The sequence below is a fragment of the Aminobacter sp. P9b genome (assembly GCF_045345995.1).
GTDB lineage: Bacteria > Pseudomonadota > Alphaproteobacteria > Rhizobiales > Rhizobiaceae > Aminobacter > Aminobacter niigataensis.
The window spans coordinates 3,229,121-3,285,705 of record NZ_CP150082.1; the positions used below are offsets into that span (position 1 = coordinate 3,229,121).

59 protein-coding genes and 2 pseudogenes (2 of these 61 running past the window's edge) are annotated in these 56,585 nt (G+C 62.9%); 58 read left to right on the top strand and 3 right to left on the bottom strand.

Annotated elements, in window-relative coordinates; translation table 11 throughout:
* Positions 1-3,052: the 3' portion of a DNA-directed RNA polymerase subunit beta' gene (rpoC, locus tag WHT83_RS15940; protein ID WP_406871727.1), read on the top strand. It extends 1,145 nt beyond the left edge of the window; only the last 3,052 of its 4,197 coding nucleotides appear in the window; its start codon lies off the left edge, out of view; the stop codon is at positions 3,050-3,052.
* Between the two features lie 208 nt (positions 3,053-3,260).
* Positions 3,261-4,682: an APC family permease gene (locus tag WHT83_RS15945; RefSeq protein ID WP_406871728.1), complete on the top strand. Its 1,422-nt coding sequence runs from the start codon at positions 3,261-3,263 to the stop codon at positions 4,680-4,682.
* A gap of 30 nt (positions 4,683-4,712) precedes the next feature.
* Here WHT83_RS15945 and WHT83_RS15950 read toward each other — a convergent pair whose 3' ends face one another.
* Entirely contained in the window at positions 4,713-4,994 is a 282-nt protein-coding gene (locus tag WHT83_RS15950) for a transcriptional regulator (RefSeq protein ID WP_108608193.1), read from the bottom strand.
* 474 nt (positions 4,995-5,468) lie between these two features.
* On the opposite strand from WHT83_RS15950, the gene rpsL reads away from it, so the two are divergent.
* From rpsL to WHT83_RS16135, 37 genes and pseudogenes are all read left to right on the top strand, one after another.
* A complete protein-coding gene (gene rpsL / locus WHT83_RS15955) occupies positions 5,469-5,840 on the top strand; it encodes a 30S ribosomal protein S12 (RefSeq protein ID WP_008837709.1) in 372 nt (123 codons plus the stop codon).
* Positions 5,841-5,902: 62 nt separating this feature from the next.
* Positions 5,903-6,373 (top strand): 30S ribosomal protein S7, encoded by a 471-nt coding sequence (rpsG, locus tag WHT83_RS15960; RefSeq protein ID WP_055973800.1) that lies wholly within the window; start codon positions 5,903-5,905, stop codon positions 6,371-6,373.
* 32 nt (positions 6,374-6,405) lie between these two features.
* Positions 6,406-8,496: an elongation factor G gene (gene fusA / locus WHT83_RS15965; RefSeq protein ID WP_183261253.1), complete on the top strand. Its 2,091-nt coding sequence runs from the start codon at positions 6,406-6,408 to the stop codon at positions 8,494-8,496.
* A 67-nt stretch (positions 8,497-8,563) separates the two neighbouring features.
* Complete coding sequence (tuf, locus tag WHT83_RS15970) at positions 8,564-9,739, top strand: elongation factor Tu (RefSeq protein ID WP_108608191.1); 1,176 nt, start codon at positions 8,564-8,566, stop codon at positions 9,737-9,739.
* 63 nt (positions 9,740-9,802) lie between these two features.
* Positions 9,803-10,111: a 30S ribosomal protein S10 gene (gene rpsJ / locus WHT83_RS15975; RefSeq protein ID WP_006205468.1), complete on the top strand. Its 309-nt coding sequence runs from the start codon at positions 9,803-9,805 to the stop codon at positions 10,109-10,111.
* A gap of 58 nt (positions 10,112-10,169) precedes the next feature.
* Positions 10,170-10,880, top strand: coding sequence for a 50S ribosomal protein L3 (rplC, locus tag WHT83_RS15980; protein ID WP_108608190.1), 711 nt, complete (start codon positions 10,170-10,172; stop codon positions 10,878-10,880).
* On the top strand, positions 10,880-11,500 hold the full coding sequence (rplD, locus tag WHT83_RS15985) for a 50S ribosomal protein L4 (protein ID WP_108608189.1): 621 nt from the start codon (positions 10,880-10,882) through the stop codon (positions 11,498-11,500). Before rplC ends, rplD begins: the two co-directional genes overlap by 1 nt.
* Entirely contained in the window at positions 11,497-11,790 is a 294-nt protein-coding gene (locus WHT83_RS15990; protein ID WP_108608188.1) for a 50S ribosomal protein L23, read from the top strand. Before rplD ends, WHT83_RS15990 begins: the two co-directional genes overlap by 4 nt.
* A 22-nt stretch (positions 11,791-11,812) precedes the next feature.
* Entirely contained in the window at positions 11,813-12,646 is an 834-nt protein-coding gene (gene rplB / locus WHT83_RS15995) for a 50S ribosomal protein L2 (protein WP_108608187.1), read from the top strand.
* A gap of 15 nt (positions 12,647-12,661) precedes the next feature.
* Positions 12,662-12,940: a 30S ribosomal protein S19 gene (gene rpsS, locus WHT83_RS16000; RefSeq protein ID WP_055976414.1), complete on the top strand. Its 279-nt coding sequence runs from the start codon at positions 12,662-12,664 to the stop codon at positions 12,938-12,940.
* Between the two features lies 1 nt (position 12,941).
* The gene (gene rplV / locus WHT83_RS16005; RefSeq protein WP_055976417.1) at positions 12,942-13,331 is read left to right on the top strand and encodes a 50S ribosomal protein L22; all 390 of its coding nucleotides are present in this window, start codon (positions 12,942-12,944) and stop codon (positions 13,329-13,331) included.
* Positions 13,331-14,050, top strand: coding sequence for a 30S ribosomal protein S3 (rpsC, locus tag WHT83_RS16010; RefSeq protein WP_108608186.1), 720 nt, complete (start codon positions 13,331-13,333; stop codon positions 14,048-14,050). Before rplV ends, rpsC begins: the two co-directional genes overlap by 1 nt.
* Before the next feature lie 27 nt (positions 14,051-14,077).
* Complete coding sequence (rplP, locus tag WHT83_RS16015; RefSeq protein WP_055976423.1) at positions 14,078-14,491, top strand: 50S ribosomal protein L16; 414 nt, start codon at positions 14,078-14,080, stop codon at positions 14,489-14,491.
* Between the two features lie 14 nt (positions 14,492-14,505).
* A complete protein-coding gene (gene rpmC / locus WHT83_RS16020; protein WP_108608185.1) occupies positions 14,506-14,706 on the top strand; it encodes a 50S ribosomal protein L29 in 201 nt (66 codons plus the stop codon).
* 11 nt (positions 14,707-14,717) lie between these two features.
* Positions 14,718-14,957 (top strand): 30S ribosomal protein S17, encoded by a 240-nt coding sequence (gene rpsQ / locus WHT83_RS16025; protein WP_108608184.1) that lies wholly within the window; start codon positions 14,718-14,720, stop codon positions 14,955-14,957.
* Between the two features lie 68 nt (positions 14,958-15,025).
* A complete protein-coding gene (rplN, locus tag WHT83_RS16030) occupies positions 15,026-15,394 on the top strand; it encodes a 50S ribosomal protein L14 (protein ID WP_006205457.1) in 369 nt (122 codons plus the stop codon).
* 12 nt (positions 15,395-15,406) lie between these two features.
* Positions 15,407-15,721, top strand: a complete 315-nt coding sequence (rplX, locus tag WHT83_RS16035; RefSeq protein ID WP_108608183.1) for a 50S ribosomal protein L24 — start codon at positions 15,407-15,409, stop codon at positions 15,719-15,721.
* Positions 15,714-16,271: a 50S ribosomal protein L5 gene (rplE, locus tag WHT83_RS16040; RefSeq protein WP_406871729.1), complete on the top strand. Its 558-nt coding sequence runs from the start codon at positions 15,714-15,716 to the stop codon at positions 16,269-16,271. The genes rplX and rplE overlap by 8 nt, the downstream gene beginning before the upstream one ends.
* Before the next feature lie 27 nt (positions 16,272-16,298).
* A complete protein-coding gene (rpsN, locus tag WHT83_RS16045) occupies positions 16,299-16,604 on the top strand; it encodes a 30S ribosomal protein S14 (RefSeq protein ID WP_055976436.1) in 306 nt (101 codons plus the stop codon).
* A gap of 12 nt (positions 16,605-16,616) precedes the next feature.
* Complete coding sequence (gene rpsH, locus WHT83_RS16050; protein WP_055976439.1) at positions 16,617-17,015, top strand: 30S ribosomal protein S8; 399 nt, start codon at positions 16,617-16,619, stop codon at positions 17,013-17,015.
* A gap of 38 nt (positions 17,016-17,053) precedes the next feature.
* On the top strand, positions 17,054-17,587 hold the full coding sequence (rplF, locus tag WHT83_RS16055) for a 50S ribosomal protein L6 (RefSeq protein WP_108608181.1): 534 nt from the start codon (positions 17,054-17,056) through the stop codon (positions 17,585-17,587).
* A gap of 87 nt (positions 17,588-17,674) precedes the next feature.
* Entirely contained in the window at positions 17,675-18,034 is a 360-nt protein-coding gene (gene rplR, locus WHT83_RS16060) for a 50S ribosomal protein L18 (protein WP_183261251.1), read from the top strand.
* Positions 18,035-18,162: 128 nt separating this feature from the next.
* On the top strand, positions 18,163-18,732 hold the full coding sequence (gene rpsE / locus WHT83_RS16065; protein ID WP_108608179.1) for a 30S ribosomal protein S5: 570 nt from the start codon (positions 18,163-18,165) through the stop codon (positions 18,730-18,732).
* A gap of 28 nt (positions 18,733-18,760) precedes the next feature.
* Complete coding sequence (rpmD, locus tag WHT83_RS16070) at positions 18,761-18,958, top strand: 50S ribosomal protein L30 (protein ID WP_067961904.1); 198 nt, start codon at positions 18,761-18,763, stop codon at positions 18,956-18,958.
* Between the two features lie 21 nt (positions 18,959-18,979).
* The gene (gene rplO / locus WHT83_RS16075; protein WP_108608178.1) at positions 18,980-19,453 is read left to right on the top strand and encodes a 50S ribosomal protein L15; all 474 of its coding nucleotides are present in this window, start codon (positions 18,980-18,982) and stop codon (positions 19,451-19,453) included.
* 134 nt (positions 19,454-19,587) lie between these two features.
* A complete protein-coding gene (gene secY, locus WHT83_RS16080; RefSeq protein ID WP_108608177.1) occupies positions 19,588-20,928 on the top strand; it encodes a preprotein translocase subunit SecY in 1,341 nt (446 codons plus the stop codon).
* Positions 20,925-21,515, top strand: coding sequence for an adenylate kinase (locus tag WHT83_RS16085; protein ID WP_108608176.1), 591 nt, complete (start codon positions 20,925-20,927; stop codon positions 21,513-21,515). The genes secY and WHT83_RS16085 overlap by 4 nt, the downstream gene beginning before the upstream one ends.
* Before the next feature lie 188 nt (positions 21,516-21,703).
* Positions 21,704-22,072: a 30S ribosomal protein S13 gene (gene rpsM / locus WHT83_RS16090; RefSeq protein WP_108608175.1), complete on the top strand. Its 369-nt coding sequence runs from the start codon at positions 21,704-21,706 to the stop codon at positions 22,070-22,072.
* 132 nt (positions 22,073-22,204) lie between these two features.
* Complete coding sequence (gene rpsK, locus WHT83_RS16095) at positions 22,205-22,594, top strand: 30S ribosomal protein S11 (RefSeq protein ID WP_108608174.1); 390 nt, start codon at positions 22,205-22,207, stop codon at positions 22,592-22,594.
* Positions 22,595-22,690: 96 nt separating this feature from the next.
* On the top strand, positions 22,691-23,701 hold the full coding sequence (locus WHT83_RS16100) for a DNA-directed RNA polymerase subunit alpha (protein ID WP_108608173.1): 1,011 nt from the start codon (positions 22,691-22,693) through the stop codon (positions 23,699-23,701).
* A gap of 109 nt (positions 23,702-23,810) precedes the next feature.
* The gene (rplQ, locus tag WHT83_RS16105) at positions 23,811-24,239 is read left to right on the top strand and encodes a 50S ribosomal protein L17 (RefSeq protein WP_108608172.1); all 429 of its coding nucleotides are present in this window, start codon (positions 23,811-23,813) and stop codon (positions 24,237-24,239) included.
* Positions 24,240-24,484: 245 nt separating this feature from the next.
* Positions 24,485-25,966 (top strand): DegQ family serine endoprotease, encoded by a 1,482-nt coding sequence (locus tag WHT83_RS16110; RefSeq protein ID WP_406871730.1) that lies wholly within the window; start codon positions 24,485-24,487, stop codon positions 25,964-25,966.
* Positions 25,967-25,999: 33 nt separating this feature from the next.
* Positions 26,000-27,301, top strand: a complete 1,302-nt coding sequence (locus WHT83_RS16115) for a replication-associated recombination protein A (RefSeq protein ID WP_406871731.1) — start codon at positions 26,000-26,002, stop codon at positions 27,299-27,301.
* A 125-nt stretch (positions 27,302-27,426) separates the two neighbouring features.
* Positions 27,427-28,765: pseudogene (blh, locus tag WHT83_RS16120) on the top strand (bifunctional sulfur transferase/dioxygenase Blh).
* Between the two features lie 3 nt (positions 28,766-28,768).
* Complete coding sequence (locus WHT83_RS16125; protein WP_183261243.1) at positions 28,769-29,140, top strand: helix-turn-helix transcriptional regulator; 372 nt, start codon at positions 28,769-28,771, stop codon at positions 29,138-29,140.
* The gene (locus WHT83_RS16130) at positions 29,133-29,561 is read left to right on the top strand and encodes a YeeE/YedE family protein (RefSeq protein ID WP_406871732.1); all 429 of its coding nucleotides are present in this window, start codon (positions 29,133-29,135) and stop codon (positions 29,559-29,561) included. The genes WHT83_RS16125 and WHT83_RS16130 overlap by 8 nt, the downstream gene beginning before the upstream one ends.
* Before the next feature lie 2 nt (positions 29,562-29,563).
* The gene (locus tag WHT83_RS16135; protein WP_406871733.1) at positions 29,564-29,992 is read left to right on the top strand and encodes a DUF6691 family protein; all 429 of its coding nucleotides are present in this window, start codon (positions 29,564-29,566) and stop codon (positions 29,990-29,992) included.
* Positions 29,993-30,029: 37 nt separating this feature from the next.
* On the opposite strand, the gene WHT83_RS16140 is transcribed toward WHT83_RS16135, so the two are convergent.
* On the bottom strand, positions 30,030-30,650 hold the full coding sequence (locus WHT83_RS16140; RefSeq protein WP_406871734.1) for a class I SAM-dependent methyltransferase: 621 nt from the start codon (positions 30,648-30,650) through the stop codon (positions 30,030-30,032).
* A gap of 272 nt (positions 30,651-30,922) precedes the next feature.
* On the opposite strand from WHT83_RS16140, the gene WHT83_RS16145 reads away from it, so the two are divergent.
* From WHT83_RS16145 to WHT83_RS16210, 14 genes and pseudogenes are all read left to right on the top strand, one after another.
* Complete coding sequence (locus WHT83_RS16145; protein ID WP_183261237.1) at positions 30,923-31,951, top strand: substrate-binding domain-containing protein; 1,029 nt, start codon at positions 30,923-30,925, stop codon at positions 31,949-31,951.
* An 88-nt stretch (positions 31,952-32,039) separates the two neighbouring features.
* Entirely contained in the window at positions 32,040-33,569 is a 1,530-nt protein-coding gene (locus tag WHT83_RS16150) for a sugar ABC transporter ATP-binding protein (protein ID WP_406871735.1), read from the top strand.
* Positions 33,570-33,600: 31 nt separating this feature from the next.
* Positions 33,601-34,575, top strand: a complete 975-nt coding sequence (locus WHT83_RS16155; protein ID WP_406871736.1) for an ABC transporter permease — start codon at positions 33,601-33,603, stop codon at positions 34,573-34,575.
* A gap of 14 nt (positions 34,576-34,589) precedes the next feature.
* Positions 34,590-35,555, top strand: a pseudogene (locus WHT83_RS16160) (sugar-binding transcriptional regulator); the annotation flags it as partial.
* A 10-nt stretch (positions 35,556-35,565) separates the two neighbouring features.
* Complete coding sequence (locus WHT83_RS16165) at positions 35,566-36,555, top strand: aldo/keto reductase (RefSeq protein ID WP_406871737.1); 990 nt, start codon at positions 35,566-35,568, stop codon at positions 36,553-36,555.
* A gap of 21 nt (positions 36,556-36,576) precedes the next feature.
* Positions 36,577-38,304 (top strand): glycerol-3-phosphate dehydrogenase/oxidase, encoded by a 1,728-nt coding sequence (locus tag WHT83_RS16170; RefSeq protein ID WP_406871738.1) that lies wholly within the window; start codon positions 36,577-36,579, stop codon positions 38,302-38,304.
* Entirely contained in the window at positions 38,277-39,122 is an 846-nt protein-coding gene (locus WHT83_RS16175) for a class I fructose-bisphosphate aldolase (RefSeq protein WP_406871739.1), read from the top strand. The genes WHT83_RS16170 and WHT83_RS16175 overlap by 28 nt, the downstream gene beginning before the upstream one ends.
* A gap of 108 nt (positions 39,123-39,230) precedes the next feature.
* The gene (locus WHT83_RS16180; protein ID WP_406871740.1) at positions 39,231-40,745 is read left to right on the top strand and encodes an FGGY-family carbohydrate kinase; all 1,515 of its coding nucleotides are present in this window, start codon (positions 39,231-39,233) and stop codon (positions 40,743-40,745) included.
* Entirely contained in the window at positions 40,742-42,349 is a 1,608-nt protein-coding gene (locus tag WHT83_RS16185; RefSeq protein WP_406871741.1) for a GMC family oxidoreductase, read from the top strand. The genes WHT83_RS16180 and WHT83_RS16185 overlap by 4 nt, the downstream gene beginning before the upstream one ends.
* Positions 42,350-42,522: 173 nt before the next feature.
* Positions 42,523-44,931: an FAD-dependent oxidoreductase gene (locus WHT83_RS16190; RefSeq protein ID WP_406871742.1), complete on the top strand. Its 2,409-nt coding sequence runs from the start codon at positions 42,523-42,525 to the stop codon at positions 44,929-44,931.
* A gap of 52 nt (positions 44,932-44,983) precedes the next feature.
* The gene (locus WHT83_RS16195; RefSeq protein WP_406871743.1) at positions 44,984-46,237 is read left to right on the top strand and encodes a sarcosine oxidase subunit beta family protein; all 1,254 of its coding nucleotides are present in this window, start codon (positions 44,984-44,986) and stop codon (positions 46,235-46,237) included.
* Positions 46,238-46,258: 21 nt separating this feature from the next.
* The gene (locus WHT83_RS16200) at positions 46,259-46,528 is read left to right on the top strand and encodes a sarcosine oxidase subunit delta (protein WP_183261216.1); all 270 of its coding nucleotides are present in this window, start codon (positions 46,259-46,261) and stop codon (positions 46,526-46,528) included.
* Positions 46,525-49,395, top strand: coding sequence for a sarcosine oxidase subunit alpha family protein (locus WHT83_RS16205; protein WP_406871744.1), 2,871 nt, complete (start codon positions 46,525-46,527; stop codon positions 49,393-49,395). Before WHT83_RS16200 ends, WHT83_RS16205 begins: the two co-directional genes overlap by 4 nt.
* The gene (locus WHT83_RS16210; protein ID WP_108608155.1) at positions 49,388-49,924 is read left to right on the top strand and encodes a sarcosine oxidase subunit gamma family protein; all 537 of its coding nucleotides are present in this window, start codon (positions 49,388-49,390) and stop codon (positions 49,922-49,924) included. The genes WHT83_RS16205 and WHT83_RS16210 overlap by 8 nt, the downstream gene beginning before the upstream one ends.
* A gap of 3 nt (positions 49,925-49,927) precedes the next feature.
* On the opposite strand, the gene WHT83_RS16215 is transcribed toward WHT83_RS16210, so the two are convergent.
* Positions 49,928-50,626, bottom strand: coding sequence for a TetR/AcrR family transcriptional regulator (locus WHT83_RS16215; RefSeq protein ID WP_245439391.1), 699 nt, complete (start codon positions 50,624-50,626; stop codon positions 49,928-49,930).
* Positions 50,627-50,904: 278 nt separating this feature from the next.
* On the opposite strand from WHT83_RS16215, the gene WHT83_RS16220 reads away from it, so the two are divergent.
* From WHT83_RS16220 to WHT83_RS16240, 5 genes are all read left to right on the top strand, one after another.
* Positions 50,905-52,872 (top strand): prolyl oligopeptidase family serine peptidase, encoded by a 1,968-nt coding sequence (locus WHT83_RS16220; protein WP_406871745.1) that lies wholly within the window; start codon positions 50,905-50,907, stop codon positions 52,870-52,872.
* Positions 52,873-52,901: 29 nt separating this feature from the next.
* Complete coding sequence (locus tag WHT83_RS16225) at positions 52,902-54,179, top strand: NAD(P)/FAD-dependent oxidoreductase (protein WP_406871746.1); 1,278 nt, start codon at positions 52,902-52,904, stop codon at positions 54,177-54,179.
* 226 nt (positions 54,180-54,405) lie between these two features.
* Positions 54,406-55,428, top strand: coding sequence for an ABC transporter permease (locus tag WHT83_RS16230; RefSeq protein ID WP_406871747.1), 1,023 nt, complete (start codon positions 54,406-54,408; stop codon positions 55,426-55,428).
* Positions 55,425-56,252 (top strand): ABC transporter permease, encoded by an 828-nt coding sequence (locus WHT83_RS16235; RefSeq protein ID WP_406871748.1) that lies wholly within the window; start codon positions 55,425-55,427, stop codon positions 56,250-56,252. Before WHT83_RS16230 ends, WHT83_RS16235 begins: the two co-directional genes overlap by 4 nt.
* A protein-coding gene (locus tag WHT83_RS16240; protein ID WP_406871749.1) for an ABC transporter ATP-binding protein crosses the window boundary here: on the top strand, positions 56,245-56,585 show its start. Its footprint extends 1,315 nt past the window's final position; only the first 341 of its 1,656 coding nucleotides appear in the window; it begins with the start codon at positions 56,245-56,247; the stop codon falls past the right edge of the window. The genes WHT83_RS16235 and WHT83_RS16240 overlap by 8 nt, the downstream gene beginning before the upstream one ends.

Genomic DNA, 56,585 nt, shown 5'->3' on the forward strand with positions numbered 1-56,585 from the left:
CATCTACGCCCGCCTCGACGCCAAGGGTTACTCCTCGACCGTCAAGCAGGCCAAGAAGCTGGTCGAGAAGGAAAAGCCGGAAGTCTGGGATATCCTCGACGAGGTCATCCGCGAGCATCCGGTTCTGCTCAACCGCGCGCCGACGCTGCACCGCCTGGGCATCCAGGCCTTCGAACCCACTCTGATCGAAGGCAAGGCCATCCAGCTGCATCCGCTCGTCTGCACGGCCTTCAACGCCGACTTCGACGGCGACCAGATGGCTGTCCACGTTCCGCTGTCGCTCGAGGCTCAGCTCGAAGCACGCGTGCTGATGATGTCGACCAACAACATCCTGCACCCGGCTTCCGGCGCGCCGATCATCGTGCCGTCGCAGGACATGGTTCTGGGTCTCTACTATCTTTCGATCGTCAACCAGAACGAGCCGGGCGAGGGCATGGCGTTTGCCGACATGGGCGAACTCCAGCACGCGCTTGAGACCAAGGCAGTCACCCTGCACGCCAAGATCAAGGGTCGCTTCCGCACGGTCGACGCCGAAGGCAATGTCGTATCCAAGATCCACGACACGACCCCGGGGCGCATGATCATCGGCGAACTTCTGCCGAAGAACGTCAACGTGCCGTACGAGACCGCAAACCAGGAGATGACCAAGAAGAACATCTCCAAGATGATCGATACCGTCTACCGCCACTGCGGTCAGAAAGAGACGGTCATCTTCTGCGATCGCATCATGGCTCTCGGCTTCGCTCACGCCTGCCGCGCCGGCATCTCGTTCGGCAAGGACGACATGCTCATCCCTGATACGAAGCACGGACTGGTCGAACAGACCGAAGCGCTCGCCAAGGAATATGAGCAGCAGTACAACGACGGCCTGATCACCCAGGGCGAGAAGTACAACAAGGTCGTCGACGCCTGGGCCAAGTGCTCGGAAAAGGTCGCCGACGAAATGATGGCCCGCATCAAGGCGGTGGAGTTCGAGGACAACGGCCGTCAGAAGCCGATGAACTCGATCTACATGATGTCGCACTCCGGTGCGCGTGGTTCGCCCACCCAGATGCGTCAGCTCGCCGGCATGCGCGGCCTAATGGCCAAGCCGTCGGGTGAAATCATCGAGACGCCGATCATCTCGAACTTCAAGGAAGGCCTGACCGTTCTTGAATACTTCAACTCGACCCACGGCGCCCGCAAGGGTCTCGCGGATACCGCTCTGAAGACGGCTAACTCCGGCTACCTGACCCGTCGTCTCGTCGACGTGGCGCAGGACTGCATCGTCAACTCGGTTGATTGCGGCACCGACAAGGGCCTCACCATGCAGCCGATCGTCGATGCCGGCCAGGTGGTCGCTTCGCTCGGTCTCCGTATCCTCGGCCGTACTTCGCTCGACGACATCAACCACCCGGTCACCGGCGATCTGCTGGTCAAGGGCGGAACGCTGATGGACGAACGCGACATCGAGGTGATCGAGAAGGCTGGCGTGCAGTCGGTCCGCATCCGTTCGGCACTGACCTGCGAAGTCAAGGTCGGCGTCTGCGCGGTCTGCTACGGTCGCGACCTGGCACGCGGTACCCCTGTCAACCAGGGTGAGGCTGTCGGTGTCATCGCCGCACAGTCGATCGGCGAGCCTGGCACGCAGCTCACCATGCGTACCTTCCACATGGGCGGTACCGCGCAGGTGGTCGACAGCTCGTTCCTCGAAGCTTCGTATGAAGGCAAGGTCGAGATCCGCAACCGCAACGTCGTCCGCAACTCCGATGGCAACCTCGTGGTCATGGGCCGCAACATGGCGATCCTGATCCTCGATGAAGCCGGCAAGGAGCGTGCGACGCACCGTGTCACCTATGGTTCGCGTATCTTCGTGGACGATGGCGACAAGGTGAAGCGCGGCCAGCGTGTTGCAGAGTGGGATCCCTACACCCGTCCGATCCTCACCGAAATCGAAGGCCGCGTGGCCTTCGAGGATCTGGTCGACGGCATTTCCGTTCAGGAAACGGCCGACGAGTCGACCGGCATCACCAAGCGTGAGGTCATCGATTGGCGTTCGACCCCGCGCGGCAACGATCTGAAGCCCGCCATGGTCGTTCAGGACTCCAAGGGCAAGGTCGGCAAGCTGTCGAAGGGCGGCGACGCCCGCTTCCTGCTCTCGGTCGAGGCCATTCTTTCGGTCGAGCCGGGTGCGCAGGTTCGCCCTGGCGACGTGCTGGCGCGTATCCCGATGGAAAGCGCGAAGACCAAGGACATCACCGGCGGTCTGCCGCGTGTTGCCGAACTCTTCGAAGCCCGCCGTCCGAAGGATCACGCCATCATCGCCGAGATCGATGGTACGGTCCGCTTCGGCCGCGACTACAAGAACAAGCGCCGCATCATCATCGAGCCGCATGACTCGACGCTTGAGCCGGTCGAATACCTGATCCCGAAGGGCAAGCCGTTCCATCTCCAGGACGGCGACGCCATCGAGAAGGGCGACTACATCCTCGACGGCAATCCGGCGCCGCACGACATCCTGGCGATCAAGGGCGTGGAAGCGCTTGCTTCCTACCTCGTCAATGAAATCCAGGAAGTCTACCGGTTGCAGGGCGTGTCGATCAACGACAAGCACATTGAGGTCATCGTCCGTCAGATGCTGCAGAAGGTCGAGATCACCGTACAGGGCGACTCGATCTACATCCCGGGCGATCATGTCGACGTCATCGAGTTCGACGAGGTCAACGATCGTCTGATCGAGGAGGGAAAGAAGCCTGCCGAAGGTCAGCCGGTTCTGCTCGGTATCACCAAGGCATCGCTGCAGACGCCGTCCTTCATCTCGGCCGCCTCCTTCCAGGAGACGACCAGGGTGCTGACGGAAGCTGCGGTCGCCGGCAAGACCGACATGCTGCAGGGTCTCAAGGAAAACGTCATCGTCGGCCGTCTCATCCCGGCCGGCACGGGCGGCATGATGAGCCAGATCCGGCGCATTGCCACCTCGCGCGACGAACTGATCCTCGACGAACGCCGCAAGCTTTCGGGCGCGGAAGTCGCCGAGCCGATCCTGACCGACATGGTCAACGCCGCTCAGTAAGAGCGCCGACCTATATGAATAGGAAAGGGGGCTTCGGCCCCCTTTTTCATTGCCGCTGGGCGCGGTTTTGGCGCCAGCCCCACGAGGCCTGCGCCGGGTCAAGGTGTGCTCCGCAACGTTAAGCTCATATATTCAGGGCGTTTGACATCCCGAGCCCACGAAAATAGCCTCGTCCTCACAGTGCCATCAGCCCTGAGAGGAGTGCCCGATGACCGACGTCCAAGGCAACGCGACAGGACAGGCGGTATCGGTCGAGCCAAGTCTCCATCGGGTCATGGGCCCTTGGCTGCTTCTTCTCTTCATTGTCGGCGATATCCTGGGCACTGGCATCTACGCCCTGACCGGACAAGTGGCCAAGCAGGTCGGCGGCGTGGTCTGGCTGCCGTTCCTGGTTGCCTTTGTCGTCGCCCTCATCACGGCCTTCAGCTATCTCGAACTGGTGACCAAATACCCCAAGGCGGCAGGAGCCGCTCTTTACGCCCACAAGGCGTTCGGCATCCATTTCATCACCTTTATCGTCGCTTTTGCGGTGATGTGCTCGGGCATCACGTCAGCCTCGACGGCCTCGCGCGCCTTTGCCGCCAACCTGTCGGGCGCCTTTGATCTTGGCCTCACCGGTACCTACGGCATCACGCTTATCGGCCTGGCATTCATGGCGATCGTCGCGGCCGTGAATTTCCGCGGCGTCGGCGAAAGCGTCAAAGCCAATGTCGTGCTGACATGCGTCGAGTTCACCGGCCTGATGATCATCATCGTCATCGGCCTCTGGGCGATCGGAGCAGGTGAAGGCGACGTCTCGCGCATCACCCAGTTTCACTCCGCGCCTGACCGGAGCGCCTTCTGGTCGGTGATCGCCGCGACTACGCTTGCCTTCTTTGCCATGGTCGGCTTCGAGGACTCGGTCAACATGGCCGAGGAATGCAAGGATCCGACCCGGATCTTCCCGAAGGTGCTGCTGACCGGCCTGCTGATCACCGGGGTGATCTATGTGCTGGTCTCCATCTCGGCGATCACCCTGGTACCGCCGGAACAACTCGGCGAGGGCGAGACGCCGCTGCTCAAGGTGGTTCAGGCCGGTGCGCCTAACTTTCCCGTCGAGGTATTCGGCTTCATCACCATGTTTGCGGTCGCCAACAGCGCCTTGATCAACATGCTGATGGCGAGCCGCCTCGTCTATGGCATGAGCCGCGAACACGTCCTGCCGCAGGTGCTCGGCAAGGTCCATGCGACGCGCCGCACGCCTTACATAGCCATCGGCTTCACCACCTTGCTGGCCTTCGCGCTCATTACCTTTGTCGGGGAAGTTCCGGCTCTCGGTGGAACCACGGCGCTGCTGCTGCTGTGCGTCTTCACCGTCGTCAACATTGCCGTGCTGGTGCTGCGTAAGGACAGCGTCGGGCACGATCATTTCCGGACGCCGACACCGCTGCCGATCCTGGGCGCGGTGGCTTGCGCGTTCTTCGCCGGACCGTGGACCGGGCGCGACCCGGTTCAATACAAGATCGCGGGCATCCTGATCGGTATCGGGGTGGTTCTCTGGTTCGTGACGGTCCTAGTCAACCGTGCCACTGGGCAGAGACCCGCCGAGCCGGAAATGGCAGATATCGGCGGGGCAGGGCCGGTCAACTGACCCGGGCGCATCCGGAAGGATGCGCTGCGATCAAAGCGGTTCGTTGAAGGTGACGATCGAGACCTCGCCTTCGAGCGCGCCCTGATATGCGGAGATATGCGGTTCGTCGTCGGGCTCGCCCTGCATGTCGCCGATCTGGTCGAGCTCGGCTTCGGCGTAACCTTCCTTCGCCAACGCCTCTAGTGCGGAGCGCACGGCGGAATCGTCGTCGGGCGCGACCAGCATGATATGCACGCCTTCGGGCTTCGCGCCCTTTTTGCGCCAGACTCGGCCCGTGATGATGGTCACCGGCTTTTCGTCGTTGTCGTTCATCGGTGATTCCCTGGTTTTAGATTCGCAAGTTGGGGATTCGCCCCAGTTTTGGCGATTTTCGCACGAAGAACTGATGCACGACAGGCCAAAGCCCGTTACAAACCGGCAAATAGCCCATGTTGCAGCGCAATAAAGTTGCTCTGGGCCTGCTGAGCCCCCCGAAGCCCCGGTTTCGTTAAGGTTTTTGGTGGGACGGGCTTGACGGTCAGCGGTCATGCGAGTAGATACCGCGTCGTCTGAGCCGATGTGAGGTTGGCTTTTCCGGGGCGACATGCCCTGGAGTTCACCTCAAACAGGGTTCGTTTTTACGAGCGAGAAGACATTTCCGGCGTGCATGAAGCGGTTTCGCTTCCTCTGCCTTTGTTCGGGCAAGACCGTAAGTCGCGGTTTGTGGCCCGAATTCGCGTATGGATTTTGCGCTTGAAGCCGCCCTGAACGGGCTTGAGACACGGAATTGAGAGACAAGAGGGTTTAATGCCTACCGTCAACCAGCTGATCCGCAAGCCGCGCATTGCGCCGGTGAAGCGCAACAAGGTTCCGGCCATGCAGGCCAACCCGCAGAAGCGGGGCGTTTGCACGCGCGTCTATACGACGACGCCGAAGAAGCCGAACTCGGCTCTGCGTAAGGTCGCAAAGATCCGCCTGACCAATGGTTTTGAAGTGATCGGCTACATCCCCGGCGAAGGCCACAACCTTCAGGAGCACTCCGTGGTCATGATCCGCGGCGGCCGCGTGAAGGATCTTCCGGGCGTGCGCTATCACATCATCCGCGGCGTGCTCGACACGCAGGGCGTGAAGAACCGCAAGCAGCGCCGTTCGAAGTACGGTGCGAAGCGTCCGAAGTAAGGTTTTCCGGCTTCGACGCCTTTCCTTTTGCGTCGTGGCCACGAGATTGAGAGACAAGAGCTATGTCCCGTCGTCACAGTGCAGATAAGCGCGAAGTCAACCCGGATCCCAAGTTCGGCGATCTGGTCGTCACCAAGTTCATGAATGCTGTCATGTATGACGGCAAGAAGTCGATCGCTGAAACGATCGTTTACGGTGCGCTCGACCAGGTTCAGGCCAAGACCAAGCAGGAGCCGGTAACGGTCTTCCATCAGGCGCTCGACAATGTCGCGCCGCATGTGGAAGTGCGTTCGCGCCGCGTCGGCGGTGCCACTTACCAGGTTCCGGTCGATGTGCGTCCCGAGCGTCGCCAGGCACTCGCCATTCGTTGGCTGATCACTGCCGCCCGCAACCGCAACGAGACCACCATGGTCGATCGTCTCTCCGGCGAACTGATGGACGCGGCCAACAACCGCGGCACCGCCGTGAAGAAGCGTGAAGACACCCACAAAATGGCGGAAGCCAACCGCGCCTTCGCGCACTACCGCTGGTAACGGCGCGAACGAACGACTGAGAGGCACCTCCCATGGCCCGCGAATACAAGATCGAAGACTACCGCAATTTCGGTATCATGGCGCATATCGACGCCGGCAAGACCACGACGACCGAGCGCATCCTTTATTACACGGGCAAGTCGCACAAGATCGGCGAAGTCCATGACGGCGCTGCCACCATGGATTGGATGGAGCAGGAGCAGGAGCGCGGCATCACGATTACGTCCGCTGCCACCACGACCTTCTGGAAGGGTCGCGACGGCAAGCAGCGCCGCTTCAACATCATCGACACCCCCGGCCACGTCGACTTCACCATTGAAGTCGAGCGTTCGCTGCGCGTTCTCGACGGCGCCATCGCGCTGCTCGATGCCAACGCCGGTGTCGAACCGCAGACCGAGACCGTGTGGCGCCAGGCGGACAAGTACAACGTCCCGCGCATGATCTTCTGCAACAAGATGGACAAGATCGGCGCGGACTTCTACCGCTCCTACGAGATGATCAAGTCGCGCCTCGGTGCGACGGCCGTTGCCGTCCAGCTGCCGATCGGCGCTGAGGCCGATTTCAAGGGCGTCGTCGACCTGATCGAGATGAAGGCGCTGGTCTGGCGCGACGAAAGCCTGGGCGCTGCCTGGGACATTGTCGAGATCCCTGCCGACCTCCAGGCCAAGGCCGAAGAGTTCCGTGACAAGATGATCGAGACCGCCGTCGAAATGGACGAGACGGCTCTCGAGAACTACCTCGAAGGCAAGATGCCGTCGAACGACGAACTGCGCGCGCTGATCCGCAAGGGCACCATTGCCGTCAAGTTCTTCCCGATGTTCTGCGGCTCGGCCTTCAAGAACAAGGGCGTACAGCCGCTGCTCGACGGCGTCGGTGACTTCCTGCCGTCGCCTCTCGACGTGCCTGCCATCAAGGGTATCGACCCGAAGACGGAAGGCGAGATGGAGCGTCACTCGTCGGACGAAGAGCCGCTCTCGATGCTGGCCTTCAAGATCATGAACGATCCGTTCGTCGGCTCGCTCACCTTCTGCCGCATCTATTCGGGCAAGGTGACCAAGGGCGCTTCGCTCGAAAACACCGTCAAGGGCAAGAAAGAGCGTCTCGGCCGTATGCTGCAGATGCACTCGAACTCGCGCTCTGACATCGAAGAGGCTTTCGCGGGCGACATCGTCGCTCTGGCCGGCCTCAAGGAAACGACCACCGGCGACACGCTCTGCGATCCGCTGCACCCGGTCATTCTCGAGCGCATGGAATTCCCCGAGCCGGTCATTCAGATCGCGATCGAGCCGAAGACCAAGGGCGACCAGGAAAAGATGGGCCTCGCGCTCAACCGCCTGGCTGCCGAAGATCCTTCTTTCCGCGTCAAGTCGGACGAAGAATCCGGCCAGACCATCATCGCCGGCATGGGCGAACTTCACCTCGACATCATCGTCGACCGCATGCGTCGCGAGTTCAAGGTCGAGGCCAACGTCGGTGCACCGCAGGTTGCCTATCGCGAGACGATCAGCCGCACGCACGAACAGGACTACACCCACAAGAAGCAGTCGGGTGGTACGGGCCAGTTCGCTCGCGTCAAGATCGTGTTCGAACCGAACCCCGAGGGCGAGGATTTCGTCTTCGAATCGAAGATCGTCGGCGGCGCAGTTCCGAAGGAATACATCCCGGGCGTCGACAAGGGTCTCCGCAGCGTCCTGTCTTCGGGTCCGTTCGCGGGCTTCCCGATGATCGGCGTCAAGGCGACGCTCATCGACGGTGCCTATCACGACGTCGACTCCTCGGTGCTGGCCTTCGAGATCGCCGGTCGCGCCTGCCTTCGCGAAGCAGCTCCCAAGCTGGGCGTCCAGCTGCTCGAGCCGATCATGAAGGTCGAAGTCGTGACGCCGGAAGATTATGTCGGCAACGTCATCGGCGACCTGAACAGCCGTCGTGGCCAGATCCAGGGCCAGGAAAGCCGCGGTGTTGCCGTCGTCGTCAACGCGATGGTCCCGCTGGCCAACATGTTCAAGTACGTGGACAGCTTGCGCTCGATGTCGCAGGGCCGTGCCCAGTACACGATGCAGTTCGACCACTACGAGCCGGTTCCGACCGCGGTCGCTCAGGAAGTTCAGAAGAAATACGCGTAATTCCAAGGAATTGCAGCGTTTTATTAATTCAACGCCCTTATCGGGCTAGCAGGAATGGAGACCTCACATGGCAAAAGGTAAATTCGAGCGTAATAAGCCTCATGTGAACATTGGCACGATTGGTCACGTCGACCACGGCAAGACGTCGCTGACGGCGGCGATCACGAAGTATTTCGGCGAGTTCAAGGCCTACGACCAGATCGACGCAGCGCCTGAAGAGAAGGCCCGCGGCATCACCATTTCGACGGCACACGTCGAATACGAGACGCCGGCCCGCCACTACGCTCACGTCGACTGCCCCGGCCACGCCGACTATGTCAAGAACATGATCACCGGTGCCGCCCAGATGGACGGCGCGATCCTGGTCGTTTCGGCTGCCGACGGCCCGATGCCGCAGACCCGCGAGCACATCCTGCTCGCCCGTCAGGTCGGCGTTCCGGCCCTGGTGGTGTTCCTCAACAAGGTCGACCTGGTCGACGACGCCGAGCTGCTCGAGCTGGTCGAGCTCGAAGTGCGCGAGCTGCTGTCGAAGTACGAATTCCCCGGCGACGACATTCCGATGATCAAGGGTTCGGCTGTTGCGGCGCTCAACGATTCGGACAAGAAGATCGGCGAAGACGCGATCCGCGAGCTGATGGCTGCGGTCGACGCCTACATCCCGACGCCTGAGCGTCCGATCGACCGTCCGTTCCTGATGCCGATCGAAGACGTGTTCTCGATCTCGGGCCGCGGCACGGTTGTCACCGGTCGCGTCGAGCGCGGCATCGTCAAGGTCGGCGAAGAAGTCGAGATCGTCGGCATCAAGGCGACCTCGAAGACGACGGTTACCGGCGTCGAGATGTTCCGCAAGCTGCTCGACCAGGGCCAGGCCGGCGACAACATCGGCGCGCTGATCCGTGGCGTTGGCCGTGAAGACGTCGAGCGCGGCCAGGTGCTGTGCAAGCCGGGTTCGGTCAAGCCGCACAAGAAGTTCGTGGCTGAAGCCTACATCCTGACCAAGGAAGAGGGTGGCCGTCACACGCCGTTCTTCACCAACTACCGTCCGCAGTTCTATTTCCGCACGACCGACGTGACCGGCATCGTGTCGCTGCCGGAAGGCACCGAGATGGTCATGCCCGGCGACAACATCACCGTTGACGTCGAGCTGATCGTGCCGATCGCCATGGAAGAGAAGCTCCGCTTCGCTATCCGTGAAGGCGGCCGCACCGTCGGCGCCGGCATCGTCGCTTCGATCAAAGAATAATCCGAATAACGATCTGTCGCGGGCGGGAATACGCCCGCGCCGCGCCAGAACAAGGAAGTGACCATGAACGGACAGAATATCCGCATCCGCCTCAAGGCGTTTGACCACCGGGTTCTCGACGCTTCGACCCGCGAGATCGTGTCGACCGCAAAGCGCACCGGCGCCAACGTTCGCGGCCCGATCCCGCTGCCGACGCGGATCGAGAAGTTCACGGTGAACCGCTCGCCGCACGTCGACAAGAAGAGCCGCGAGCAGTTCGAGATGCGCACGCACAAGCGTCTGCTGGACATCGTCGATCCGACCCCGCAGACCGTCGATGCTCTGATGAAGCTCGACCTCGCCGCAGGTGTCGACGTCGAAATCAAGCTCTAAGAGCTAACATGAGCCGCGCGAGCAGATCCAAACGGCTCCTCTGAAGGAAAACGAACCGATGCGTTCAGGTGTAATTGCACAGAAGGTGGGAATGACCCGCGTCTATAATGACGCTGGCGAGCACGTTCCCGTCACCGTTCTCCGCATGGAGAACTGCCAGGTCGTGGCGCAGCGCACGCAGGAGAAGAATGGCTACACCGCCGTTCAGCTCGGCGTCGGCCTCGCGAAGGTGAAGAATACGTCGAAGGCGATGCGCGGTCATTTCGCTGCCGCCTCCGTCGAGCCGAAGTCGAAGGTCGCCGAATTCCGCGTTTCCGCCGACAACATGCTCGATGTCGGCTCCGAGATCACCGTCGAGCATTTCGTCCCCGGCCAGAAGGTCGATGTGACGGGCACCTCGATCGGTAAGGGTTTCCAGGGCGTCATCAAGCGGCACAACTTCGGTGGCGGCCGCGCTACCCACGGTAACTCGGTGTCGCACCGTACCCATGGTTCGACTGGCCAGCGCCAGGATCCGGGCAAGGTGTTCAAGGGCAAGAAAATGGCCGGCCACATGGGCGACGTTCGCGTCACCACCCAGAACGTCGAGGTCGTCTCGACCGACGCCGACCGTGGTCTGATCCTGATCCGCGGTGCGGTTCCGGGCTCGAAGGGTGCATGGATCCTGGTTCGCGATGCGGCCAAGATCGCGCTGCCTGAGAATGCGCCGAAGCCGGCCGCGATCCGCGCCGTCAGCAAACAGGCTCCGGCCAACGAGGGAGCGGAATAATGGACCTCAAGATTACAACCCTCGCAGGCAAGGATGCCGGCAAGGTTGAGCTCTCGGAAGAGATTTTCGGCCTCGACCCGCGCGAGGACGTGCTCCAGCGCGTCGTGCGTTGGCAGCTCGCCAAGAAGCAGCAGGGCACGCACAAGGCCAAGGGTCGCGCGGAAATCGCGCGCACCGGCGCCAAGATGTACAAGCAGAAGGGTACGGGCCGCGCTCGTCACCATTCGGCACGCGCCCCGCAGTTCCGCGGCGGTGGCAAGGCCCACGGCCCGGTCGTCCGCAGCCACGAGCACGACCTTCCCAAGAAGGTCCGCGCTCTCGGTCTGAAGCACGCCCTGTCGGCCAAGGCCAAGGCATCGAACCTGATCATCGTCGACGAGCTGACGCTCGCCGAGGGCAAGACCAAGGCACTGATCGCGAATTTCGCGTCGCTGGGCCTGACCAATGCCCTGGTGATCGGCGGCGCCGAGCTTGACCTCAACTTCAAGCGCGCAGCGACCAACATCCCGAACATCGATGTCCTGCCGATCCAGGGCATCAACGTTTACGACATTCTGCGCCGCGGCACGCTGGTCCTTTCGAAGGCCGCCGTCGAGGCTCTCGAGGAGCGCTTCAAATGACGGATCTCCGCCACTATGACGTGATCGTCAGCCCGGCGATCACCGAAAAGTCGACCATGGCTTCTGAATACAACCAGGTCGTCTTCAACGTCGCCAAGAAGGCGAGCAAGCCTGAGATCAAGGCTGCCGTCGAAGCGCTGTTCGGCGTGAAGGTGACTGCTGTGAACACCCTGGTCCGCAAGGGCAAGGTGAAGCGCTTCCGCGGCACGATCGGCCGCCAGAGCGACGTCAAGAAGGCGGTAGTGACGCTGGCCGACGGCCAGTCGATCGACGTCGCGACGGGCCTCTGAGCTAGACCGCGAGGACAGGACAATGGCACTTAAGAAATTCAAGCCAGTAACGCCGAGCACCCGCCAGCTGGTCATCGTCGACCGCTCGGGCCTCCACAAGGGCAAGCCCGTCAAGGGTCTGACCGAGGGCCTGACGAAGTCGGGCGGCCGCAACAACTACGGTCGCATCACGGCTCGCTTCATCGGCGGCGGTCACAAGCGTACGTACCGCATCATCGACTTCAAGCGTCGCAAGTTCGACGTCGTCGGCACGGTCGAGCGTCTCGAGTACGATCCGAACCGCACTGCGTTCATCGCGCTGATCAAGTATGACGACGGCGAGCTGAGCTACATCATTGCCCCGCAGCGTCTGCAGGCCGGCGACAAGATCATCGCTGGTGAGCAGGTCGACGTGAAGCCGGGCAACGCAATGCCGCTTGCTTCGATGCCGGTCGGCACGATCGTGCACAACATCGAGCTGAAGCCCGGCAAGGGCGGCCAGGTCGCTCGTTCGGCTGGCGCTTACGCCCAGCTCGTCGGTCGTGACCAGGGCATGGCGATCCTTCGCCTCAACTCGGGTGAACAGCGCGTCGTCAGCGGTCTGTGCATCGCCACCGTCGGTGCGGTGTCCAACCCGGACCATGGCAACATCAATGACGGCAAGGCAGGCCGCACGGTCTGGCGTGGCAAGCGTCCGCACAACCGCGGCGTGACCATGAACCCGGTCGACCATCCGCACGGCGGTGGTGAAGGCCGCACCTCGGGCGGACGCCATCCGGTGTCGCCGTGGGGCAAGCCCACCAAGGGCAAGAAGACGCGGTCCAACAAGGCGACCGACAAGTTCATCCTGCGCTCGCGCCATCAGCGCAAGAGCTAAGAAGAGGTAACGCCAGTGACTCGTTCAGTCTGGAAAGGCCCGTTCATTGACGGCTATCTGCTCAAGAAGGCAGAGAAGGTTCGTGAAGGCGGTCGCAATGAGGTGATCAAGATGTGGAGCCGTCGCTCCACTGTCTTGCCGCAGTTCGTCGGCCTCACCTTCGGTGTCTACAACGGCCAGAAGCACGTCCCGGTCTCGGTGAACGAGGACATGGTCGGCCACAAGTTCGGTGAGTTTGCTCCCACCAGGACCTACTACGGTCACGGCGCGGACAAGAAGGCAAAGAGGAAGTAACATGGGCAAGGCCAAAGCTCCGCGCAGGCTTGCTGACAACGAGGCACGTGCGGTCCTCCGCACGATCCGGGTCAGCCCGCAGAAGCTCAACCTCGTTGCCGCGCTGATCCGCGGCAAGAAGGTAGCGACCGCGCTTTCCGATCTGGAATTTTCGCGCAAGCGCATCGCCGGTACGGTCAAGAAGACCCTCGAATCGGCTATCGCCAACGCGGAAAACAATCACGACCTCGATGTCGACGCGCTGGTGGTGGCGGAAGCCTTTGTTGGCAAGTCGATTGTCATGAAGCGTTTCCACGCTCGTGGCCGTGGTCGCGCCAGCCGCATCGAGAAGCCGTTTTCGCACCTCACGATCGTCGTTCGTGAAGTCGAAGAGAAAGGGGAGGCCGCATAATGGGCCAGAAAATCAATCCTATTGGTCTCCGCCTCGGCATCAACCGCACTTGGGACTCGCGCTGGTACGCAAACACCGGCGAATACGGCCAGCTGCTCCACGAAGATATCAAGATCCGCAAGTATCTTGAGTCCGAGCTGAAGCAGGCCGCGATTTCCAAGGTGGTGATCGAGCGTCCGCACAAGAAGTGCCGCGTGACCATTCACGCCGCACGTCCGGGTCTGATCATCGGCAAGAAGGGCGCCGACATCGAAAAGCTTCGCAAGAAGCTGATGGAGATGACGAAGTCCGAGACGCACCTCAACATCGTCGAGGTTCGCAAGCCCGAGACCGACGCTACGCTGGTCGCTCAGTCGATCGCGCAGCAGCTCGAGCGCCGCATTGCCTTCCGTCGCGCCATGAAGCGCGCGGTGCAGTCGGCCATGCGTCTCGGCGCAGAGGGCATCCGCATCAATTGCTCGGGCCGCCTCGGCGGCGCTGAAATCGCTCGTATGGAGTGGTACCGCGAAGGTCGCGTTCCGCTGCACACCCTGCGCGCTGACGTCGACTACGGCACGGCCGAGGCACAGACCGCCTATGGCATCTGCGGCGTCAAGGTGTGGGTGTTCAAGGGCGAGATCCTTGAGCACGATCCGATGGCTTCCGAGCGTCGCGCAACCGAAGGCGATCATTCGCATGCTGGCGAGCGCCCCGAGCGCCGCCGTCGCGAAAACGCCTGACACGCATAGGAATTTGGAGTTAGAACGATGCTGCAGCCAAAGCGCACAAAGTTCCGTAAGCAGTTCAAGGGCCGCATCCACGGTACCGCGAAGGGTGGCACCAACCTGGATTTCGGCGGCTTCGGACTGAAGGCGCTTGAGCCAAACCGCGTCACCGCGCGTGAGATCGAGGCGGCTCGCCGCGCGATCACCCGCGAAATGAAACGTCAGGGCCGCGTCTGGATCCGTATTTTCCCGGACGTTCCCGTCACGTCGAAGCCGACCGAAGTCCGCATGGGTAAGGGCAAGGGCGCCGTCGACTACTGGGCATGCCGCATCAAGCCGGGCCGCGTGATGTTCGAGATCGATGGTGTTTCCGAGGAAGTGGCGCGTGAAGCGCTCCGTCTCGGCGCCGCCAAGCTCTCGGTCAGGACGCGTTTCGTTCAGCGCATCGCAGAATAAGGAAGGGCTGAATCATGAAAGCCTCGGACATCAGGACGAAGACCCAGGACCAGCTCACTGACGAGCTCGGCAGCCTCAAGAAGGAGCAGTTCAACCTGCGCTTCCAGAAGGCGACGGGACAGCTGGAAAAGACGGCGCGCGTGAAGCAGGTCCGCAAGGACATTGCGCGCATCAAGACCATCGCGGCCGAAAAATCGGCCGGTAAGAAGGCGTAAGGACGAGAACCATGCCAAAGCGCATCCTGCAGGGTACCGTCGTCAGCGACAAGAACGAGAAGACGGTCGTCGTCAAGGTCGAGCGTCGCTTCACGCACCCGGTGATGAAGAAGACCGTGCGTATGTCGAAGAACTACAAGGCGCACGACGAAAACAACGCCCACAAGGTCGGCGACATTGTGCTTATCCAGGAATCGAAGCCGATTTCCAAGGACAAGCGCTGGGTCGTCGTGACTTCGGACCAGGCGTAACAACGAATTTTGGACAAGCCGGGGAGGGCGGTAGCCCGTCCCGTTAGAAAAGAAGAAGGCGGCCAGTCATGATTCAGATGCAAACAAACCTCGACGTCGCGGATAATTCCGGCGCTCGTCGTGTCATGTGCATCAAGGTGCTGGGCGGCTCGAAGCGGAAGTATGCCTCCGTTGGCGACATCATCGTGGTGTCGATCAAGGAAGCCATTCCGCGCGGCCGCGTAAAGAAGGGTGACGTGATGAAGGCGGTCGTGGTTCGCACGGCCAAGGACATCCGTCGTCCGGACGGCAGCGTGATCCGTTTCGACAAGAACGCGGCCGTTCTTGTCGATAACAAGAAAGAACCGATCGGCACGCGTATCTTCGGGCCGGTTCCGCGCGAACTCCGCGCCAAGAACCACATGAAGATCATCTCGCTCGCGCCCGAAGTGCTGTAAGGAGCCGGAACAATGCAGAAGATCCGTAAAGGCGACAAGGTTGTCGTTCTGGCCGGCAAGGACAAGGGCCGCACCGGCGAGGTGCTGTCTGTTCAGCCGAAGGAAGACAAGGCACTTGTCCGCGGCGTGAACATGATCCGCCGCCACCAGAAGCAGTCCCAGACCCAAGAGGGCGGGATCATCACCAAGGAAGCGCCGATCCACCTGTCGAACCTCGCGCTCGTCGACCCCAAGGATGGCAAGCCGACCCGCGTCGGTTTCCAGATCCAGAAGGACGGCACGAAGGTGCGTGTCGCCAAGCGCTCGGGAGAAGTCATCAATGGCTAATGCAACCATCGAGCCACGCCTGAAGACGGTCTACAAGGAGACCATCCGCACGGCGATGCAGGAACAGTTCAAGTACGCCAACGTCATGCAGATCCCGCGCATCGACAAGATCGTGCTCAACATGGGTGTCGGCGAAGCCACCGCGGATCCGAAGAAGCCCACGGTTGCCGCCGAGGACCTGGCGATGATCGCCGGCCAGAAGCCGGTCATCACTCGCGCCCGCAAGTCGATCGCCGGCTTCAAGGTGCGTGAGCAGATGCCTATCGGTGCCAAGGTGACGCTTCGCCAGGAGCGCATGTACGAGTTTTTGGACCGTCTCGTGAACATCGCCCTGCCGCGCGTTCGCGACTTTCGCGGCCTGAACCCGAAAAGCTTTGACGGCCGCGGAAATTACGCTATGGGCCTCAAGGAGCATATCGTGTTCCCCGAGATCAACTACGACAAGGTTGATCAGATGTGGGGTATGGACATCATCGTTTGCACGACCGCCAAGACGGACGACGAAGCCCGGGCTCTGCTCAAGGCTTTCAACTTCCCCTTCCGGCAGTAACGGCAGCGAGCAAAGGAAAAATCTGAAATGGCAAAGACCAGCTCAGTCGAGAAGAACAACCGGCGCCGCAAGCTTGTGGACCAGTACGCTGCCAAGCGTAAGGCCCTCAAGGACGTCATCATGGATCAGTCCAAGCCGATCGAGGAACGCTTCCGCGCGCAGCTCAAGCTCGCCGCGCTGCCGCGCAACTCGGCCAAGATCCGTATCCGTAATCGCTGCGAAGTCACCGGTCGTCCGCGTGCCTACTATCGCAAGCTTAAGATGTCGCGTATCGCGCTTCGTGATCTGGGCTCGACGGGAGCAATCCCGGGCCTGGTCAAGTCGAGCTGGTAAGGAGCATTTGATATGTCTTTGAGTGATCCTCTCGGCGATATGCTGACCCGCATCCGCAATGCCTATGGCCGCAAGAAGTCGACGGTGTCGACGCCTGCGTCCAGGCTGCGCGCCCGTGTTCTCGACGTGCTGAAGTCGGAAGGCTACATCCGCGACTACAGCCAGACCGACTTCGAAAACGGCAAGTCCGAGATCGAAATCGAGCTGAAGTACTTCGACGGCCAGCCGGTGATCCGCGAAATTGCGCGTGTCTCCAAGCCGGGCCGCCGTGTCTACGTCTCGTCCAAGTCGATTCCGCCGGTCGCCAACGGCCTGGGCATCTCGATCCTTTCGACCCCGAAGGGCGTGATGGCCGACCACGAAGCGCGCGAACAGAACGTCGGCGGGGAAATCCTCTGCCAGATCTTCTGATCTGCGTAGGCTGAAACAAGAAAGGCGAGGACAAGACAATGTCTCGTATTGGCAAGAAACCCGTTCAGCTTCCGCAGGGCGTATCCGCGACCGTCACCGGCCAGACCGTGACGGCGAAGGGCCCCAAGGGTGAGCTGAAGTTCGTGGTCAACGACGAAGTTCTGGTCAAGATGGAAGAAGGCGAGATCGCCGTTCAGCCGCGCGACCAGTCGAAGGACGCCCGCTCCAAGTGGGGCATGTCGCGGACCCAGATCGTCAACATCCTGACCGGTGTTAAGGACGGCTTCGAAAAGAAGCTCGAGATCACCGGCGTCGGCTATCGTGCCGCACTCCAGGGCAAGAACCTGCAGCTGGCCCTTGGCTTCAGCCATGACGTCGTTTATCAGACGCCGGAAGGCATCACCATCACGGTGCCGAAGCCTACTGAAATCGTCGTCACGGGTATCGACAAGCAGCAGGTTGGCCAGGTCGCCGCCGAGATCCGCGAATATCGCGGTCCGGAGCCCTACAAGGGCAAGGGCGTCCGCTATGCTGGCGAGAAGATCGTCCGCAAAGAAGGCAAGAAGAAGTAATAGCAACGCCGCGGTGCGCGGTCGCGGGAAGCGTTTCAGCTTACCGCAGATGGCCGCGCCCGTTTCAGAAGGCAAGGAACCACTACTATGGCTTCGAAAGAAACCACTCTGCGCCGCTCGTCGCGCATCCGCCGCCAGCTCAAGAAGGTCGCCAACGGCCGTCCGCGCCTGTCGGTTCACCGCACGTCGAAGAACATCTACGTCCAGGTCATCGACGATGCCAATGGCCGTACGCTCGCTGCCGCTTCCACCCTCGAGAAGGACCTCAAGGGCACGCTGAAGACCGGTGCCGACACGGCTGCCGCGACTGCGGTTGGCAAGCTGATCGCCGAGCGCGCTTCGAAGGCCGGCGTCAAGGAGGTCGTTTTCGACCGTGGCGCCTATATCTATCACGGCCGCATCAAGGCGCTTGCCGAAGCTGCCCGCGAAGGTGGCCTGAACTTCTGATGCAGGAACCGGCGTAGCGCGTGGCGCTGCGCCGCATCACTGACCAGTTGCAATAAATCCGGCGACGCTATAGACGCCGGATTTGGTTTTTAACCCCCGTGCTTCCGGAAAAAAATAAGGATAGGAATATGGCACAAGAACGTAGGGAAGGCGGTCGCGAGCGTAGCCGTGACCGTGAAGAGCGCGACAGCGAATTCGTCGATAAGCTCGTACACATCAACCGCGTTGCCAAGGTCGTCAAGGGCGGCCGGCGTTTCGGTTTTGCAGCACTCGTCGTTGTTGGCGACCAGAAGGGCCGCGTTGGCTTTGGTCACGGCAAGGCGCGCGAAGTGCCGGAAGCGATCCGCAAGGCAACCGAATCGGCCAAGCGCGACATGATCTTTGTGCCGCTCCGTTCGGGCCGCACGCTGCACCACGACGTTGAAGGTCGTTGGGGCGCTGGCCGTGTTCTGTTGCGCTCTGCCAAGCAGGGTACCGGCATCATCGCAGGCGGCCCGATGCGCGCTGTCTTCGAGACGCTCGGCATGCACGACGTCGTCGCCAAGTCGATGGGTTCGTCGAACCCCTACAACATGGTTCGTGCGACCTTCGATGCGCTGAAGAACCAGTTGCATCCGAAGGATGTAGCTGCTCAGCGCGGCATCAAGTACTCGACCCTTCAGGCTCGCCGCGGCACCGCCGTTGCGGCTGAAGAATAGTCGCTCGAGCTGACCAGGGACAATGACCATGGCCAAGAAAGCAACCAAGACCATCACCGTCGAGCAGATCGGTAGCCCGATCCGCCGGCCGAAGGAGCAGCGTGCCACGCTGGTCGGCCTCGGCCTCAACAAGATGCATCGCAAGCGCACCCTGGAGGATACTCCTTCCGTGCGCGGCATGATCGCAGCTGTCCAGCACCTCGTCCGCGTTGTGGACGAGGCGTAGGCCGATCGCAGGAGATAGAACATGAAACTCAACGATCTGCGTGACAACACCGGCGCGACGCACTCCAAGAAGCGCCTTGGCCGCGGCATCGGCTCCGGCTCCGGCAAGACCGGCGGCCGCGGCGTCAAGGGTCAGAAGGCCCGTTCGGGCGTCGCGATCAACGGCTTCGAGGGTGGCCAGATGCCGCTCTATCGTCGCCTGCCGAAGCGCGGCTTCACCAACATCTTCGCCAAGAGCTACAACACCGTTTCGCTGGCCCGTATCCAGGTCGCGATCGATGCCAAGAAGCTCGATGCGAAAGAGACCGTGACGGCGGAAGCCCTCGTCAAGGCCGGCGTGATTCGCCGCGTCAAGGACGGCGTCCGCATCCTCAGCGACGGCGAACTCAAGACCAAGGTGGCCTTCGACGTCGCCGGCGCTTCCAAGCCTGCGATCGAGAAGATCGAAAAGGCTGGAGGATCGGTGAAGCTGCCTGAAGTGGCAGCGGCCGAATAAAAGGCTTTGCAAAGTAAGCGGCGGTAGAGATACCGCCGCTTGCATGTTTGCCGTCCGGAGCCTATCTCGTGGCTTCGGTGATACGCGCCGCGCCCATCTGCGGCATTGCGGCGTGACCAAGCGGAGTACCCTGAATGGCATCGGCTGCTGAACAACTGGCATCCAATCTGAATTTCGCAGCCTTCGCCAAGGCCGAAGATCTCAAGAAACGTATCTGGTTCACCCTCGGCGCGCTGCTGGTCTACCGCCTCGGCACCTATATTCCGCTCCCCGGCATCAACCCCGATGCATTCGCGCAGGCTTTCACCCAGCAGAGCCGCGGCGTTCTCGGCATTTTCAACATGTTTGCCGGTGGTGCAGTCGAGCGCATGGCGCTGTTTGCACTCGGCATCATGCCCTACATCTCCGCTTCCATCATCATGCAGCTCATGACGTCGGTCGTCCCGTCGCTCGAAGCGCTGAAGAAGGAGGGTGAGCAGGGCCGCAAGGTCATCAACCAGTACACCCGCTATGGCACCGTGCTTCTGGCGCTTGTTCAGGCTTACGGCATTTCGGTCGGGCTTGAGAGCGGCAACGGAATCGTCTCGGATCCGGGCATGTTCTTCCGTGCCTCGACGGTCATCACGCTCGTCGGCGGCACGATGTTCCTGATGTGGCTCGGCGAGCAGATCACCGCCCGCGGCATCGGCAACGGTATCTCGCTGATCATCTTCGCAGGCATCGTCGCCGGGCTTCCGAGCGCTATCAGTGGCACCCTGGAACTCGGCCGCACAGGTGCGCTGTCGACCGGCCTGATTCTCGCGATCATCGTCCTGGCGATCGTCGTTATCGCCGTGATCGTGTTCTTCGAGCGTGCCCAGCGCCGCCTTCTGATCCAGTATCCGAAGCGCCAGGTCGGCAACCGCATGTTCCAAGGCGATACGTCGCACCTGCCGCTGAAGCTCAACACCGCCGGCGTCATTCCTCCGATCTTCGCCTCGTCGCTTCTGCTGCTGCCGGCGACCGTCGCGGGCTTCTCGAACACCGCCACGCTGCCCGGCTGGGTGAGCACGATCATGGCCGCGCTCGGCCACGGCCAGCCGCTCTACATGGCGCTCTACGCGGCGATGATCATCTTCTTCGCCTTCTTCTACACGGCTATCGTCTTCAATCCGAAGGACACCGCCGATCAGCTGAAGAAGCATTCGGGCTTCATTCCCGGCTATCGTCCTGGCGAGCGCACCGCGGAATATATCGACTACGTGCTGACCCGCGTCACGGTGGTCGGCGCCGCCTATCTCGTCATCATCTGCTTGCTGCCGGAGTTCCTGATCTCGGCGACCGGCGTTCCCTTCTACCTTGGTGGTACTTCGCTTCTGATCGTGGTCAATGTAACCCTTGATACGGTGGCGCAGATTCAGGGTCACCTGATCGCCCATCAGTATGAGGGGCTGATCAAGAAGTCGAAGCTCCGTGGAGGTAAGAGGGGAAGATGAGGCTGATATTGCTTGGACCGCCGGGAGCGGGCAAGGGGACGCAAGCTCAGAGGTTGGTCGACAAGCACGGCATTCCTCAACTTTCCACCGGAGACATGCTGCGCGCAGCGGTCAAGGCGGAAACGGAAGTCGGCAAGCGCGCCAAGGCGGTAATGGACGCCGGCGAACTGGTCTCGGACGAAATCGTCAATGCGATTGTCGCCGAACGGATCGACCAGGACGACTGCGCCCAGGGCTTCATCCTCGACGGTTATCCGCGCACGCTGGCACAGGCCGACGCCGTTGCCGACATGCTGGCCGAACGCGGCATGTTCCTCGACGTGGTCGTAGAACTCGTCGTCGACGACAAGGCGCTTGTCGGCCGTATCCTGAAGCGCGCCGAGGAGGCCAAGGCGGCCGGCCAGCCGGTGCGCAAGGACGACAATGCCGAGGTCTTCGACGAACGGCTGCGCGAGTACTACAAGAAGACCGCTCCGCTGATCGGCTATTACTACGCCAATGACCTGCTCAAGCAGGTCGACGGCATGGCGCCGATGGACGAAGTGACGGCACAGATCGAAGCGGTTCTGGCGACTGTCGCCAGCTAATCGTTGCACACAGACTTGACGGACGGGCCGATCCGGAGTATGGCGGCCCGTCTTCCATTCAGGCATGATGCTGTTTGCCCGTAAGGGCGCAAAGTCATATTGAAACGGAAAACCCGCAAGGGCCGGCCTCCACCGGACGCGGGGCAACTTGAAGCGCCGGCATGGTCCGGCCCAAATGGAGTGAAAAGATGGCTCGTATAGCCGGCGTTAATATTCCGACCAACAAGCGCGTTGTGATCTCGCTTCAGTACATTCACGGCATTGGCAAGAAGTTCGCCCAGGAGATCGTCGAGAAGGTCGGTATCCCGGCTGAGCGTCGCGTCAACCAGCTGACCGATGCCGAAGTCCTGGCGATTCGCGAGACGATTGACCGCGATTATCAGGTCGAGGGCGATCTGCGCCGCGAAGTTTCGATCAACATCAAGCGTCTGATGGACCTCGGCTGCTACCGCGGCCTGCGTCACCGTCGTTCGCTTCCGGTCCGTGGCCAGCGCACGCATACCAATGCGCGCACCCGCAAGGGTCCGGCCAAGGCAATTGCCGGCAAGAAGAAGTAATTTCGTATCTCCGGCGGGTTTCGGCTCGCCGGTTTCGCCTTATTTGGGCGGGTGTTCGGCCTGACACCTTAAACGCAGGCTGGTGTAGCCGCTGGTATTACGGCGGTGAAGAGATCAACTGAAAGGACTGCTATGGCTAAGGAAGCCGCACGCGTTCGCCGTCGCGAACGCAAGAACATCTCGTCGGGCGTCGCCCACGTCAATTCGACCTTCAACAACACCATGATCACCATCTCCGATGCACAGGGCAACACGATTGCCTGGTCCTCGGCTGGTGCGCAGGGCTTCAAGGGTTCGCGCAAGTCGACCCCGTTCGCGGCTCAGATGGCTGCTGAAGACGTTGCCAAGAAGGCACAGGAACACGGCATGCGCATGCTGGAAGTGGAAGTCTGCGGTCCGGGTTCGGGTCGTGAGTCGGCTCTGCGCGCGCTCCAGGCTGCGGGTTTCACCATCACGTCGATCCGCGACGTGACGCCGATCCCGCACAATGGTTGCCGCCCGCGCAAGAAGCGTCGCGTCTAATATTTCACCCCCGCGCGAGCGCCTTGTGCGCTCGTTTGCGGTTTCCAGGTCGCCCGTCACGATTGGATGGTGTCGGGCTAACGGAAGGAAGCGAATATGATCCAGAAAAACTGGCAGGAACTGATCAAGCCGAACAAGATCGAGTTCTCGTCCAAGAAGAAGACGCAGACCACGCTCGTCGCCGAGCCGCTTGAGCGTGGCTTCGGCCTGACGCTCGGCAATGCGCTCCGTCGCGTGCTTTTGTCGTCGCTTCGTGGCGCTGCCGTCACTGCGGTGCAGATCGACGGCGTGCTGCATGAGTTCTCTTCCATCGGCGGCGTTCGTGAAGACGTCACCGACATCGTGCTCAACATCAAGGAAATCGCCATCCGCATGGAAGGCGACGGCCCGAAGCGCATGGTCGTTCGCAAGCAGGGCCCTGGTGCCGTGCTCGCCGGCGACATCCAGACGGTCGGCGACGTCGAGATCCTGAACCCGGACCACGTTATCTGCACCCTCGACGAGGGCGCCGAGATCCGCATGGAGTTCACGGTCGACACCGGCAAGGGTTATGTGCCGGCCGAACGCAACCGCGCTGAAGACGCTCCGATCGGTCTCATCCCGGTCGACAGCCTCTACTCGCCGGTCAAGAAGGTTTCGTACAAGGTCGAGAACACCCGCGAGGGCCAGGTTCTGGACTACGACAAGCTGACCATGACCATCGAGACAGACGGTTCGATCACCGGCGAGGACGCAGTGGCTTTCGCTGCTCGCATCCTGCAGGACCAGCTTGCACTGTTCGTCAACTTCGACGAGCCGCAGAAGGAAGTTGCAGCCGAGGCCGTTACCGAGCTCGCCTTCAACCCGGCGCTGCTCAAGAAGGTCGATGAACTGGAGCTTTCGGTCCGTTCGGCCAACTGCCTCAAGAACGACAACATCGTTTACATCGGCGACCTGATCCAGAAGACGGAAGCCGAGATGCTGCGTACGCCGAACTTCGGCCGCAAGTCGCTCAACGAGATCAAGGAAGTTCTGGCCGCAATGGGCCTGCACCTCGGTATGGAAGTGCAGGACTGGCCGCCGGAAAACATCGAAGACCTCGCCAAGCGATACGAAGACCAGTACTAAGAAGACCTAGTCGAGCATGGTTCCGAGGACCGGATATTCCGGTCCGACGGCCTTGCGGAAAACCATCAGAGGCCGTGGCCTCTTGAACAACTGAAGAAGGAAAAGAGCCATGCGTCACGGTTTTAAAGGCCGTCGCTTCGCCCGCAGCGTAAGCCACCGCAAGTCCATGTTCGCCAACCTCTCGGTCTCGCTGATCGAGCACGAGCAGATCGTGACCACGCTCGAAAAGGCGAAAGACCTGCGTCCGATCGTCGAGAAGCTGGTGACGCTCGGCAAGCGCGGCGACCTGCATGCCCGCCGCCAGGTGATCGCCCAGATCGGCAACGAGAACGTCGTGAAGCGTCTGTTCGACGTCGTCGCGCCGCGTTACGCCACCCGCAACGGCGGCTACCTGCGCATCATGAAGGCTGGCTTCCGCCGCGGTGACAACGCCGCGATGGCCGTCATCGAGTTCGTCGATCGCGACACCTCGGCCAAGGGCGCAGGCGACCGCGTTCGTCTCGAAGCCGAAGCTGTCAACGAAGCTGAAGCAGCATAAGCATTCCGCATCGTGTTATGAACCGAAGGGGCCCTTGTGGCCCCTTTTGTTTTGGGTGGTGTGTCGGTCAGATCGCTGTGACGTGGTTTGCCGGGCGATGCGGGCGCACGACGCGTCGAGGTTTCAGCGGTCCTTCCGCAACCGGGGCCAACCAAGCGGAAATAACCGCTTTTCGCGCCCCTCTAGCCTTTCAATTTGCACAATCGTCGCGACAATGGCGCCAACTATGCATTGGAGGATTCGCCATGCGTGCGAAACGATATCTGTCGCTTGCGCTGTGCGCCTGGATGGCGCTTGCCGGCGGTGCGACGGCCCAGGAGGCGCCGACCACCGGGGATCCGGGCCTGTCGGATGTGCTGACGGACCTGCTGAATGGCGGCAAGGGCGGCGGGGCCGCAACGCCCGGTCCCGATCGGCGCGTGCCATTCGGACGCGAAGAGATGCAGCTGTCGTTTGCGCCGCTGGTCAAGGACACGGCGGCAGCGGTTGTCAATGTCTACGCTTCCAAGCAGGTGAAGGTGCGGTCGCCATTCGAGGGCGATCCGTTCTTCGAGCAGTTCTTCGGTCGGTCGGGTCCGCGCAACCGTTCGTCGCTCGGTTCGGGCGTTCTGGTCGACCCAAGCGGCATCGTCGTCACCAACAACCATGTCGTCCAGGATGCCGACCAGGTGAAGGTCGCGCTCTCTGACGGCCGTGAATTCACCAGCAAGGTGCTGCTCAAGGACGAGACCCTTGACCTTGCCGTGCTCAAGATCGATTCCGACAAGCCGTTCCCGACCGTCGCCATTGGCGATTCCGACGCGCTGCAGGTTGGCGATCTGGTGCTTGCCATCGGCAATCCGTTCGGCGTTGGCCAGACCACGACAAGCGGCATCGTCTCGGCCCTTGCCCGCACGCATATCGGCGTGTCCGACTCCGGTTTCTTCATCCAGACCGATGCGGCGATCAACCCGGGCAATTCGGGCGGTGCGCTGATCAACATGGGTGGCCAACTCATCGGCATCAACACGGCGATCTTCAGCCGGACCGGCGGCTCGATCGGCATTGGTTTTGCCATCCCGTCGAACATGGTGCGTGCCTTCACCGAAGCGGCCAAGGGTGGCGCCGAGTTCTTCGAGCGGCCGTTCATCGGCGCTTCGTTCGAACCGGTGACGCCGCAGATCGCAGAATCCCTTGGCATGGATCATCCCTCGGGCGCGCTAATCTCGTCGGTCGACGAGAACGGCCCCGCAGCGCGCGCCGGGCTGAAGCCTGGAGATGTGGTGTTGGCATTCAATGGCGCTGCCATCGAACACATGGAAGCCCTTGACTACCGCCTGGCCACGCAGCCGGTCGGCGGCAAGGCGACCCTTTCGGTACTGACCAAGGGCGAGGAGAAGTCGATCGAAGTTGCGCTTGAGCGTGCACCTGAGGGCACCAGTTCGAACGAGGTTCTGCTGCGCGGCCGCAGCCCGTTTGCCGGCGCCAAGGTTGCCGAATTGTCGCCGCGGCTGGCCCAGCGCCTGCGTGTCGCGACCGACACCAAGGGCGTGGCGATCGTCGGCATCGACGGTGGCTCGCCTGCGGCAGGTTTCGGCTTCCAGCTGGGCGACATCGTCCGCGAGGTCAATGGCGAGACCGTCGACACCGCTGCCAAGCTGAAGCAGCTTGCCGAGGAAGACACCCGTTGGTGGCGCTTCACCGTCGAACGCGACGGCCGCATCATGCGGCAGATGCTGCGCTATTAAGCGTGGCAGCCGGACCGCCGGGAGGCTGACGCCTTGAGTTCCCTGTTCGACGAAGCCGTTCCACGCCCGCTGGCCGAGACGCTGCGTCCGCAACGCATCGGCGAGGTCATCGGACAGGATCATCTGCTTGGTCCCGACGGCCCCATCGGCCGCATGATCAAGTCGCGAAAGGTATCCTCGTTCATTCTTTGGGGACCGCCCGGCGTCGGCAAGACGACCATCGCCCGGCTTGTCGCCAAGGAAGTCGGCCTCGATTTCGTGCAGCTGTCGGCGGTGCTTTCGGGCGTTGCCGACCTTCGTAAGGTCATCGATGCCGCCAAGCAGCTGCGCAGCGGGGCAGGGCGGCAGACAGTCGTGTTCGTCGACGAGTTGCACCGGTTCAACCGCACCACACAGGATGCCCTGCTGCCGCATGTCGAAGACGGCACCATCGTGCTGATCGGGGCGACGACCGAGAACCCGAGTTTCAGCCTGGTGGCGGCTTTGCTGTCGCGCGCCAAGGTCTACACGCTCAGGCGCTTCGAAAAGGAAGACCTCGCCATTCTGGCCGAGCGCGCGGAAGCGCATTCGGGCAGGACGCTCCCCCTCGAGCCGACCGCACGCGACACGCTGCTGACCATGGCGGATGGCGACGGGCGCTACCTGATTGGCCTCTGCGAGGAATTGCTGGCGCTGCCCGATGGCACGATGCTGGATGTGGCGGCCCTTGCCGAAGCCGTCCAGAAGCGGGCGCCGGTCTACGACAAAGGCCAGGAAGAGCACTACAATCTGCTCAGTTGTTTCCATAAGAGCCTGCGCGGCAGCGACGTGCAGGCAGCGCTCTATTGGGCAGCCCGCATGGTCATCGGCGGCGAGGACCCCGGCACCATCTTTCGCCGTCTGGCATGCGCTGCGTCCGAAGATGTCGGCATGGCGGATCCGCAGGCGATGCCGCAGGTGGTGGCCGCCTGGAGTGCTTTCGAGCGCGTCGGCTGGCCGGAAGGGCGGCTGTTCATGGCGCAGGCGATCACCTATGTGGCGACTGCGCCCAAGTCGAACGCTTCCTACATGGGCTTCAACCAGGCGATTGCACTCGCTCAGCAGACCGGGTCGCTGGCGCCGCCGAAGCACATCCTGAATGCGCCGACCAAGCTGATGAAGGAACTCGGCTACCACGAAGGCTACCGCTACGACCACGACTATCCCGACGCCTTTTCCGGGCAGGAATTCATGCCCGACGAACTGGCAGGCCCGAACCGGCCCGAATTCTACGTGCCCAACGAGCGCGGCTTCGAACGCGACGTCAAGAAGCGGCTCGACTACTGGGGCAAGCGCCGCCAGGATCGCGGCGGCTAGCAAAGGCAGAGGCCGCGGGCGAGGCGGCATCAATCTTTAGTTACAAAAAATCTATTGCAAGAAAACGCAATCATTCATATCAAATCGTGTAGCGGCCTACGCAAGCGCTTTTGATAGGATGTGTGATGAAGCAGGTTACCGACAAGCTCTGGATTTCCGGCCAGCCAACGGACGCTGATCTGGCTGTTGCTGCCCAAGCGGGCATTCGCAGGATCATCAACAACCGCCCCGAAAACGAGGAACCGACCCAACCCGGCATGGCCGAAGCCGCCGCGTTGGCAGGGCAGTTGGGTATGGACTTCGTCAATGTCCCGGTGGTGTCTGGGCGCTACACGCTGGAAGCCGTACGGGCCTTCCAGGAGGCTGTGGCCGAGGCACAGGGCCCGGTTCTCGCCCATTGCAAGGGCGGCACGCGCTCGCTGACGCTTTGGGCGATCGGCGAGGTACTCGATGGCCGGATGAAACTGACGGATATCGATGCGCTCGGCGACCGGCTGGGCACCAATCTGGCCGGGGCCAAGGATTGGCTGCGCACCAACTCCTGATGCTTTGCAAATGCACGACAACCTTGTGGGGCAGATGATGGTACAGAAACCCGAAGTCTCCGCCTTCTTCGATCCGCGCACCTTTTCCGTCCAGTATGTCGTTGCCGATCCGGCGACCAAGAAATGCGCGATCATCGACCCGGTACTCGATTTCGACGAGAAATCAGGCGCCACGGCCACCGGCAATACTGACCGTATCCTCGATTTCGTCGAGGAGCAGGGGCTGACCGTCGAGTGGGTCCTCGACACCCATCCCCACGCCGACCATTTTTCCGCGGCCCGCTATCTCAAGTCGAGGACCGGTGCACGGACAGCTATCGGCGAACGCGTCATCGACGTGCAGAAACTCTGGAAGGCCATCTACAACTGGCCGGACCTCGCCACCGACGGCTCGCAGTGGGACAAGCTGTTTGCCGAGGGCGAGACCTTCTTCATCGGCGAGCTCCCGGCAAAGGTGCTGTTCTCGCCCGGCCACACGCTGGCCTCGATCACCTATGTGGTCGGCGATGCCGCTTTCATCCACGACACGCTGTTCATGCCCGACAGCGGCACGGCACGTGCCGATTTTCCCGGTGGCAGCGCCAAACGCCTCTGGCAGTCGATCCAGCAGATTCTGTCGTTGCCCGACGAAACCAGGCTTTTTACGGGACACGACTACCAGCCGGGCGGGCGCCAGCCGCAATGGGAAAGCACCGTCGCAGAGCAAAAGGCGCGCAATACGCACATCTCCAGGCTGGCGACAGAGGCGGAATTCGTCGCGCTTCGCGAAGCCCGCGACAGGACGCTGCCGATGCCCAAACTGATCCTGCACGCGCTCCAGGTCAACATCAATGGCGGGCGCCTGCCTGAGCCCGAAGCCAATGGCAAGCGTTACCTGAAGTTCCCGCTCGACGCCCTGCAGGGCGCAAACTGGGGGTAGGACATGGCCCAGGAACCGCATCGGCCGGTTTCCGATCTGCTCGACCGCGCAGCGGAGGCATCGGAATTCCTGAAGAAGCTCGCCAATCCGAACCGGCTGATGATCGCCTGCGCACTCGTTGAAGGCGAGCGCTCGGTGCGTGAACTCGAAGATGGCCTCGGCATCAGGCAGCCGGGACTGTCGCAACAGATCGCCGAGTTGCGCGATGCCGGCCTGATCGTCGGCCGCAAGCAATCGAAATCCGTTTTCTACCGGCTCTCCGACGAGCGGGTGAGGGCTGTCGTCTCGCTGCTCTACACGCTGTTCTGCGATCCGGACGGCGAGAGCAAGCCGCGACAGGCGGCAGACCCCATCAAAAGGCAAGGATATGACTGACTTCACCCCCATAGCCTCCACCGTCGGCGGCGTCCTGATCGGGCTTTCGGCTGTGCTGCTGATGGCCTGGGAAGGGCGCATTGCCGGCATCAGCGGCATTGCCGCCCGCCTGCTGCCACCATACCTCGACGGCGCCTTGCTTTCCCGGCTCGGCTTTGTTCTCGGGCTGGTCGCCGCACCGCTGGCCTATGCCGCAATAAGCGGCACCGACGTAGTCCAGACCGTCTCGTCAAACCTGCCGCTGATGGCCCTGGCCGGACTGCTCGTTGGCTTCGGTTCGGTCTATGGCAATGGCTGCACCAGCGGCCATGGCGTCTGTGGGCTGTCGCGCCTTTCGCTGCGTTCGCTGGTGGCGACGCTCACCTTCATGGCTACTGCCTTCGCCACCGTCTTTGCCGTTCGGCACGTGCTGGGAGCCTGATCATGTCCTTTGCAGTCAATCTTCTGCTCGGCCTGCTTTTCGGCATAGGTCTTGTGGTTTCGGGAATGTCGGACCCAGCCAAGGTGCTGAACTTCCTCGACCTGTTCGGCACGTGGGATCCATCGCTTGCCTTCGTCATGGGCGGGGCGGTCATCACGGCCTTTGCAGGCTATGGAATGGTCTTCAGGCGGCCCAAGCCGCTGGCGGGCGCCTCGTTTCACGTGCCGACCAGTTCTGCCATCGACCGCAGGATCATAGTCGGTCCGGCAATTTTCGGCATTGGCTGGGGCCTTGGTGGTTTCTGCCCGGGTCCGGCCCTGACGGCGGTGAGCATGGGCGCCGTTGGCACTTATGCTTTCGTGGCGATGATGTTCCTCGGCATGTGGCTGGCACGACAGGCCGCGGCACGGCACCTTGCGGCGGCTGCCTGATTTCTGGAAATCCGCTTATCGACTCCGGGCAGGCGTGTCAGGCCCGCTTGCGGAAGGTGCTGAACTGAAAATACTGCACGCTGTCCCATGGCGTCTTGTGCTCGTGGCGGCGGCTATCGACGAGCTCGAAGCCGCCGCCTAGAAGCCTGCCGATGCTGTCGGAATCGTGCCTGACGATCGGCAGGCCGCTGCATTTCTCCGGTCCGTCGGGCGCAAAGGTGCCGATGATCGCGTGGCCGCCAGGCACCAGCGCCTGCTTGAGGGCTGACATGTAGCCCGCCTGGTCGGCCGGATCGGTCAGGAAGTGGAAGGCGGCGCGGTCGTGCCAGATATCGTAATGCCGCGCCGGCCGCCATGCGGTCGCGTCGGAGCAGATCCAGTGGACTTCGTGCGCTGCTGCGCCTAGCCGAGCCTTGTCGGCCTCAAGTGCGGCCTGCGAGATATCGAGGACGGACACATCGCCGAAACCCTGATCGAGCAGCGCGTCCACCAGATGCGAGGCGCCGCCGCCGATATCGATGATTGCCTGTCCAGGCGTAGCGCCTGCGAGCGAGAGCAGCGTCATGGACGGCTCCGGCATTTTCTGGAACCAGCTGACGTCGTCTTCCGCCTTGGTGCCGTAGATGGTGTCCCAGTGGGACTTGCGATCGTCGGTCAAGGCATGAGGCTCCACTTAACGATAGTGGCAGCCTATCCGCGGATGGGGGAGCGGCCAAGCTCTCGGGCTTGCGGTGACGGCTAAAACAGTCTTGACCTTGATGTTGGTGTGAAATATATTTCATGTGGTGAATTTTATTGACATAACGCCGCGAGGCTGCAATTCTCACTGTCACCGGGCTTCGGGAGGAAGTTCGGACAATCAATCCATACCGCACGGCATGTCAGGTGCTGGCGAAGGTTATTGATCTGGCTTCGGCCAAGGGAGGGAACTTGCGTAAATTTCTGAGCACTTTCGCGGCCGCGGCCGCGCTCTCGACCATTCTCGGTGCCGGCCATGCCCAGTCGGCCGAAAACCCGTTCAAATGCGCGCCCGGCGAAAAATACGTCATGAACGTCATGGTGTCGGGGGTCGAATACTGGTTCCCGGTATACGAGATGTTCAAGCAGGCCGGCCAGCAGTTCGGCTGCGAGACCGCCTACACCGGCACGCCGGAATATGACGTCAACAAGCAGATCGCCACCTTCGACCAGGCGCTCGCCCAGAAGCCGGCCGGCATCCTGGTGCACCCGATGAACTCCGACCCGTTCATCGAGCCGATCAACCGCGCCATCGAGCAGGGCACGGCCGTCGTCACCTTCGCCGCCGACTCGCCCAATTCCAAGCGCGTCTCCTACATCACCTCCGACAATGTCGCCGAAGGCACTTATGCCGCCGACGCGGTTGCCAAGTCGATGGACGGCAAGGGCGAATACGCCGTGCTCGAAAACCCCGGCCAGGACAATCACGACAAGCGCGTCAACGCCTTCGTCGCCCGCATGGAGGCCAAGTGGCCCGACATGAAGCTGGTCGGCCGCGCCGCCTCGAACCAGGACCCGACCAAGGCCTACCAGGCCGTACTCAGCTTGGCGCAGGCCCATCCCGACCTCGGTGCCGTGTTCATGCCGGAAGCCAATTCGGCCATCGGTGCTGCGCAGGCAGCCAAGGAAGGCGGCGGCAAGATCAAGGTGATGCTGGCCGACGTCAATGCCAAGATCCTCGACATGATCAAGGCCGGCGAGATCTTCGGCTCGGTCAACCCCAACCAGGGCATGCAGGGCTACATGGGCTTCATGCTGCTGTGGATGGCCAAGCATCCCGAACTGATCGACCCGATGAACGACGCCAAGCGCTCGGGCTTCAACCCGATGAGCGTGCCCTTCGTCGACAACGGCTTCTCCATCGTCACCGCCGACAACGCCGACGACTTCTACTGGGACAAGTACCTCAAGCGCCGCGGCACCAAGGGCATCGAGGAATAGATTTCCGCTCCCTTTCATGCCTTGCTGAAAGACGGCCGGGGCGTCCTGCCCCGGCACCGCAAAGATCACACTCCGTGAAGGTTGATTCATGTCGACGCCCATTCTCGAGATCTCAGGAGTTTCGAAGTCGTTCGGCGCCATCAAGGCCCTGACCGGTATCGATTTCTCGCTCGCGCCCGGCGAGATCCATGCACTCTGCGGAGAGAACGGTGCCGGCAAGTCGACGCTGATGAACATCATTGCCGGCGTGCTTCAACCCGACGAGGGCGAGATCCGCATCGCAGGCGAGCGCACCGTGATTGCCAATCCGGCCGCGGCCCAGCGGCTAGGCATCGCGCTCGTCCACCAGGAGATCGCGCTCTGTCCCGATGCGACGGTGGCCGAGAACATCTTCATGCCGGCGATCAACAGCCGCCGCGCCCCGCTGATGAATTTCCAGCGGCTCCATGCCGAAGCGCAAAAGGTGATGGACCTTCTGGCCCCGATCCCGGTGCGCACCAGGGTCGGCGACCTCTCCATTTCCAACCAGCAACTGGTCGAGATCGCCAAGGCGTTGACGCTCGACTGCCGCGTGCTGATCCTCGACGAGCCGACGGCGGCACTGACCGAACCGGAAGCGCAGCGCCTGTTTGCCATCGTTCGCGAACTCAGGTCGCGCGGCATTTCCATCATCTACATCAGCCACCGCATGGCCGAGATCTTCTCGCTCTGCGACCGGGTGACGGTGTTCCGCGACGGCCGCTATGTCGCCACCGACGAGATTGCTTCGACCACCCCTGACGAGGTGGTGCGCAAGATGGTCGGCCGCGAGATTGCTCAGCTCTATCCCGACAAGCTGAACGAGGCGCCTGGACGCACCTTGCTCAAGGTGTCAGGCCTGTCGGACGGCGAGCGCTGCTTCGGTGTCAGCCTCGAGCTTCGCGCCGGCGAAATCCTCGGCATCGGCGGGCTCATCGGGTCGGGCCGCAGCGAAATGGCGCAAACGATGTGCGGCCTGAGATCCGTGGCCGCTGGTGAGGTCGAGATCGACGGCCAGCCTATCAGGATTTCCTGCTATGCCGACGCGGTGAAGGCCGGCCTGGTCTATCTCTCCGAGGACCGCAAGGGTTCGGGCGTGTTCCTCGACATGTCGATCGCGGCCAATGTGTCGGCGCTCGACCTCGGCAAGCTCACAGGAAAACTCGGCCTGCTCGACCGCCGCGCCGAGACAGCGCAGGCGACAGAGCTGGCGAAGCGGCTCGGCGTGCGTATGGGTGGCGTCGGCGCTGCCGTCTCGACGCTCAGCGGCGGCAACCAGCAGAAGGTGGCCATTGCCAAGCAGCTGTCGGTTGACCCCAGGGTGATGGTGATGGACGAGCCGACGCGCGGCATCGACGTCGGCGCCAAGGCCGAAATCCATCGCCTGCTGCGCGAGCTTGCCAGTCGCGGCGTCGGCATCGTCGTCATCTCCTCGGAGATGCCCGAGCTGATTGGGCTGTGCGACCGGGTGCTCGTCGTGCGCGAGGGCAGGATCGCCGGCGAACTTGCGGCCGGCGAGCTCGGCGAAGAAGCCATCATCATGCTCGCCTCCGGCGTGCAGCCAAATTCACACAATGCCAGGGCTCAAAATGTCGCCTAGGGAAGCGGAAGCACCGATCATGACGGCTCAGATGAAAACGGAAAGCCAAGGCGCGGGCTGGAACCTTGCGCGGCTGGGTTCCATGCGTGAGGCGGGCCTGATCGTCATCATCCTGGCGCTGTGCATCGCCATGTCGTTTGCCTCGCCGCATTTCCTGACATGGGGCAACTTTCGCGCCATGCTGATGAGCTTCTCCATCGAGGGCATCGTCGTCGTCGGCATGACCATCCTCTTGATCGTCGGCGGCATCGACTTGTCGGTCGGCTCGGTCGTCGCCTTCTCGATGGTGGTGTCTGGCGCGCTGTTTCTTGCCGGGCTCGACCCGTGGACGGCGAGCCTGATCGGCATCGCCGTCAGCGCGCTCATCGGAGCCGTCATGGGCTTCTTCGTCACCGTGGTCGGGCTCAACCACTTCATCACCTCGCTGGCGGCGATGGTGATCGTGCGTGGCCTGTGCCTGATCGTCACCAAGGGCACGCCGCTGTCGCTGTTCACCCTGCCGCCGGCCTTCAAGGCCATCGGCCAGGGCAGCTTCCACGGTGTGCCCTATGTCATCATCATCTTCGTGGTGGTGGTTGCTGTGTTCGACTTCCTGCTCCGCCGGGCGACGGCTTTCCGCAAGGTTTTCTACACCGGCTCCAACGAGAAGGCGGCGCAGTATTCCGGTATCCGTACCAAGCAGGTGAAGTTCTGGGTGACCGTGCTGAGCTCGACGCTCGCCGGCTTTGCAGGCGTCATCTACATGTCCCGCTTCGGAGCGGCGACGCCGACCTTCGGCGCCGGCATGGAACTCAACATCATCGCCGCGGCCGTCATCGGCGGGGCCTCGCTCAACGGCGGTTCAGGCACCATCTTCGGCGCGATCCTGGGCATGGCGCTGTTGTCGGTGGTCACCAGCTCGCTGATCCTTCTCGACATCTCGGTTTACTGGCAGGACATGATCAAGGGCTGCATCCTTCTCGCCGCGGTCTCCATCGACCACCTGCTTCATCGCAGGAAGGCATGAGCGGGAGGCGAATGATGGCCAACGGCAATTCACGCGACGAAATCGCCAACGCGCGGCAGATGCATCAGGCGCTCGTGCTCCACTACATGGAGGGCAAGACCCAGGTGGAGATCGCCCACGAGCTCGGCATCTCGCACGCCACCGTCAACCGCCTGATCAAGCGCGGCCACCAGATGGGGCTGGTCGAGATCAGGATCAAATCGCCGATCGAACACCTCGTTGACCTCGAGGCCCGGCTGGTGGCACTCGGCGGGCTCAAGCGCGCCGTTGTCGTGCCGTCTCTCGGCGACAATCCTCAGACAGCACTACAGCGCGTCGGCGAAGCCGCGGCAACGCTACTGCAGGACACGATCAAGGACGGCGACACGATCTCCATCACCGGCGGCAAGGGTGTCTCGGCCGTGGTTGCGGGCTTGAATGGCGACCGTCAGTTCAAGGTCGAGGTCATCCCGGCGACCGGGCTTGTCCAGGGCAAGCACTACACAGACGTCAACCACGTCGCCTCGCTGATGGCCGACAAGCTCGGCGGCCGTGCCTACCAGGTGCATGCGCCGCTATTTGCCGACAGCCCCGAGCAGCGCGACATGCTGATGGGCGTAAGCTCCGTCTCCGACGTGTTCCGCAAGGCGCGCGAGGCCAATGTCGCGGTGGTCGGCATCGGCTCGATCCTGACCGACGACTCCAGCTATTACGACCTGCATCCCTCGTCGAGCACCGACCGCCAGGCCATCGAGCGGTCGGGGGCGGCGGGCGAGCTGCTGGCCCACCTTGTCGATGCCCAAGGCAGGGTCTGCGACTACAGCCTCAATCGCTGCCTGGTGTCGCTGACACTGGAAGAATTCGCCACCGTCCCGCGCACCATCGGCGTCGCCAGCGGCGCCAGCAAGGCCGCGCCGATCCTCAGCGCCATGCGCGGCAACCACCTCGAAACCATCGTCACCGATGAAGCCACGGCCCTGCAGGTCCTGGAACTCGCCGAAGGAAAAGACCATGAGCCAGCTCGTTCGCAACATCGGCCGATCGGGGATATCGGCCTCGGGCGTCGGCCTTGGCACCTGGGCGATCGGCGGCTGGATGTGGGGCGGCACCGACGAGGATGCCTCCATTGCCGCGATCCAGGCATCGATCGATGCCGGCGTGTCGCTGATCGACACAGCGCCCGCCTATGGTCTCGGACGTAGTGAGGAGATCGTCGGCAAGGCGATCCGCGGACGCCGCGACAAGGTGGTGGTCGCCACAAAGTGCGGGCTCAACTGGCACTCCGGCAAGGGCAATCACTTCTTCGACCAGGACGGGTTGCCGGTGCATCGCTATCTCGGCGCCGACGGCATCGTCTACGAGGTTGAGCAGAGCCTGCGCCGCCTCGGCACCGACCATATCGACCTCTACATCACCCACTGGCAGGATCCGACCACGCCGGTCGCCGAGACGATGGACACGCTCTTGCGGCTCAAGCAGCAGGGCAAGATCGGCGCCATCGGCGCGAGCAACGTGAATGCTGACGAGCTGAAGGCCTATATCGACGCGGGCCAGATCGACGCCATCCAGGAACGTTACTCGATGCTCGACCGCGAGATCGAGGACACGCTTCTGCCGATCACGCAGGCCAACGATGTCGCGACCCTCAGCTATTCGTCGCTGGCGCTCGGCCTGCTCTCCGGCGCTATTGATCCGAGCCGTCAATTCAGTGGCGACGACCAGCGCAAGGACAATCCGCGCTTCTCCGCGGCCAACCGGCAGAAGGTCGCAGAGCTCAAGGCGGCCATTGAGCCTGTCATCGAACGCCACACGGCGAGCATGGCGCAGGTGGTGATCGCCTGGACGCTGGCCCAGCCCGGCATCACCTTTGCACTCTGTGGCGCGCGCAATCCGGCACAGGCTCTCGACAATGCGCGGGCCGGCCAGATCAGGCTCGATGCCGACGATCTGCTCGCCCTCGATACCGCCATTTCCAGGCATCTCGTCGCCATGGACGCCTGACCGAAGGAAACCCTCCGCACCATGAATCGCAGCGAAACCATAGCCGGCCTCAAGGGCCGGAACGGCCCCGCCGTGCTTGTGATCGGCGGCGGCATCAACGGCATCAGCGTCTTCCGGGAGCTGGCGCTGCAAGGTGTCGACGTGCTTCTGGCCGAGAAGGGGGACTATTGCTCGGGGGCGAGCGCGGCCCTGTCGCGCATGGTGCATGGGGGCTTGCGTTATCTCGAGAACGGCGAGTTCAAGCTGGTGCGGGAGTCGCTTCTGGAGCGCGACAGGCTGCTCAGGAACGCCCCGCATTTCGTAGCACCATTGCCGACGACGGTGCCGATCTTCGACTTCTTCTCGGGCATCGCCAACGGCGCTTTCCGCTTTCTCGGCCTGACCCGCAGGCCGAACCGCCGCGGTGCGGTGGTCATCAAGGCGGGCCTGGCGGTCTACGACATCCTCACCGCCACGCGCCGGCTGATGCCGAAGCATGTCTTCCGCAGCCGCGCCGAGACGCTGAGGACCTGGCCGGCGATCAACCCTGATATCCGCAACTCGGCGACCTACTATGACGCCTGGGTGAGCCGGCCCGAGCGGCTGGGCGTCGAAATGCTGAACGACGCGCTGGCCGCCAATCCGGCGGCGCGGGCGCTGAACCATGCCCAGGTCGGCGGCGATGGCGACGGCGTGGTGCTGACCGACATGCTGACCGGCGAGGCGGTACGCCTCAATCCTCGGCTGATCGTCAACGCCACCGGCGGCTGGATCGACCTGACCAACGCTGGCCTCGGCGCCTCGGCGCCGACGATGATAGGCGGCACCAAGGGCTCGCATCTGGTCGTCGCCAACCGCGAGCTGCATGACGCGCTTGCCGGTCACATGATCTATTACGAGAACGAGGACGGGCGCATCTGCATCCTGTTTCCCTATCTCGGCAACGTGCTGGTGGGCTCGACCGACATACGTGTCGACGATCCCGACCAGGTGCGCTGCGAGGCTGACGAGCGCGACTACATCCTGCAGTCGCTCGCCTTCGTCTTTCCGCACCTCCGCATCGCGCCTGAGGAGATCGTCTTCCAGTTCGCCGGCGTGCGCCCGCTGCCGGCCAGCGACGACAGCTTCACCGGCCGCATCCCGCGCGACCATTTCTGTGAGGTGGTCGAGGCCAGCGGCGCGCTGCCTGAGATGCTGTGCATGATCGGGGGCAAATGGACCACATTCCGCTCGTTCGGGGCGCTTGCGGCCGACATGGCACTGGAACGTCTTGGCACGAAACGAACCAGGGATACCGAGGAGCTGGCCATCGGCGGTGGCCGTGATTTTCCTAGCGATGCCGAGCGGTGGATTTCCGAACAGGCCGCCATTTCAGGTGTTCCGCGTGCCCGCATGCGCGAGCTGTTCGAACGCTACGGCACGGATGCGGCGACGGTTGCCGACGGCCTCGGCGACGACACCATGTTGCCGGGCTGCACCTATTCGGTCGGTGAACTCGCACATCTGATCGCGCATGAGCATGTCGAGAAGCTCGACGATCTGCTGCTGCGGCGCACGACCATCGGCGTGACCGGCAAGCTCTCGTCGGGAGTGATCGAGCAGGCGCTCGACATCCTGGCCAAGGCCAAGGACTGGGGTGAGCCGCGCAGCGCGCGCGAGCGCAATGAATTTCTCGCTCTGCTGGAAAGCCGGCACGGGCTCGACGCCACGAAACTCTCAGCAAGATCCGAAAGGAGCGCCGAATGCGCATCAGCCCTAAAGTCCGCATGAACCGTCTGTTCGCCAACGGCCGGTGCCTCGACGTCGCCATCGATCATGGTGTCTGCAACGAGCCGTCCTTCCTCGACGGACTGGAAGACATTGCCGGCGTGGTCGACCAATTGGTCACGGCCCGTCCCGACGCGATCCAGATGAATTTCGGCCAGGCCGACCTGCTGCAGGAGCGCCCGGGCAAGGACAAGCCGGCGCTGGTCATGCGCATCGACATGGGCAATCCCTACAACAAGACCCGCCACCGCCACATGTGGGCTGTGCTACAGAACGAGCATGAGCCGCTGATCGGCGCATTGGCGATGGACGCCGCCTGCGTGGTGGTCAACCTGTTCATGCTGCCCGACGAACCCGACCTGTTCCGCCAGTGCGTGCAGAACATTGCGCGCGTCCGCGCCGACTGCGACAAATATGGCATGCCGCTGATGATCGAACCGCTGGCGATGCTGGCGAACTCCGAGCGCGGCGGCTACATGGTCGACGGCGATGCCGAGAAGATCGTGACGCTGACCCGGCTTGCCCGCGAGATGGGCGCCGACATCGTCAAGGCCGATCCGACGACCGAGGCTGCCGATTTCCACCGCGTCGTCGAGGCTGCGCGCTGCCCGGTGCTGGTGCGTGGTGGCGGCAAGGAGGATTTGCGCACGGTGTTCGACAAGTCGGCGGCGCTTATGGCGCAGGGCGCGCATGGCATGGTCTATGGCCGCAACATCTACCAGCATGCCAACCCGCGCGCGGTGGTGGCCGGGCTGATGGCGATCATCCACGAGGGCGCCGACGGCGCCGCCGCCTGGGACCGGTACGCCGGGGCGAATTAGCGAGCTGCTCGCAAGCGGGAAGGGGCTGAAGACATTCCAGCCAAACGGACTGAGACCCGTTCCGATTCAATCGGAATGGGATAGGCTCCAGCGCCTTGGGAGGGGCTTATGGGAGGATACATTCTTGGCCTCGATGCCGGCAACACCGTCATCAAGGCCGTACTCTTCGACCTCGAAGGCCGCGAGCTGGCGCTCGCCGCCAAGGATGGCCGGTCGTCCATGCCGAAGCCTGGCCATGTCGAACGTGACCTGGGTGAACTGTGGCGCAATGCCGTCGAGGTCATCGGTCAGTGCATCGAACGTGCTGGCGTCGATGCCGGTGACATCCTGGCCGTCGGCTGCGCCGGCCATGGCAACGGGCTTTACGCGCTCGACCGTGACGGCGAACCGCTGATCGGCATCCAGTCCCTCGATACGCGTGCAAGCGGGCTGGTCGACGAATGGCAGAAGCAAGGCGTCGGTGATCGCACCTATCCCCTTTGCCTGCAGAAGCCGTGGGCAGCGCAGACGCCGACGCTGCTGGTCTGGCTGAAGCGCCATGATCCGGCTCTCCATGGGCGCATAGGCACGGTGTTCCTGTGCAAGGATTTTGTCGTCAACCGGCTGACCGGCGCGCGCTCGACCGACATGTCGGACATGTCGGGTTGCGGCCTGCTGTCGATGCCGGGCCGCCGATACGAGGGCGACCTTCTGGCCGCCTATGGCCTTGAGGACTGCGCACAGCTATTGCCGCCGGTTCTGGAATCCGCCGAAATCGCCGGTCGCATTTCGCCTGAAGTTGCCTGTCTGACCGGCCTGGCTGCGGGCACGCCGGTCATCGCCGGCCTGTTCGACGTTGTCGCCAGCGCCATCGGTTCCGGCGTCACCCGCACGGGAGCCGCCTCGATCATCGCCGGAACCTGGAGCATCAACCAGGTCATCACAGACGAGCCGATCCGCGATCCCAAGATCTTCATGGTCTCGACCTACGATCCCGAGCGCTATCTGGCGATCGAATCCAGCGCTACTTCCGCCGCTAATCTCGAATGGATAGTGCGCGAGTTCTTCGAGCATGCGCCCGAGTCCGGCCGCTCGCCCTTCGAACTCTGTGGCGATCTGGTCGCCTCGGTCGATCCGACAGGCGATGTGCCGATCTATCATCCCTATCTCTACGGTGCCCAGACCAACGGCCAGTCGCGTGCCGGCTTCTACGGCATCGCCGGCTGGCACGGCCGCGCCCATCTGTTGCGGGCGCTGTTCGAGGGCGTGGTGTTCGAGCACCGGCGCCATGTCGAGACGCTGCGTGATGCCGGTGCTGTCGTCGATGAGGTCGTGCTGTCGGGCGGCGGTTCGCGCAGCGCCATCTGGCCGCAGATCTTCGCTGACGTGCTCTCCCTCCCGGTAACGGTGGCGCGCAGCCGCGAGACCGGGGCGTTGGGTGCTGCGATTGCTGCCGCCACGGGTGTCGGCCTTTTCAAGGATTTTGCCGAAGGGGCGTCCGCGATGACAGCTGCGGCGCGCCGATATACGCCCAATTGCGAGGTCGCGCTGGCCTATGGACGGCGCTACCGGCTCTATGGCGAGATCAACAAGGCGATGGGCCCGTTGTGGCAAAGCATGGCGAGCGAACAGGTCGGGGCATGACGACGGCAAGCGATTTCGGAACGTATGACTTCGTCGTGGTCGGCGCCGGCTCGGCCGGCTGCGTACTGGTCAACCGCCTGTCCGCCAATCCGAAAAACCGGGTGTTGCTGCTCGAGGCCGGCGGCAGCGACCGCTATCACTGGATCGATATCCCGATCGGCTACCTCTACTGCATGGGCAATCCGCGCACCGACTGGCTGATGAAGACCGAGGCCGAGCCGGGCCTGAACGGGCGCGCGCTCAACTATCCCAGAGGCAAGGTGCTGGGGGGCTGCTCGTCGATCAACGGCATGATCTACATGCGCGGCCAGGCTGCCGACTATGACGGCTGGCGCCAGGCCGGCAATGTTGGTTGGGGCTGGGATGACGTGCTGCCCTGTTTCCTCAAGTCCGAGGACTATCATGGTGGTGCCTCCGCCGGGCATGGCGCCGGCGGCGAATGGCGGGTCGAGCGCCAGCGGCTGTCCTGGCCGATCCTGGACGCCTTCCGCGATGCAGCCGAAGAAATCGGCGTCCCGCGCACAGACGACTTCAACCAGGGCACCAACGAGGGCTCAGGCTATTTCGATGTCAACCAGCGGAAGGGCGTGCGCTGGAACACTTCCAAGGCTTTCCTGCGGCCTATCCTCAAGCGGCCGAACCTGCGTGTCGTCACTGGTGCCGAGACAGAGCGGCTGGTGATCGAGGGGCGGCAGGTGCATGGCGTCGTCTTCCGGCTGGGCGGTAAGCTGCACGAGGCAAGGGCAGGCGAGACGATCCTGGCTGCCGGGGCGATCAATTCGCCAAAGATAATGGAACTGTCGGGCATCGGCCGGCCGGCCGTGCTCTCCGGGCTCGGCATCGATGTAGCCCACCGGCTCGACGGCGTGGGCGAAAACCTCCAGGACCACCTGCAGATACGCACCGTCTTCAAGGTCAGGAACGCCGCGACGCTGAACCAGCGCTACCACAACCTTTTCAGCCGGGCCGGCATGGGCATCGAATATGCGCTCAAGCGCTCCGGCCCACTGTCGATGGCGCCGAGCCAGCTCGGCATCTTCGCGCGCAGCGACCCGCGGCTCGCAACGCCCGATCTCGAGTACCACGTCCAGCCGCTCAGCACCGACAGGCTCGGTGAGCCGCTGCACCGGTTCCCGGCGGTCACGGTTTCTGTCTGCAACCTCAGGCCGGAAAGCCGGGGCACGGTGCATGCGATCTCGGCCGATCCTCGGACGCCGGCAGCCATCTGCCCCAACTACCTGTCGACCGAGAACGACCGCGCGGTTGCCATAGCCTCCATCCGCCACGTGCGCCGGCTGATGTCCGCCAAGGCCATCGAGCGTTTTGCGCCGGAGGAGATCTTGCCGGGCCCAGCGGTGGCCAGCGACGCCGATGTGCTGACAAAGGTCGGCGACATCGCCACGACGATTTTCCACCCCGTCGGCACCTGCAGGATGGGCAGCGATGCCATGTCGGTCGTCGATGCACGGCTGAGGGTCCACGGCCTTGCCGGCCTGCGCGTGGTAGATGCCTCAATCATGCCGGCGATCGTATCGGGCAACACCAACTCGCCCGTCATCATGATCGCCGAAAAGGCGTCGGAGATGATCCTCGCCGATATGTGACGTTGCCAGCAGAGCGCTGCGATGTGGCGATCTGCGCTCGTGCAGCGCGATCCCATGCAGCATGTGCCACCCCGCGAACAAGGTTGGCAATATCGTTCCATTCCCGCCGCATGGAGGGTCTAGACATATGTGTCCATAGTCGGTAATCCTTCTCGCAACCGGGGAGGGTACCGATGAAATCCAACTACAGGGCAGTCGTGATTGGCGGGGGCGTGGTCGGTGCCTCGGTGCTTTATCACCTGGCGAAATACGGCTGGACCGACGTCGTGCTGATCGAGCGCGACGTGCTGACGGCCGGGTCGAGCTGGCATGCCGCAGGCGGCTTCCATGCGCTCAACGCAGATCCCAATATCGCAGCCCTGCAGTCCTATACGATCGACCTTCTCTCCGAGATCGAGAAGGAATCCGGCCAGAACATCGGCATGCATATGACCGGCGGTATTTCGGTGGCGTCCGCCCCCGATCGCTGGGAATGGCTGCAGGCGTCCTACCGCGTCTTCCAGACCATGGGCATCGACGATGTCCACCTGATCGGTGTCGACGAGATCAAGAAGCAGTGCCCCATCCTCAACACGGACGGCATGCTCGGTGGTCTTTACGCGGCCCGCGAAGGCCATATCGATCCGTCCGGAACGGTCCATGCCTATGCCAAGGCGGCAAAGCTGCGCGGCGCCGAGATTGTCGAGCACAACCGCGTGCTCGAGCTCAACCGCCGCGCCGACGGCCAATGGGACGTGGTCACCGAACAGGGCACCATTGTCGCCGAGCATGTCGTGAATGCCGCCGGCCTGTGGGCCAAGCAGGTCGGGCGCATGGTCGGCATCGACCTGCCGGTCTCGCCGATGGAGCATCATTATCTGGTCACCGAGGCGATCCCCGAGATTCAGGCACTCGACAAGGAGCTGCCGCTCATCGTCGACCTCGAAGGCTTCACCTATATGCGCCAGGAGCAAAAGGGGCTGCTGCTCGGCATCTATGAGATCGACCACAAGCACTGGAACATGGACGGCGCGCCGTGGGACTACGGCATCGAACTGATCCAGGAAGACACTGACCGCATTTCAGACGAACTGACGCTCGGCTTCAGCCGCTATCCGTGTCTCGATACAGCCGGCATCAAGCGCTGGGTCAACGGCGCCTTCACCTTCTCGCCTGACGGCAATCCTCTGGTCGGGCCGGTGCGCGGCGTGCCGAACTACTGGGTCGCATGCGGCGTGATGGCGGGCTTCCTGCAGGGCGGCGGCGTCGGCAAGTCCCTGGCCGAGTGGATGATCCATGGCGAACCGCAGGCCGACGTGTTCGGCATGGACATCGCCCGCTACGGCGACTTCGCCTCCAACCGCGAATACATCAAGCAGACCACCGGCCAGTTCTATTCGCGCCGCTTCGTCATGAGCTATCCCAACGAACAACTGCCGGCGGGGCGCAAGCTCAAGACCTCAGGCGCACATGACGCGATGGCCGCTGCGGGTGCGCACTGGGGCAATTCGTGGGGCATGGAAGTGCCGCTCTATTTCGCGCCAGAGGCTTTTGTCGAAACGCCGACGCTGAAGCGTTCCAATGCCTTTGATCTCATCGGCGAGGAATGCCGCAAGGTGCGTGCCGGCGTCGGCCTGCTCGATATCTCGGCCTTCTCCCGCTACGAGGTAAAAGGGCCGAACGCCGAAGCCTGGCTCGATCGCCTGCTTGCGTGCAAGCTGCCTGCACCCGGTCGCGCCAGGCTGGCGCCGATGCTGGGCGAAAACGGCAAGCTCAAGGGCGACCTCACCGTGTTCAACTGGGGCGATGGCACCTGGTGGGTCATGGGGTCCTATTACCTTCGCCAGTGGCACATGCGCTGGTTTGAACAGCACCTCGCTGAAGGCATCGCGGTGCGTGACATTTCCGACGATGTCGTTGGCTTTTCGCTTGCCGGTCCGAATGCACGCAAGGTGCTGGAGCGCGTCACGCATGAAGACGTATCGCATCGGGCCTTCGGGTTCCTCAGTTGCCGTAGCCTGGATGTCGGCCTCATCCGTGCCAGGGCCGGGCGCCTCTCGGTCGTCGGCGAGCTCGGTTTCGAAATCCACTGCAGGGCCAACGAACACGCCACGCTGCGGCGCACGCTACTTGAGGCAGGCCGGGATCTCGGCATCACCGAATACGGCTTCAACGCCGTCAACGCGCTGCGCCTGGAAAAAGGTTTTGGCATCTGGTCGCGCGAATTCACGCAGGACTACACGCCTGGCGAAACTAGCATGGATCGCTGGATCGATTTCGACAAGGATTTCATCGGCAGGCAGGCGGCACTGGCTGAAAGGGTGGCGACGGCTGGACGCGCGTTGGCGACACTGGAAGTGGATGCGGTGGATGCCGATGCCAGCGGCTATGAGCCTGTCTGGCGCGATGGCAGGCTGGTTGGCTTCGTCACCTCTGGCGGATATGGCCACACCGTCGGCAAGAGCCTCGCTTTGGCGCTGGTCGACAGGGAACTGGCCGAGGTCGGCACCGAGCTGAGGGTCCATATTGTCGGCGTCGAGCGTACAGCCCGCGTTGTCCAGCCCTCTGTCTATGATCCGCAGGGCCTCCGGATGCGGATGTAAGCTTCGCATCATCCACATCGGGCACAAGACGGAAGTTTCCAGGAATGGTTCAATGACCCGCCGCTACTCCGCGCTATCGCTGATCAAGGAAGGTTTGGTCGGCCAGAAGGGCTGGCAGCCCGCCTGGCGCTCGCCCGAACCGAAGAAGATCTATGACGCGGTGATCATCGGGGGCGGCGGACATGGGCTCGCAACGGCCTATTATCTCGCCAGGAGCCACGGCGTCACCAACGTTGCCGTGCTTGAAAAGGGCTGGATCGGCGGCGGCAATACCGGCCGCAACACGACGGTCGTGCGCTCCAACTATTATTATCCCGAGAGCGTGGCGATCTACGGCCTGGCGCACCGGCTCTATGAGGGGCTGTCGAAGGAACTGAACTACAACGTCATGCTCTCGAAGCGCGGCATGGTGTTCCTGTGCCACAGTACCGGCGAGATGGAGATCGGCGCGCGCACCGTCAATGCGATGCAGATCAATGGCGTCGATGCCGAGATGTTTTCAGTGGACGATGTGCGCCGCGTGGCACCAATTCTCAACTTTGCACCTGATGCACGTTTTCCGGTGTTCGGCGGCGTCTGGCAGGGCAGGGCGGGCACGGCTCGTCACGACGCAGTGGCCTGGGGATATGCGCGTGCTGCAAGCACGCTCGGCGTCGACATCATCCAGAACTGCGAGGTCACCGACTTCATCGTCGAGGGCGGCCGCTGTCGCGGCGTGCACACCTCGCGCGGTACCATTCGCACCGACCGCATCGGTATGGCGGTGGCAGGCCATTCCTCGGTGCTTTCTGCCAAAGCGGGTTTCCGCCTGCCGATCAATTCTTATGCCCTTCAGGCCTGCGTCTCCGAACCGGTCAAGCCGATCCTCGATACGGTTGTTCTGTCGCCAGGCACCGGCGTTTACGTCAGCCAGTCCGACAAGGGCGAGATCGTCATCGGCGGCGCGCTCGACCGGGTTCCATCCTATGGCCAGCGCGGGAACCTGCCGACGCTCGAGGGTGTCATTTCAGGCCTGCTCGAAATGTTCCCGGCCTTCGGCCAGCTCAAGCTGATGCGGCAATGGGCCGGCATCGTCGATGTCGTGCCGGACTCTTCGCCGATCATCGGCGAGTCGCCGTTGCCCGGTCTGTTCCTCAATTGCGGATGGGGCACGGGCGGCTTCAAGGCCATTCCGGCCGGCGGCACTTTGCTCGCGCATCTGCTGGCGACCGGCAAGCATCACGATATCAGCCGCCCCTTCGATCTGGATCGCTTCGTCACCGGCCGCCTGCTGGACGAGGCCGCCGGTTCCGGCATCGCGCATTAGGTCGTCGACCTGGAGTAAACCATGCAGCTTTTTCACTGCCCGTTCTGCGGCGCTCGCGACGAGACCGAATTCCATTTCGGCGGCGAAGCCGGAAACCTGCGGCCCGACGGCGCTGACGCCCCCGCCGATCGCTGGGCAAATTATCTCTACATGCGCGACAATCCCAAGGGCGCGGTCCGCGAGGTCTGGGTGCACATGAACTGCGGCGAATTCTTTGTCATGGAGCGCGACAGTGTCAGCCATCAGGTCCTGTCCTCGACATCGCTTGACGGCGCGGGGCACGCCCAATGACCGCCACGCGCCTGTCTTCCGGCGGCAGCGCCATCGACCGCTCCCGCCCGGTCTCGTTCAGCTTCGACGGACGCAAGCTGCAGGGCTTTGAAGGCGACACCCTTGCCTCGGCCCTGCTTGCTAGCGACGTTGCCGTGGTCGGACGCAGCTTCAAGTACCACCGTCCGCGTGGCATCTGGGGCGCCGGCGTCGAAGAGCCGAACGCGCTGGTCGACATCAGCGGCAGTGTCGCCACCACACCAAACACCCGCGCCACCACCGAGTTCTTGCTCGAAGGCATGATCGCCAGGAGCGTTAATGCGTCGCCGAACGCTGCTGCCGACCGAAATGCCTTCATCGACCGCTTCTCGCGCTTCATCCCGGCTGCCTTCTACTACAAGACCTTCATGTGGCCGGATTGGCATCTGTTCGAGCCCCGCATCCGCGCGGTCGCGGGGCTGGGCGAGGTCGATACGGGATGGCAATCGCCGGGACCGGCCGACCAGATCAACCGTCATTGCGACGTGCTGGTGGTCGGTGCCGGGCCTGCCGGCCTGTCAGCGGCACGGCTCGCCGCTGGCGCCGGGCAGTCTGTCATTCTGGTTGATGACCAGCGCGAGCCTGGCGGTTCGCTCAACCATCGCGCCGGCGAAATCGACGGCAAACAGGCCGCTGCCTGGGTCGTCGAGACGATCGCCGAACTTTCCGCCGCTGGGCACACGGTCCTGCCGTCGACCACTGCCTTCGGTATTTACGACCACAATCTCGTCGGGCTGAACCAGCGTCACGTCGACGGCAGGCCCGATACGCTTTGGCGGGTCAGGCCGCGCCGGATCGTGCTGGCGACCGGCGCCATCGAGCGCCCGTTGCCTTTCGCCAACAACGATTTGCCGGGCATCATGTCGGCTGATGCGGCGTTGATCTATCTCAGGCGCTTTGCCGTGCTCGTCGGCCGGCGCATCATCGTCGCCACCAACAACGACAGCGCCTACGAGGTCGCCGGCGCCCTGGCTGAAGCCGGTGCCGATGTGACCCTGGTCGATAGCCGGAAGGACGGGGCTCCTGCAGCGCCTGAGGGTGTGAGCCGGATGGCCGGTCGCCTCGTCGCTGCGGCGCGCGGAAAAGTGCGCGTCGAGGGCGCCGTGCTGGACGACGGCACGGTGATTGAAGCAGATTGCGTTGCGGTTTCCGGCGGCTGGACGCCGACCATCCATCTGTTCTGCCAGGCCAGGGGCAAGCTCGTCTGGAGCGAGACGCAAGCTGCCTTCCTGCCGGGCGATCCTGTCGAGGGCATAGTTGTCGCCGGCGCGGCAGCAGGCGCGGTCTCGCTGTCCGACGTATTCAACGGTGCCGCCAAGGCGATGCCGGGCGCGACCGCAGCGCCGCGTAGCACGGGCGTCGAAGCAACCGGTGGCATCCTTGCAGCCTGGCCGATCCCCGGTGCCAGGGGCCGCGTCTGGATCGATTACCAGAACGACGTCACCGCCAAGGATGTCGAGCTCGCTGCGCGCGAAAACTTCATCTCGGTCGAGCATCTCAAGCGCTACACCACGCTTGGCATGGCGACCGACCAGGGCAAGACGTCGAACCTAGCCGGACTGGCATTGATGGGTGCCGTCACCGGGCGCACGGTGCCCGAGGTCGGCACCACTACCTATCGCCCGCCCTTCACGCCGGTGCCGCTGGCAAGCTTTGCCGGTGCGCGTGGCGGCGAGCTGATGTCGCCGGTGCGACGTCTGCCCCTCGAAAACGCCCATCGCGCCCAAGGCGCTGTCTTCCAGGAGTATGGCGGCTGGCTGCGGCCCGCCCATTATGGCGGCGCGGATGCCGACCGGGCGATCCAGGACGAGGCGCGGCGTGCTCGCCAGTCGGTGGCGCTGTTCGATGGCTCGACGCTCGGCAAGATCGAGGTGATGGGCCCGAAGGCTGCGGAATTCGTCGATTTCATCTACTACAACACCATGTCGACGCTGAAGCCCGGCCGCTGCCGCTACGGCTTCATGCTGTCGGAAAATGGCGTTGTCTTCGACGACGGCATCCTGGTGCGGCTGGACGAGCACCGCTTTGTCGTCTCCTGCTCGAGTTCGCATGTCGCAGCTGTTCATGCCCGCCTGGAGGAATGGCGGCAGGACCGCTTCGGCCGTGATGCGGTCTACATTCACAACGCCACCTCCGAGATGGCGACGTTGACTGTGTCGGGCCCGAATTCCAAGAAGCTTCTGGTGGCACTCGATCTCGGCCTGTCGCTGGACGATACGGACCTTCCGCACATGGCGATAGGCGAAGGCATGCTCGAGACCGATCCGGTTCGTGTCGCCCGCGTCAGCTTCACCGGCGACCGCAGCTACGAGGTGTCGATACGCGCCGACCGGGCGGAGCGCCTGTGGGCGCGGATGCACGAGGCCGGCAAGGCATTCGATGCGGTCACCATCGGGCTCGAGGCCTTGATGATCCTGCGTGCCGAAAAGGGCTATATCGTTATCGGCAAGGACACCGACGGCACCACCTTGCCGCACGATCTCGGCGTCGATGGGCCGCGTGCCAAACGCAAGAGCGAATATGTCGGCCGCCGCTCGCTGTTCACCGAGGTGGCCAGGCCTGACAGCCGGCAACAGCTGGTTGGCCTTGCTGTTGCCCGAGGCGAAGAGCCGCTGGCGACCGGCGCGCATGGTATCTCGCGCGAGGGCGGTAAGCTCCGGAGCCAGGGTTTCGTGACCTCGAGCTATCACAGCCCGACGCTGGCGCGGCCGGTAGCGCTTGGCCTGATCGAACGCGGAGCCGCGCGCCATGGTGAGACCATCGACATCCAGCATCTCGGCATGGTGAGGCGCGCGACGATCACCGGCCCTTGCGCCTTCGATCCTTCAGGAGAACGGCTCAATGCGTAATCTCGCCGAAAAATGGACAGCCATGCCGGATTGGCAGACGGTTGTGATCGATACGCCCAGCTTTGCGATCCGTTCGGTATCCGGCCTGAACCAGTTTCTCGTCAGCGGTGACCTCGCTGCCTGGAGCAGGACGGCGGGCATAGCCCTGCAGCCGGTGGGCGCATTCGGGGAGGCAATGGGCGATACCTACACGGTTCAGGTCGCGCGCGACCGGCTGCTGGTCGTGTCTGCCCTTCCGTCCACTGTCGCTCAGGGCTGGCACGAGCAAGGTTTCGCCGTGACCAAGGTGAGTGCAGGGATTCAGGTATTCGAGATTGAAGGCGCTGCCGCAGCCGAACTTGTCGCGCGTGCAACCACGCTTGATCCAGGCAAGGCGAGCGCTTCGGCGGCCATCTCGTTTGCGGGTATCAATGCCGTCGTCTACCGCCACGGCGAGAGGATTCGCGTCCATGTCGATCGTAGCCTTGCAGCCTATTTCTGGAGCTGGGTGGCAACGGTCGGCGGCAATATCGCAAGCGCGGAAGCCTGACCCTCAGGGCACTTCCGCACTTGGGTCGGAAACGGCGAAGCGTGCCGCGAAAGCGTCGAACAACCGCACGTCCTCCGGCTCCGGTTCTTGCCCGCTGAAGGCTAGCAGGTAGGCCGGAACATGCGAGACCCTGGCGTCCAGGGTTTCGCCCAAATCGAGCGTGAAGTGGCCGATCTGCATGTAGTAGAGCACGCGGGCGCGGATAAACGCGTTTTCGTCATCATAACCGTAGCGCAGATACATCGCCTTGATGGCATCGACGCGCCGCCTGTCCGCTTCATGGACCACCGTACGGACAGCCGGTTCGCGTCGCGCCCACAACCGCACGGCGATATCCAGTTTCGGGTCGAATAGGCGCTCGTCCACCCAGCACTCGAAGACGTTCAGAATTGCCCGGTTGATGGTGGGTGCGGGGCGCATTGCGTGTTCGATGATCGGGGTCGTGTTGTTTTGCAGCCAGTTCTGCAGGAGCTGGTCGTGAAGGTCCTGCAGGCTCTTGAAGAACCAGTAGAAACTCGAGCGCGAGACGTCGAGTTTCTTGGCCATCACCTGGATCTTGACCTCGTCGATCCCGTCATCGATCAGCGTATTGATAGCCAGATTGAGCCAGTCGTTCTTGCTGGTCCTCGACGAGCTGTCGCCAGCGCTGTCGACCTGCTGAGCCGCTGTCTGTTCCGGCCCCTTGCTTTGCGATGGTGGCACTGGCGATCCCCTATTGTTTTCATTGTTATACGAGCAACTGTCGGCTCTTCGCATCGACTATTTTGTGCAGGGCCGCCGCCCGGCGCATGGAGCAAGGCGCGTTCGCTCACGCGTCGCTGCAGAGACCTCTCCGCACAGACATGGCGCGAAAGTACACATATGTCTAGACAGGCGGCGAATTGGCTGCAATGTTGCCCACGCTGACGCAGCGAAAGCCTCTGCGGGCGAGGGGGAGGAGCCCCTTGCCAAGGTAATGATGCCGTTGGTGGAGGAGCCTGATGGACCGCGATTTTCGCTCGTCGCCTGAACATGTGGCGACACAGACATTCTACGGCGCGCTGCTGGCGCCGGGCGGGCACGTATTCGGCGTGCGTTCCTTGTGCGGCCACGAGGATGCAAAGCATCTCTATTTTATCGGACAGAGCTTCGCGAAATCCCTGGAAGAGGGCGTCACCAGCAGGCTTTGCCGGACGGGTCGCGACGGCGGCGACCTCGAATGCCTCAATGAGCGCGAGACACGGCAGATCAGACTTTCTCCCGACGGTCAAACCCTGGCAGTGGCATGCGCTGGCGACGACCCCGCAGCTGACCGTATCGAGCTATGGTCGGGCGACGGCTGTTCAAATGCGCAAGCTGTGCCGGGACGTATCGAGCAGATCGACTGGTCGCCGGATGGCGCGTCTTTGCTTGTGGTCGTTGCTGGAGCGGCTGCAGACCTTGCCGGCATCCACGGCGGCTATAGCCAGAAGGTGCAATCCAACGGCCCGGCATGGCTTCCAGAGGTGCGCTCTGAACAGGGTGACGAACTCTGGCGCACCATCTGGACGTGGGACGGCAACGACGGGCCGCAGCGTCTCACCACGCCGCCGCTGAATGTGTGGGAAGCCAGCTGGTGCGGCAATGGCATGATTGCTGCCATATCAAGTGATCGTCACAGCGAAGGCAGTTGGTACGAAGCACGTCTTTCGCTTGTCGATGCGAGCTCGGGAGCCGTGACGACAGTCCATACACCTGCCGACCAGCTTGGCTGCGTCAGGGGCGCTGCGGACGGTGGCAGCGTGGCCTTCATCGAGGCATTTTGCAGCGACCGGGGCTTGGTTTCCGGCCTGTTGTCCATCTTCGATCTGAAAACCGGCAAGGTCGAAACACCTGATACGCTGGGCATCGACGTGACGTTCATCGAATGGCGCTCGCCGACAGTCATCCATTTCACGGGTGCGCGCGGCCACCAGACCGCGACAGGCGACTACGACCTCGAACAATCCGTCGCCACCGAAAGCTGGTCGTCCAGCGATCTTACCAATGGCGAATGGGTACCGTGTTCGTATCCGATCGGAGCAAGCGGCAGCCTGTTCGTCGCCGAGTCCTATTCGCGCCCGCCGTTCCTCGCCGAAGTGGTCTCTGGCACCGTTCGCGAGGTGGCATCGTTCGCGGCACCCCAGGCACAAGAGGCGATGTCGCGCTGCGGGCTGATCGAACCTGTCAGTTGGAGCGCGCCGGACGGGTTGGAAATCCAGGGGTGGGTCGTGCGGCCCCATGGAGCGACAAGCCCTACGCCGCTTCTGGTCGACATCCATGGCGGACCGATCTCGGCGCACCGCAACCGCTGGATGGCAAGGATGCGCGCCGCTCCCATCCTGGTCAGCCAAGGATGGACGGTCTTCTTACCCAACCCCAGGGGAAGCACGGGCAGGGGCGATGCCTTTGCCCGCGCGGTCAAGGGCGACATGGGTGGTGCCGACGCGCTCGACATTACCAGCGGCATCGAGGCGCTTGTCGCCAAGGGCTGGGCTGACGACAAGCGGATCGCCGTCACCGGCACCAGCTATGGCGGCTTCATGTCCGCCTGGCTGCCATCGCAAAGCGATCGCTTCGCTGCCGCGATACCGATTTCGCCCGTGGGCGACTGGTATAGCCAGCATCGGACGTCGCAGATCCCCGAATTCGACGAGATCATGCTCGAGTCGTCGCCGTGGGCAGCCGACGGTGCCTATTTTTCGCGTAGCCCTGCCTTCTTCAAGCACAAGGCGACGGTTCCGACACTGGTCATGGCGGGCGCGCTCGACAGGAGCACGCCGGTCGGCCAGGCCGAGGAGTGCCATTTTGCGGCAATCAGGTCCGGCGCGCCAAGTTCGCTCATCATCTATCCGAATGCCGGTCACAGCATCCGCAGCTACCCGGAATATCTCGATAGTGCCGCCCGCATCCTGTGGTGGCTTGGCAAATATGTGCGTCCGACCAACTAGCTAGGCGCAGCGACAGAGGAGGAAAAGCATTGGCTACAACGACAGGTTCCGCCGAAGTGGGGTTCGCAGGCAAGCGCATCGCCGTCATTGGCGCCGGCATCATCGGCTGCTCGACAGCCTTCCACCTGCTGAAGGCGGGAGCGCGGCAGGTGACCGTCATCGAAGCGCGCGAACCGGCCGCGGCAACCACCGGGGCGGGTGCCGGGTTTGTCTCCCATTGGTCTGCCGGCATGTTCCCGCTTGGCGAAGAGGGCCTGCAGCTTCAGCAATACGGCCTCGACTTCTATCGCGCGATCCATGATCTCGGCGTCGAGATCGGCTATCGCCCGAACGGCACGCTGATGATGGCGCTGACCGAGGCGGGGCGAGAGCGCTTCGTTCGCCCCGTCCTGGATTCGCCTTACGCGCCAGCGGAAATGCAGGATCTGAGCGCCAAGCAGATCGGCGAGAAGACCAGGGGCCTGATCGACGCGAGCCAGGTGCATTCCGGCGCTTTCAATCCGCATGGCATTCAACTCGACACCAGGCTTGCGACCGGCGTCATGGTCGACGAGATCGTCAGGATGGGCGGCGTGTTCCGCAATGGAACGGCAGTCACCGGCATTCACGATGCCGGCAGTCATGTGAAGATCGAAACCGACAAGGGCGAGTTCGAAGCCGATGGCGTCGTCGTCGCCGCCGGTGCCTGGAACAACGAAGTGCTCAAGGGGCTCGGTTGGCGTCTGCCGCTGCTCAGGGTCATGGCCACACGCATCGTCACCGACGGGCGAGGGCTTCCGTCCACGCTGCCGACGGTGCAATGCCGCGAACTGCGCCTTTGGTTGCGCGAGAGCTTTGGCGCGGTCATGTGGGGCACTGGCCGCCACTACCAGCCCTACTACAAGTCGGGCGACGACTGGATCGAACCCGGCCAGCCGCGCAATGTCGATCTGATGCAGGCGATGGACGACGACGAGTTGGCAAGGCTGCAGAAGATCTTCCCGCCGCTCCGCGGTTCGAAGGTATCGAGCTGGGCCCAGGGCGTGCCCTGCTACACCCCGGACAGTGGCTTGATCGTCGGTCACGTGCCGGGCACGACGAACGTCGTGGCGGTCGGCGGCGACAACGAAACCGGTGTCAGCCACGGCCCCGGCCTCGGTCGGCTTTCAGCCGAGCTGATCCTCGGCCAGAAGCCGTTTGTCGACACGACGCGGTTCCGCCTCGACCGCTTTGCACGCGATGCCTACGCTAGCGAGGCCGAGATTGCGGCAGCCCTGCCAGCCTGGAATGGAGTGCACGAGGCACGCTCGGTTTCGCAGCTGCAGTAGGCGCAACTTCCCCAATTGCACAAAGCGGCGTGTTTGGCGCTGATCGCACTAGACATGTGTGAACAGTGCCGCTAGCTTTCGATTTCTGGGAACAACGAAACCGCCCATGACGAGGGTCGGGCTTGCGCCTGTAACTTCGCGGCCGAGACGGGGAGGGTGGCTTGAAGGACTTCTGTGCCGATAGGGATACGACATCGATCGCGTGCCTGCAGGGCATGGGCGCACGATGACATCGTCCCTCGAGGAGCCGGTCTCAAGCAAGCCAGTAGCGTCTGCCCGTCAGATTCTACTGCGCAATTCGCTCGGCCAGATGGTCGTGCGCCGCATTCTCCTTGGCTTCGGCTTGCTGATCGCGGCATCGATGCTGATCTTCGGCGGCGTCGAGGCCTTGCCGGGCGATTTCGCATCGACCTATCTCGGGCAGGACGCCACCCCGCAGGCCATCGCCAACATCCGCGAGGAGCTCGATCTCGATCGCCCGATGACCGAGCGCTATCTCAGTTGGCTCGGCGGCATCGTCCAGGGCGACTTCGGTACCTCCTGGTCCAATCGCAACTCGGTCGGCGACCAGATATGGAAGCGGCTTGGCAATTCGCTACTGCTTGCCGGCGTTGCAGCAATCATCGCAATCCCGCTGGCACTGGCACTTGGCATGATTGCGGTGCTCTACCGCAACCGCATCCCCGACAAGGTCATCAGCATCCTGTCTTTGGCCGCGATCTCGCTGCCCGAATTCTTCATCGGCTACCTGCTGATCCAGTTCTTCACCGTCCAACTGGGCGTCGCTTCCTTTCCGGCCACCGTCTATGACGGCATGGGTCTTGGCGAGCGGCTTGCGACGATAGCCCTTCCGGTGATGACACTTGTGATCGTGGTGCTGGCGCACATGATGCGCATGACCCGCTCGGCGATCATGAACGTCATGTCTTCGCCCTATGTCGAGACCGCCGAACTCAAGGGGCTTTCGGCGTTGCGCATCATTGCCGAGCACGCCGCGCCCAATGCGATAGCGCCGGTCGTCACCGTGATTGCGCTCAATCTTGCCGCGCTCGTCGTCGGTGTGGTCGTCGTCGAGGTGGTGTTCGTCTACCCCGGCATCGGCCAGTACATGGTGGACGCCGTGACGATGCGCGACATGCCTGTCGTCCAGGGCTGCGGGCTGATCTTCGCTGCCTTGTACATCGTGCTGAACATGGCCGCCGACATCGTCTCGATCCTGGCCAATCCGCGACTGAGGCATCCACGATGACATTGCGATCAATGCCAATGAGCGCGCGGATCGGCCTTGCAGGCATATTGCTTGTCTTTGCCTGCGCGATCTTCGCTCCTGTCATCGCGCCCTATGATGAAAGTGCCATCGTCGGCGAAGTCTGGGCGCCGATGGGCGGCGACTTCTTGCTCGGCACCGACAACCTTGGACGCGATCTGCTGTCACGGCTGATCTATGGCGCGCGGGCAACGCTTTTCGTGGCACTGTCGGCAACGGTGATCTCGTTTTCCATCGGCATGTTCCTGAGCTTCACCGCCGTGGTCTCTGGCGGCGTGGTCGACCAGTTGCTGTCGCGGCTGAACGATCTTTTGATGTCGGTCCCGGCGCTCATCCTGGCGCTGGTCGTGCTCGCGGTCCTGCCACAGAACATCTGGATCCTGATCGCCGTCATGGCCGTGATCGACTCGACGCGGGTCTACCGTGTCGGCCGCGCCGTCGCCCTCGATGTCAGCGTCATGGATTTCGTCGAGGCCGCATGGCTGCGCGGCGAGGGCAAGCTCTGGATCATCTTCCGCGAGATCCTGCCCAACACGCTGGCGCCGCTGCTTGGCGAGTTCGGTCTGCGTTTCGCCTTCTCGATCCTGTTCTTGTCGACGCTCTCGTTCCTGGGGCTCGGCATCCAGCCGCCGATTGCCGACTGGGGCGGCATGGTCAAGGACAACAAGGACGGCATCATCTTCGGTGTTTCGGCGTCGCTCACGCCGGGTGCCGCGATCGCCTTCCTGGTCGTCTGCGTGAACCTCGTCGTCGACTGGCTGATCAACACCACGTCCAGCCTGAAGGGCGCGCGCGACAATGCCTGAGATGCTGTCCGTCAAGAACCTGCGTATCGAGGTCACCGCGCGCCAGCCCGATGGCACCGCGACCAATCTGGTGCTGGTCGACGATGTGTCCTTCGACGTCGGCAAGGGCAGGGTTCTCGGTCTCATCGGCGAGTCGGGTGCCGGCAAGTCGACGATCGGGCTGTCGGCCCTGGCCTATGGCAGGGGCGGGGTGCGCATAGAGGGCGGGCAGATCCTGCTCGACGGACAGGACATCGCCAAGCTTGGCTTGCGCGGCATCCGTGCCGTTCGCGGCGCGCGCGTCGCCTATGTCGCGCAGTCGGCGGCCGCCGCGTTCAATCCTGCCCACAAGCT

Coding starts and splice junctions, on each gene's coding strand:
- WHT83_RS16110 (WP_406871730.1), top strand. CDS start 24,485: ATGCGTGCGAAACGATATCTGTCGCTTGCGCTGTGCGCCTGGATGGCG.
- rplB (WP_108608187.1), top strand. CDS start 11,813: ATGGCACTTAAGAAATTCAAGCCAGTAACGCCGAGCACCCGCCAGCTG.
- WHT83_RS16235 (WP_406871748.1), top strand. CDS start 55,425: ATGACATTGCGATCAATGCCAATGAGCGCGCGGATCGGCCTTGCAGGC.
- WHT83_RS16230 (WP_406871747.1), top strand. CDS start 54,406: ATGACATCGTCCCTCGAGGAGCCGGTCTCAAGCAAGCCAGTAGCGTCT.
- rpsG (WP_055973800.1), top strand. CDS start 5,903: ATGTCCCGTCGTCACAGTGCAGATAAGCGCGAAGTCAACCCGGATCCC.
- WHT83_RS16100 (WP_108608173.1), top strand. CDS start 22,691: ATGATCCAGAAAAACTGGCAGGAACTGATCAAGCCGAACAAGATCGAG.
- fusA (WP_183261253.1), top strand. CDS start 6,406: ATGGCCCGCGAATACAAGATCGAAGACTACCGCAATTTCGGTATCATG.
- WHT83_RS16150 (WP_406871735.1), top strand. CDS start 32,040: ATGTCGACGCCCATTCTCGAGATCTCAGGAGTTTCGAAGTCGTTCGGC.
- rplP (WP_055976423.1), top strand. CDS start 14,078: ATGCTGCAGCCAAAGCGCACAAAGTTCCGTAAGCAGTTCAAGGGCCGC.
- rplF (WP_108608181.1), top strand. CDS start 17,054: ATGTCTCGTATTGGCAAGAAACCCGTTCAGCTTCCGCAGGGCGTATCC.
- rplC (WP_108608190.1), top strand. CDS start 10,170: ATGCGTTCAGGTGTAATTGCACAGAAGGTGGGAATGACCCGCGTCTAT.
- WHT83_RS16220 (WP_406871745.1), top strand. CDS start 50,905: ATGGACCGCGATTTTCGCTCGTCGCCTGAACATGTGGCGACACAGACA.
- rplN (WP_006205457.1), top strand. CDS start 15,026: ATGATTCAGATGCAAACAAACCTCGACGTCGCGGATAATTCCGGCGCT.
- WHT83_RS16190 (WP_406871742.1), top strand. CDS start 42,523: ATGAAATCCAACTACAGGGCAGTCGTGATTGGCGGGGGCGTGGTCGGT.
- WHT83_RS16200 (WP_183261216.1), top strand. CDS start 46,259: ATGCAGCTTTTTCACTGCCCGTTCTGCGGCGCTCGCGACGAGACCGAA.
- rplE (WP_406871729.1), top strand. CDS start 15,714: ATGGCTAATGCAACCATCGAGCCACGCCTGAAGACGGTCTACAAGGAG.
- rpsK (WP_108608174.1), top strand. CDS start 22,205: ATGGCTAAGGAAGCCGCACGCGTTCGCCGTCGCGAACGCAAGAACATC.
- rplQ (WP_108608172.1), top strand. CDS start 23,811: ATGCGTCACGGTTTTAAAGGCCGTCGCTTCGCCCGCAGCGTAAGCCAC.
- WHT83_RS16165 (WP_406871737.1), top strand. CDS start 35,566: ATGAGCCAGCTCGTTCGCAACATCGGCCGATCGGGGATATCGGCCTCG.
- WHT83_RS16175 (WP_406871739.1), top strand. CDS start 38,277: ATGCGCATCAGCCCTAAAGTCCGCATGAACCGTCTGTTCGCCAACGGC.
- tuf (WP_108608191.1), top strand. CDS start 8,564: ATGGCAAAAGGTAAATTCGAGCGTAATAAGCCTCATGTGAACATTGGC.
- WHT83_RS15945 (WP_406871728.1), top strand. CDS start 3,261: ATGACCGACGTCCAAGGCAACGCGACAGGACAGGCGGTATCGGTCGAG.
- rplO (WP_108608178.1), top strand. CDS start 18,980: ATGAAACTCAACGATCTGCGTGACAACACCGGCGCGACGCACTCCAAG.
- WHT83_RS15950 (WP_108608193.1), bottom strand. CDS start 4,994: ATGAACGACAACGACGAAAAGCCGGTGACCATCATCACGGGCCGAGTC.
- WHT83_RS16155 (WP_406871736.1), top strand. CDS start 33,601: ATGAAAACGGAAAGCCAAGGCGCGGGCTGGAACCTTGCGCGGCTGGGT.
- rpsM (WP_108608175.1), top strand. CDS start 21,704: ATGGCTCGTATAGCCGGCGTTAATATTCCGACCAACAAGCGCGTTGTG.
- rpsQ (WP_108608184.1), top strand. CDS start 14,718: ATGCCAAAGCGCATCCTGCAGGGTACCGTCGTCAGCGACAAGAACGAG.
- rpsL (WP_008837709.1), top strand. CDS start 5,469: ATGCCTACCGTCAACCAGCTGATCCGCAAGCCGCGCATTGCGCCGGTG.
- WHT83_RS16195 (WP_406871743.1), top strand. CDS start 44,984: ATGACCCGCCGCTACTCCGCGCTATCGCTGATCAAGGAAGGTTTGGTC.
- rplR (WP_183261251.1), top strand. CDS start 17,675: ATGGCTTCGAAAGAAACCACTCTGCGCCGCTCGTCGCGCATCCGCCGC.
- WHT83_RS16180 (WP_406871740.1), top strand. CDS start 39,231: ATGGGAGGATACATTCTTGGCCTCGATGCCGGCAACACCGTCATCAAG.
- rpsN (WP_055976436.1), top strand. CDS start 16,299: ATGGCAAAGACCAGCTCAGTCGAGAAGAACAACCGGCGCCGCAAGCTT.
- rplD (WP_108608189.1), top strand. CDS start 10,880: ATGGACCTCAAGATTACAACCCTCGCAGGCAAGGATGCCGGCAAGGTT.
- rplV (WP_055976417.1), top strand. CDS start 12,942: ATGGGCAAGGCCAAAGCTCCGCGCAGGCTTGCTGACAACGAGGCACGT.
- rplX (WP_108608183.1), top strand. CDS start 15,407: ATGCAGAAGATCCGTAAAGGCGACAAGGTTGTCGTTCTGGCCGGCAAG.
- secY (WP_108608177.1), top strand. CDS start 19,588: ATGGCATCGGCTGCTGAACAACTGGCATCCAATCTGAATTTCGCAGCC.
- WHT83_RS16135 (WP_406871733.1), top strand. CDS start 29,564: ATGTCCTTTGCAGTCAATCTTCTGCTCGGCCTGCTTTTCGGCATAGGT.
- WHT83_RS15990 (WP_108608188.1), top strand. CDS start 11,497: ATGACGGATCTCCGCCACTATGACGTGATCGTCAGCCCGGCGATCACC.
- rpsJ (WP_006205468.1), top strand. CDS start 9,803: ATGAACGGACAGAATATCCGCATCCGCCTCAAGGCGTTTGACCACCGG.
- WHT83_RS16205 (WP_406871744.1), top strand. CDS start 46,525: ATGACCGCCACGCGCCTGTCTTCCGGCGGCAGCGCCATCGACCGCTCC.
- WHT83_RS16130 (WP_406871732.1), top strand. CDS start 29,133: ATGACTGACTTCACCCCCATAGCCTCCACCGTCGGCGGCGTCCTGATC.
- WHT83_RS16210 (WP_108608155.1), top strand. CDS start 49,388: ATGCGTAATCTCGCCGAAAAATGGACAGCCATGCCGGATTGGCAGACG.
- WHT83_RS16125 (WP_183261243.1), top strand. CDS start 28,769: ATGGCCCAGGAACCGCATCGGCCGGTTTCCGATCTGCTCGACCGCGCA.
- WHT83_RS16085 (WP_108608176.1), top strand. CDS start 20,925: ATGAGGCTGATATTGCTTGGACCGCCGGGAGCGGGCAAGGGGACGCAA.
- WHT83_RS16170 (WP_406871738.1), top strand. CDS start 36,577: ATGAATCGCAGCGAAACCATAGCCGGCCTCAAGGGCCGGAACGGCCCC.
- rpsE (WP_108608179.1), top strand. CDS start 18,163: ATGGCACAAGAACGTAGGGAAGGCGGTCGCGAGCGTAGCCGTGACCGT.
- rpsC (WP_108608186.1), top strand. CDS start 13,331: ATGGGCCAGAAAATCAATCCTATTGGTCTCCGCCTCGGCATCAACCGC.
- WHT83_RS16185 (WP_406871741.1), top strand. CDS start 40,742: ATGACGACGGCAAGCGATTTCGGAACGTATGACTTCGTCGTGGTCGGC.
- rpsH (WP_055976439.1), top strand. CDS start 16,617: ATGTCTTTGAGTGATCCTCTCGGCGATATGCTGACCCGCATCCGCAAT.
- rpmC (WP_108608185.1), top strand. CDS start 14,506: ATGAAAGCCTCGGACATCAGGACGAAGACCCAGGACCAGCTCACTGAC.
- rpmD (WP_067961904.1), top strand. CDS start 18,761: ATGGCCAAGAAAGCAACCAAGACCATCACCGTCGAGCAGATCGGTAGC.